The 56560-nt window shown below is 61.7% G+C and carries 55 protein-coding genes (1 of these 55 cut by a window edge); 39 read left to right on the top strand and 16 right to left on the bottom strand.

What is annotated here, in order from left to right; translation table 11 throughout:
* From KHO07_RS17075 to KHO07_RS17065, 3 genes are all read right to left on the bottom strand, one after another.
* Positions 1 to 519, bottom strand: the 5' portion of a protein-coding gene (locus KHO07_RS17075; protein ID WP_150733551.1) for an oxaloacetate decarboxylase. It extends 351 nt beyond the left edge of the window; the window shows 519 of its 870 coding nt (coding positions 1–519); its start codon is at positions 517 to 519; its stop codon lies off the left edge, out of view.
* A gap of 179 nt (positions 520 to 698) precedes the next feature.
* The gene (gene astA, locus KHO07_RS17070) at positions 699 to 1733 is read right to left on the bottom strand and encodes an arginine N-succinyltransferase (protein WP_212624976.1); all 1035 of its coding nucleotides are present in this window, start codon (positions 1731 to 1733) and stop codon (positions 699 to 701) included.
* A gap of 61 nt (positions 1734 to 1794) precedes the next feature.
* Entirely contained in the window at positions 1795 to 2811 is a 1017-nt protein-coding gene (locus tag KHO07_RS17065) for an arginine N-succinyltransferase (RefSeq protein WP_212624975.1), read from the bottom strand.
* 585 nt (positions 2812 to 3396) lie between these two features.
* Between KHO07_RS17065 and KHO07_RS17060 the strand changes: the two genes are divergently transcribed.
* The 6 genes from KHO07_RS17060 (at position 3397) to KHO07_RS17035 (ending at position 9036) form a co-directional block, all read left to right on the top strand.
* Entirely contained in the window at positions 3397 to 3969 is a 573-nt protein-coding gene (locus tag KHO07_RS17060) for a histidine phosphatase family protein (protein ID WP_212624974.1), read from the top strand.
* Positions 3969 to 4724 (top strand): precorrin-6A synthase (deacetylating), encoded by a 756-nt coding sequence (gene cobF / locus KHO07_RS17055; RefSeq protein WP_212624973.1) that lies wholly within the window; start codon positions 3969 to 3971, stop codon positions 4722 to 4724. The genes KHO07_RS17060 and cobF overlap by 1 nt, the downstream gene beginning before the upstream one ends.
* A 100-nt stretch (positions 4725 to 4824) precedes the next feature.
* Positions 4825 to 5436, top strand: coding sequence for an antibiotic biosynthesis monooxygenase (locus tag KHO07_RS17050; protein ID WP_212624972.1), 612 nt, complete (start codon positions 4825 to 4827; stop codon positions 5434 to 5436).
* Positions 5433 to 7271: an amidohydrolase gene (locus KHO07_RS17045; protein ID WP_212624971.1), complete on the top strand. Its 1839-nt coding sequence runs from the start codon at positions 5433 to 5435 to the stop codon at positions 7269 to 7271. The genes KHO07_RS17050 and KHO07_RS17045 overlap by 4 nt, the downstream gene beginning before the upstream one ends.
* A gap of 69 nt (positions 7272 to 7340) precedes the next feature.
* Positions 7341 to 7967 (top strand): isochorismate family cysteine hydrolase YcaC, encoded by a 627-nt coding sequence (ycaC, locus tag KHO07_RS17040; protein WP_212624970.1) that lies wholly within the window; start codon positions 7341 to 7343, stop codon positions 7965 to 7967.
* Positions 7968 to 8139: 172 nt separating this feature from the next.
* On the top strand, positions 8140 to 9036 hold the full coding sequence (locus KHO07_RS17035) for a LysR family transcriptional regulator (RefSeq protein ID WP_212624969.1): 897 nt from the start codon (positions 8140 to 8142) through the stop codon (positions 9034 to 9036).
* A gap of 179 nt (positions 9037 to 9215) precedes the next feature.
* Here the strand turns inward: KHO07_RS17035 and KHO07_RS29215 are convergent, their stop codons facing one another.
* From KHO07_RS29215 to gspG, 3 genes are all read right to left on the bottom strand, one after another.
* On the bottom strand, positions 9216 to 9797 hold the full coding sequence (locus KHO07_RS29215; RefSeq protein WP_244858227.1) for a hypothetical protein: 582 nt from the start codon (positions 9795 to 9797) through the stop codon (positions 9216 to 9218).
* A gap of 151 nt (positions 9798 to 9948) precedes the next feature.
* Complete coding sequence (locus KHO07_RS17025; RefSeq protein WP_150733561.1) at positions 9949 to 11136, bottom strand: type II secretion system F family protein; 1188 nt, start codon at positions 11134 to 11136, stop codon at positions 9949 to 9951.
* Positions 11137 to 11150: 14 nt separating this feature from the next.
* Entirely contained in the window at positions 11151 to 11588 is a 438-nt protein-coding gene (gspG, locus tag KHO07_RS17020; protein WP_150733562.1) for a type II secretion system major pseudopilin GspG, read from the bottom strand.
* 204 nt (positions 11589 to 11792) lie between these two features.
* Here gspG and KHO07_RS17015 point away from each other — a divergent pair, with 204 nt between their 5' ends.
* From KHO07_RS17015 to KHO07_RS16920, 20 genes are all read left to right on the top strand, one after another.
* Positions 11793 to 12401 (top strand): lytic transglycosylase domain-containing protein, encoded by a 609-nt coding sequence (locus KHO07_RS17015; protein ID WP_212624968.1) that lies wholly within the window; start codon positions 11793 to 11795, stop codon positions 12399 to 12401.
* A gap of 204 nt (positions 12402 to 12605) precedes the next feature.
* The gene (gene mnxG / locus KHO07_RS17010; RefSeq protein WP_212624967.1) at positions 12606 to 18455 is read left to right on the top strand and encodes a manganese-oxidizing multicopper oxidase MnxG; all 5850 of its coding nucleotides are present in this window, start codon (positions 12606 to 12608) and stop codon (positions 18453 to 18455) included.
* 191 nt (positions 18456 to 18646) lie between these two features.
* On the top strand, positions 18647 to 20599 hold the full coding sequence (locus tag KHO07_RS17005) for a cytochrome D1 domain-containing protein (RefSeq protein ID WP_212624966.1): 1953 nt from the start codon (positions 18647 to 18649) through the stop codon (positions 20597 to 20599).
* 13 nt (positions 20600 to 20612) lie between these two features.
* Entirely contained in the window at positions 20613 to 21269 is a 657-nt protein-coding gene (locus KHO07_RS17000; RefSeq protein WP_212624965.1) for an SCO family protein, read from the top strand.
* The gene (locus KHO07_RS16995) at positions 21266 to 21892 is read left to right on the top strand and encodes an SCO family protein (protein WP_212624964.1); all 627 of its coding nucleotides are present in this window, start codon (positions 21266 to 21268) and stop codon (positions 21890 to 21892) included. The genes KHO07_RS17000 and KHO07_RS16995 overlap by 4 nt, the downstream gene beginning before the upstream one ends.
* A 9-nt stretch (positions 21893 to 21901) precedes the next feature.
* Positions 21902 to 23452 carry an ABC transporter substrate-binding protein gene (locus KHO07_RS16990; protein WP_150733567.1) on the top strand — a complete coding sequence of 517 codons (1551 nt, stop codon included), beginning with the start codon at positions 21902 to 21904 and terminating at the stop codon, positions 23450 to 23452.
* A 13-nt stretch (positions 23453 to 23465) separates the two neighbouring features.
* Complete coding sequence (locus tag KHO07_RS16985) at positions 23466 to 24419, top strand: peptidylprolyl isomerase (RefSeq protein WP_212624963.1); 954 nt, start codon at positions 23466 to 23468, stop codon at positions 24417 to 24419.
* 221 nt (positions 24420 to 24640) lie between these two features.
* Entirely contained in the window at positions 24641 to 25174 is a 534-nt protein-coding gene (locus tag KHO07_RS16980) for a response regulator (RefSeq protein ID WP_150733569.1), read from the top strand.
* Between the two features lie 84 nt (positions 25175 to 25258).
* On the top strand, positions 25259 to 26965 hold the full coding sequence (locus tag KHO07_RS16975) for a GspE/PulE family protein (RefSeq protein WP_150733570.1): 1707 nt from the start codon (positions 25259 to 25261) through the stop codon (positions 26963 to 26965).
* Positions 26946 to 27749, top strand: a complete 804-nt coding sequence (locus KHO07_RS16970; RefSeq protein ID WP_212624962.1) for a hypothetical protein — start codon at positions 26946 to 26948, stop codon at positions 27747 to 27749. Before KHO07_RS16975 ends, KHO07_RS16970 begins: the two co-directional genes overlap by 20 nt.
* A 1-nt stretch (position 27750) precedes the next feature.
* Positions 27751 to 28296, top strand: coding sequence for a PilN domain-containing protein (locus KHO07_RS16965; protein ID WP_075949265.1), 546 nt, complete (start codon positions 27751 to 27753; stop codon positions 28294 to 28296).
* Positions 28283 to 28831 (top strand): GspMb/PilO family protein, encoded by a 549-nt coding sequence (locus tag KHO07_RS16960; protein ID WP_150733572.1) that lies wholly within the window; start codon positions 28283 to 28285, stop codon positions 28829 to 28831. Before KHO07_RS16965 ends, KHO07_RS16960 begins: the two co-directional genes overlap by 14 nt.
* On the top strand, positions 28831 to 29340 hold the full coding sequence (locus KHO07_RS16955; protein WP_212624961.1) for a hypothetical protein: 510 nt from the start codon (positions 28831 to 28833) through the stop codon (positions 29338 to 29340). The genes KHO07_RS16960 and KHO07_RS16955 overlap by 1 nt, the downstream gene beginning before the upstream one ends.
* On the top strand, positions 29337 to 31175 hold the full coding sequence (locus KHO07_RS16950; protein WP_212624960.1) for a secretin N-terminal domain-containing protein: 1839 nt from the start codon (positions 29337 to 29339) through the stop codon (positions 31173 to 31175). The genes KHO07_RS16955 and KHO07_RS16950 overlap by 4 nt, the downstream gene beginning before the upstream one ends.
* A 2-nt stretch (positions 31176 to 31177) precedes the next feature.
* Positions 31178 to 31651, top strand: a complete 474-nt coding sequence (locus tag KHO07_RS16945; RefSeq protein ID WP_150733575.1) for a type II secretion system protein — start codon at positions 31178 to 31180, stop codon at positions 31649 to 31651.
* A 4-nt stretch (positions 31652 to 31655) separates the two neighbouring features.
* The gene (locus KHO07_RS16940; RefSeq protein WP_150733576.1) at positions 31656 to 32030 is read left to right on the top strand and encodes a type II secretion system protein; all 375 of its coding nucleotides are present in this window, start codon (positions 31656 to 31658) and stop codon (positions 32028 to 32030) included.
* Positions 32005 to 32544 (top strand): type II secretion system GspH family protein, encoded by a 540-nt coding sequence (locus tag KHO07_RS16935; RefSeq protein WP_212624959.1) that lies wholly within the window; start codon positions 32005 to 32007, stop codon positions 32542 to 32544. Before KHO07_RS16940 ends, KHO07_RS16935 begins: the two co-directional genes overlap by 26 nt.
* The gene (csgE, locus tag KHO07_RS16930) at positions 32541 to 32930 is read left to right on the top strand and encodes a curli production assembly/transport protein CsgE (protein WP_212624958.1); all 390 of its coding nucleotides are present in this window, start codon (positions 32541 to 32543) and stop codon (positions 32928 to 32930) included. The genes KHO07_RS16935 and csgE overlap by 4 nt, the downstream gene beginning before the upstream one ends.
* Positions 32927 to 33346, top strand: coding sequence for a curli assembly protein CsgF (locus KHO07_RS16925; RefSeq protein ID WP_212624957.1), 420 nt, complete (start codon positions 32927 to 32929; stop codon positions 33344 to 33346). Before csgE ends, KHO07_RS16925 begins: the two co-directional genes overlap by 4 nt.
* A gap of 31 nt (positions 33347 to 33377) precedes the next feature.
* Entirely contained in the window at positions 33378 to 34250 is an 873-nt protein-coding gene (locus tag KHO07_RS16920; RefSeq protein WP_150733579.1) for a CsgG/HfaB family protein, read from the top strand.
* A gap of 82 nt (positions 34251 to 34332) precedes the next feature.
* Here KHO07_RS16920 and ftrA read toward each other — a convergent pair whose 3' ends face one another.
* Positions 34333 to 35319 carry a transcriptional regulator FtrA gene (gene ftrA, locus KHO07_RS16915; RefSeq protein WP_212624956.1) on the bottom strand — a complete coding sequence of 329 codons (987 nt, stop codon included), beginning with the start codon at positions 35317 to 35319 and terminating at the stop codon, positions 34333 to 34335.
* A gap of 99 nt (positions 35320 to 35418) precedes the next feature.
* On the opposite strand from ftrA, the gene KHO07_RS16910 reads away from it, so the two are divergent.
* From KHO07_RS16910 to KHO07_RS16895, 4 genes are all read left to right on the top strand, one after another.
* Positions 35419 to 35853: a rhodanese-like domain-containing protein gene (locus KHO07_RS16910; RefSeq protein WP_212624955.1), complete on the top strand. Its 435-nt coding sequence runs from the start codon at positions 35419 to 35421 to the stop codon at positions 35851 to 35853.
* A gap of 192 nt (positions 35854 to 36045) precedes the next feature.
* Positions 36046 to 36825 carry an ABC transporter substrate-binding protein gene (locus tag KHO07_RS16905; protein WP_212624954.1) on the top strand — a complete coding sequence of 260 codons (780 nt, stop codon included), beginning with the start codon at positions 36046 to 36048 and terminating at the stop codon, positions 36823 to 36825.
* 200 nt (positions 36826 to 37025) lie between these two features.
* Positions 37026 to 38138 (top strand): M14 family metallopeptidase, encoded by a 1113-nt coding sequence (locus KHO07_RS16900; RefSeq protein WP_212624953.1) that lies wholly within the window; start codon positions 37026 to 37028, stop codon positions 38136 to 38138.
* 112 nt (positions 38139 to 38250) lie between these two features.
* Positions 38251 to 38967: a dienelactone hydrolase family protein gene (locus KHO07_RS16895; protein WP_212624952.1), complete on the top strand. Its 717-nt coding sequence runs from the start codon at positions 38251 to 38253 to the stop codon at positions 38965 to 38967.
* A 3-nt stretch (positions 38968 to 38970) separates the two neighbouring features.
* Here the strand turns inward: KHO07_RS16895 and KHO07_RS16890 are convergent, their stop codons facing one another.
* Together KHO07_RS16890 and KHO07_RS16885 are read right to left on the bottom strand one after the other, a co-directional pair.
* Positions 38971 to 39537, bottom strand: a complete 567-nt coding sequence (locus KHO07_RS16890; protein ID WP_212624951.1) for a hypothetical protein — start codon at positions 39535 to 39537, stop codon at positions 38971 to 38973.
* A gap of 149 nt (positions 39538 to 39686) precedes the next feature.
* A complete protein-coding gene (locus KHO07_RS16885; protein WP_212624950.1) occupies positions 39687 to 40475 on the bottom strand; it encodes a hypothetical protein in 789 nt (262 codons plus the stop codon).
* Between the two features lie 46 nt (positions 40476 to 40521).
* Here KHO07_RS16885 and KHO07_RS16880 point away from each other — a divergent pair, with 46 nt between their 5' ends.
* Positions 40522 to 40668 (top strand): hypothetical protein, encoded by a 147-nt coding sequence (locus KHO07_RS16880; protein WP_212627708.1) that lies wholly within the window; start codon positions 40522 to 40524, stop codon positions 40666 to 40668.
* Between the two features lie 57 nt (positions 40669 to 40725).
* The gene (locus KHO07_RS16875; protein ID WP_212624949.1) at positions 40726 to 42045 is read left to right on the top strand and encodes an Nramp family divalent metal transporter; all 1320 of its coding nucleotides are present in this window, start codon (positions 40726 to 40728) and stop codon (positions 42043 to 42045) included.
* 242 nt (positions 42046 to 42287) lie between these two features.
* On the opposite strand, the gene KHO07_RS16870 is transcribed toward KHO07_RS16875, so the two are convergent.
* Genes KHO07_RS16870 through KHO07_RS16860 form a run of 3 tightly spaced genes read right to left on the bottom strand, consistent with a single transcriptional unit; the run spans position 42288 to position 44881 of the window.
* On the bottom strand, positions 42288 to 43469 hold the full coding sequence (locus KHO07_RS16870) for an acetyl-CoA C-acetyltransferase (RefSeq protein ID WP_212624948.1): 1182 nt from the start codon (positions 43467 to 43469) through the stop codon (positions 42288 to 42290).
* A gap of 11 nt (positions 43470 to 43480) precedes the next feature.
* On the bottom strand, positions 43481 to 44146 hold the full coding sequence (locus KHO07_RS16865) for a CoA transferase subunit B (RefSeq protein WP_054051104.1): 666 nt from the start codon (positions 44144 to 44146) through the stop codon (positions 43481 to 43483).
* Between the two features lie 36 nt (positions 44147 to 44182).
* A complete protein-coding gene (locus KHO07_RS16860; RefSeq protein ID WP_075949246.1) occupies positions 44183 to 44881 on the bottom strand; it encodes a CoA transferase subunit A in 699 nt (232 codons plus the stop codon).
* A gap of 141 nt (positions 44882 to 45022) precedes the next feature.
* On the opposite strand from KHO07_RS16860, the gene KHO07_RS16855 reads away from it, so the two are divergent.
* The gene (locus KHO07_RS16855; RefSeq protein WP_212624947.1) at positions 45023 to 45952 is read left to right on the top strand and encodes a LysR family transcriptional regulator; all 930 of its coding nucleotides are present in this window, start codon (positions 45023 to 45025) and stop codon (positions 45950 to 45952) included.
* Positions 45953 to 46044: 92 nt separating this feature from the next.
* Here KHO07_RS16855 and KHO07_RS16850 read toward each other — a convergent pair whose 3' ends face one another.
* On the bottom strand, positions 46045 to 46887 hold the full coding sequence (locus KHO07_RS16850) for an NAD-dependent protein deacetylase (RefSeq protein ID WP_212624946.1): 843 nt from the start codon (positions 46885 to 46887) through the stop codon (positions 46045 to 46047).
* A 133-nt stretch (positions 46888 to 47020) separates the two neighbouring features.
* On the bottom strand, positions 47021 to 48067 hold the full coding sequence (locus KHO07_RS16845; protein WP_150733591.1) for a class I SAM-dependent methyltransferase: 1047 nt from the start codon (positions 48065 to 48067) through the stop codon (positions 47021 to 47023).
* Positions 48068 to 48508: 441 nt separating this feature from the next.
* Here KHO07_RS16845 and KHO07_RS16840 point away from each other — a divergent pair, with 441 nt between their 5' ends.
* The 4 genes from KHO07_RS16840 (at position 48509) to KHO07_RS16825 (ending at position 53567) form a co-directional block, all read left to right on the top strand.
* A complete protein-coding gene (locus tag KHO07_RS16840; RefSeq protein WP_212624945.1) occupies positions 48509 to 49843 on the top strand; it encodes an acetamidase/formamidase family protein in 1335 nt (444 codons plus the stop codon).
* A 144-nt stretch (positions 49844 to 49987) separates the two neighbouring features.
* The gene (locus KHO07_RS16835) at positions 49988 to 50827 is read left to right on the top strand and encodes a DUF692 domain-containing protein (RefSeq protein WP_212624944.1); all 840 of its coding nucleotides are present in this window, start codon (positions 49988 to 49990) and stop codon (positions 50825 to 50827) included.
* On the top strand, positions 50820 to 51581 hold the full coding sequence (locus KHO07_RS16830; RefSeq protein ID WP_212624943.1) for a putative DNA-binding domain-containing protein: 762 nt from the start codon (positions 50820 to 50822) through the stop codon (positions 51579 to 51581). The genes KHO07_RS16835 and KHO07_RS16830 overlap by 8 nt, the downstream gene beginning before the upstream one ends.
* 360 nt (positions 51582 to 51941) lie before the next feature.
* Positions 51942 to 53567, top strand: a complete 1626-nt coding sequence (locus tag KHO07_RS16825; RefSeq protein WP_212624942.1) for a methyl-accepting chemotaxis protein — start codon at positions 51942 to 51944, stop codon at positions 53565 to 53567.
* Positions 53568 to 53610: 43 nt separating this feature from the next.
* Here KHO07_RS16825 and KHO07_RS16820 read toward each other — a convergent pair whose 3' ends face one another.
* On the bottom strand, positions 53611 to 54921 hold the full coding sequence (locus KHO07_RS16820; protein WP_212624941.1) for a HAMP domain-containing sensor histidine kinase: 1311 nt from the start codon (positions 54919 to 54921) through the stop codon (positions 53611 to 53613).
* Positions 54918 to 55658: a response regulator gene (locus KHO07_RS16815; RefSeq protein WP_075949170.1), complete on the bottom strand. Its 741-nt coding sequence runs from the start codon at positions 55656 to 55658 to the stop codon at positions 54918 to 54920. Before KHO07_RS16815 ends, KHO07_RS16820 begins: the two co-directional genes overlap by 4 nt.
* 303 nt (positions 55659 to 55961) lie before the next feature.
* Between KHO07_RS16815 and KHO07_RS16810 the strand changes: the two genes are divergently transcribed.
* Positions 55962 to 56225, top strand: a complete 264-nt coding sequence (locus KHO07_RS16810) for a DUF2790 domain-containing protein (protein WP_150732470.1) — start codon at positions 55962 to 55964, stop codon at positions 56223 to 56225.
* A 49-nt stretch (positions 56226 to 56274) separates the two neighbouring features.
* The gene (locus tag KHO07_RS16805; RefSeq protein WP_212624940.1) at positions 56275 to 56529 is read left to right on the top strand and encodes a hypothetical protein; all 255 of its coding nucleotides are present in this window, start codon (positions 56275 to 56277) and stop codon (positions 56527 to 56529) included.
* Positions 56530 to 56560 lie beyond the last annotated feature (31 nt).

Here is a 56560-nt window from a genome sequence, read left to right as displayed (position 1 = left end):
GCGGCTGATGATTTCCTGCACTGGCAGAATCCCCGCGTGGGTGCGGGCGATGATTGCCATTTCCGAATCGCAGCGGGCTTCCAGTGCCGCGCGGATCTTGCCGACGCCCTCGGCGACCGTGATCAGGTCGGTGGATTTGCGGCCGAACTGCGCCGGCAGCAGGGTATCTTCGATGGTCAGGGCCGCGATACCAGCGCGTTCCAGTTCGACGATGGTGCGCATCACATTCAATGCGTTGCCGTAGCCGTGGTCGGCGTCGGCAATGACCGGCAACTGGGCGACACGACCAATGCGGGTGGCTTGTTCGGCGAACTCACTGAGGGTGATCAAGGCAAAGTCGGGCGCGCCCAGTACCTGTAACGAGGCAACCGAACCTCCCAGGATGCCTACCTCAAACCCCAGGTCGGCGGCGATGCGTGCCGACATCGGATCGAAGACCGATGCGGTGTGGTAGCAGGTGTTGGAGGCGAACAGTTGGCGAAAATTGCGGCGTAAATCTTGATGTGACAGCCTGGACATATGAGTTCCACCAATGGAAATGGAAGGGCTTGAGCAAAAGTGTCAACGCCGAAGATGTAAAAGGCTATCACGCTGGGGAGTCAAGAATGATGACGAATTTGCCGTGATTGCTGCCTTTTGGTGTATGCCATTGTTTGATTCAAGAAAAAAAGCGGGATATGACGAGCCCCGGTGACGGGTTACGCCGCCACCGCCTGTTGCTGTTGGTTGAGCAGTGGCACGGCCCGGACAGAATCACCGGGTTGCAACTGCAGGCGCTTGGCGGTGAGCCGATCAACCATCAGGCTGCGCCCGGCCTGTCGCGCGCGGGCAGCGGTGATGCGACAGTTTTCCAGCCTTCGATTGTGGATCAACCATATCGGCGCCTGGTCGTCCGCGGCGCCAATCGCCAACTCCAGCAACTGACTGTCGCGCACGGTGCGAATGCCGGACGTCGGGGCTTCGATCACCGGGCCGGCGTCGAAGATGTCGATGTAGCCCTTGTGGGCAAAACCCTCGGCGCTGAGGATTTTCAGTGCCGCTTCGCTGTTGGCGTGAGGTTTGCCAATCACCGCTTGCGCCTGTTCGGTGAGCAGGCAGGTGTAAATGGGTTGGCGGGGCATCAGTTCGGCGATGAACGACTTGTTGCCCAGTCCGGACAAGTGATCGGCATGGCTGAAGTCCATCTTGAAAAAGTGTCGGCCCACGCTGTCCCAGAAGGGCGAGCAGCCCTGTTCGTCGGCACTGCCGCGCAACTCGGCGATGAGTTTGTCGCCGAACAAGTGCGGGAACTCCGCCACAAACAATAACCGGCTCAAAGACAATAAACGCCCGTGGCTGCCCAAACGTTGATCGGGGCGCAGGAACAACGTGCAGAGTTCCGATTGCCCGGTCATTTCATTGCTCAGGAACAAGGTCGGAATGTGTCGCTGGATGCCCAGGTCCCGGGATGAACTGACGGTCAAACCGACCCGGTAGTTGTACCAGGGTTCGCGCAAGCCCACGGCGCCTGCCACGGCACTCACGCCCACCACTTGCTGGTCATCGTCTTCAAGCACGAACAGGTAGTCCGCATCGGCGCGTTCGACCTGTTCGGCGAACGTTCTTTTCGCCCATCGCAAACGGTAGTTCAACCGTTCCTCGTCCGCCGGCAACGTCGTCAGGCTCCGGCCCGCGAGCCGAACCAGTGCGAGCAGGGCGGGCAGGTCGGTCACCTGGACCGGTCGGACAATCATGATGCCGCTCCTGCTTCGAGCTTGTTCAGAGAGGGTGGTCGGGCACCGCGCTTGACGCTGCTCACAGGGCAATCAACCGCACTTGTCGGCCTTCGCTCACCTTCAGTGCTGCACACATCGCGGCATCGAGGGTGACAGGTTGCCCGGGGATGTAGTCCAGTTCTGCGACGATGGCGCGAAAGTTTTCCAGCGAATCATTGCTGACCAGATAACGTCCCCGGGCGTCGATGGACCCACCGGGACTGGCCGGGGTGGTTGCGCTGCGGGCGATGGAGCGAATATTGCCGGTGCGGGCATACAGCGTCGGGCCGCCGTCGAAGAGGTCGACGTAATTATTGGTTTCGAATCCTTCGCGCTCAAGGATATCGAAAGCTTCCTGGCCGTCGGGGTGGACGCGGCCGATGCAGTCCTGCGCCGCCTGGGGCAGCATGGGCACGTAGATCGGGTATTGCGGCATCAGTTCGGCGAGAAACGACCGGCTTTCCAGGCCACACAAGCGTTCCGCTTCAACGTAGGGCAAATCGAAGAAGTGCTTGCCCACGGCATCCCAGAAGGGTGAATGGCCCTCATCGCTGCTGTAACCGACGATTTCGGTAATCACGGTGTCGGAAAAACGCTGGGGATGGGCTGCGATGAATAGCAGGCGCGCGCGCGACAACAGTTCGGAAGAGGCGGTTCGCACCCATGCCGCATCGATGTGGAAGCCGCGCAGCAGGGTGTGGCCGCTGAGGTCGTGGCACAGCGACAACGCGGGTACACCATGATCGATGTTCAGCTCCCGCGAGGCACTGTTGAAGTGGCGATTGCGCAGGCTGTAGAACGGTTCGTCATACCCGGCAGTGGCGAGAATCTCCGAGCAGCCCACCAAACAGCGGTGGGTCAGGTCCTCCAGGACAAAGAGGTAATTCTCCGGCCCGGGGCTCTGCACGCTTTGCTGGAATGACGTACAGGAGTCGAGAATTTTTTCTCTTAAACGCTCGCTGTCGTCCGGTAAAGACGTCACGCCCACCAGGCTTTCACGAGCAAGGCGCTGCAACTGGGGCAGGTCGGTTAACTGCACTGGACGCAAGACCAGCATGGATGCACTCCTGTCTCAATGGGCTCGGTGGCGGGCACCCAGCCTGACAATCACTGTCGGTTTTCCACGCGTTTCATCGGCGGTAGCCTCGTAGGGCGTCGCTCTTTTTTCATTTGTTACCGGTATGACCACACGCACTTCCCGTGCCCGCTGCAGAACATGCAAAGGGGGTGGTCGTAGTGTTTACGTCTGGTGTTCGTACGGATCGGAATCCAGACCGGCATCGATGATCAGGTCTTTCAACAAAGGCATCCGGGCTCCTGCTGGATGTGGGCTATCGGTAATCCGTTGAAGGCAGTATTTATTTAAGCCGCACTCCATGTCTAGCTAATTTTCGTGCGCGATTTCAACGCCCGGTAACGGTGCTCTATAGCGGTGCATTGAGGCTACGGGGAAGTCCATCCGTCTTGTAGGCCATCGCCTAAAGTGCAGTCAGAGATGGCTGATCCTGTGACAGAAAAAAGCCCTCGACTGTCCGTGGCCACCGCTCGAACGAAACACCCCCGACGACCTTTCTTACGGCACAATTGTTAAGTTCTGGCGGTCAGACGCCGTTCATCCCTTCCACCGACAGAGAAAACTTCCGTGCAGGCGACTCGTTTGACCCTGATGTGCCACGCTCGAACCGTCGCACAAAAACTTGCGTGTTTTCCTACGGACGAGCCAGTGGAGATGGATTGGCAATCTGCGCGGGGTTCGCTCAGCAGGCAATTCAAGGGCACACCGAAGCTGTTATGCGGGCCGGAGTTGCGCACCCGCCAAACCGCCGAGTTGTTCGGCAGCACGTTTGAGGTCGTTGCAGCGTTGAGGGATTGCGATTTCGGGCGTTGGCGCGGCGCACGGATCAATGACTTGCAGACCTCTGAGCCTGAATTGCTCGCGGGCTGGATCGCCGACCCGGATTCAGCGCCACATGATGGCGAGTCGGTGGCGCAAGTCTGTGAACGAACGGCCGCGTGGCTGATGACGCTGCAAGCCACGCCTGGACATGTCATCGCCGTGACCCATCCGTTTGTCATTCGCGCCGCGCTGAGCCACGTCCTGCAAAGTCCGGCGTATAACCTCATCGATGTCGAGCCGTTGTCGGCCATCGAACTGCGGTTCAATGGTTGCTGGCGTTTGCGTTTACCGGGCATTGATCGTGAAGGGGTGTCTTGATGAAAAAAATACTGGTCATCGGCATCGGTGCCGGAAATCCCGATTACATCACCCTGCAAGCGGTCAAGGCGCTGAATCGGGTTGACGTGTTTTTTCTCATGGACAAGGGCCAGAGCAAAGACAAGCTGATCGACCTGCGCCGCGACCTCTGTGAGCGCTACATCAGCCACCACGATTACCGTTTTGTCGAAGCCGTGAGCCCGGAACGCGAGCGTGGCGATGTGGACTACACTTCGAGCGTCGATGATTTGAACGTTGCCAAGCAGCGGATTTTCGAGCGCTTGATCAATGAGCAGTTGGCTGACGGCCAATGCGGCGGGTTCCTGGTTTGGGGCGACCCGGCGCTGTACGACAGCACGCTGCGAATCCTGCAGGCCATTCTCGCGTCAGGCGCCTGCACGTTCGAGTTCGAGGTGATTCCCGGCATCACCAGCGTCCAGGCGCTGGCGGCGCAGCACAAGGTCACGCTCAATCAGATCGGTGGTTCGGTGGAAATCACGACGGGCCGGCGATTGGCCGCCGGTCAGGTGAGCGATGCCGATACGCTGGTGGTCATGCTGGATGCGCAGGATGCCTATCAGCAGGTGGCAGATCAGGAAACGCAGATTTACTGGGGGGCCTACCTCGGGACGCCGGATGAGATCCTGATCAGCGGCAAGCTCAAGGACGTGGCGCAGGAGATCGAGCGGGTGCGCAAGGCGGCCAGAATGACCAATGGCTGGATCATGGACACCTATTTACTGCGCAAGCCCTAGCGGCACGCTCCGCAAAAAGAGCACGTACATCCAATTTTTTTCTCCCCGCCACCGGCACCATTGACGCGTTATCCAACTTGTTCAGCCGGAGACTTTCGTCATGTCGCAAATCCAGTCCCGGAGCACGCAAGCACCCGGGTTCGATGAAGTGGTCACGTTGGTCGTCAAGCATCGGGTCAAGCCCGGATTTGAAGTGCCCTATGAAGCCTGGCTGCGCAATATCGTCAAGGTGGCGGGGCAGAGCGTGGGGCACTTGGGGGTGGATGTGGTGCGCGGCAAGCACGCGGGCCTCGACACTTACACCTGCGTGCTGCGTTTTTGCTCCACTGAGTCGATGCAGCGCTGGCTCGATTCGCCGCAACGCCAGGCGCTGGTCGACGAAGCCGCGCCGATGCTCGCGGATGGCGACCAGACCGAGGTCAACCCGGTCAACGAATTCTGGTTTACCCCGCAGGGCGAAAACGAAGCGCCTGCGCCACGCTGGAAGCAGACAGTGGTCACGCTGCTGGTGATCCTGCCGCACACACTGCTGGTGCCCCTGATCTGGGGACCGCTGCTGCAACTCAACGCGTTCCTTGCCAATTACGTCGTTGCCACGTTCCTGATCACCCTGACCATCGTGCTGTCGGTGGTGTACGTCTTCATGCCCATGGCGACGCGTCTGTTCGCGCCGTGGTTGTCCGCCTCTAATTTGCCAAAGGAAAAGCGATGAACGCCGATCTGATTTTGTTCAATGGCCAATTTCATACCGTCGATCGTGAGAACCCGCTCGCCAGCGCGGTGGCGATCAGTAAGGGGCGTTTCGTCGCGGTCGGCAGCGATGCCGAGGCCATGGCGTTGCGCGGATCGGGCACGCAAGTGATCGATCTCAAGGGTCGCTGCGTGATTCCCGGCCTCAACGACTCGCACCTGCACCTGATCCGTGGCGGCTTGAACTACAACCTTGAGTTGCGCTGGGAAGGCGTGCCTTCGCTGGCCGATGCCTTGCGCATGCTCAAGGAGCAAGCCGATCGCACCCCGACGCCGCAGTGGGTGCGGGTGGTGGGTGGCTGGAACGAGTTCCAGTTTGCCGAAAAGCGCATGCCGACCCTTGAAGAACTCAATCAGGCCGCGCCGGACACGCCGGTGTTCGTCCTGCATTTGTACGACCGTGCCTTGCTCAACCGGGCCGCGCTGCGGGTAGCCGGGTACACCCGCGACACGCCGAACCCGCCGGGTGGCGAAATTGTTCGCGACGCCAACGGCAACCCCACCGGCATGCTGGTGGCGCGACCCAATGCGATGATTCTCTACTCGACCCTGGCCAAGGGGCCGAAGTTGCCGCTGGAGTATCAGGTCAACTCGACGCGGCAGTTCATGCGCGAGCTCAATCGCCTGGGCCTGACCAGCGCCATCGATGCCGGCGGTGGTTTCCAGAATTACCCCGACGATTATCAGGTCATCGAACAGTTGGCCAAGGATGAGCAACTGACCGTGCGCATCGCCTACAACCTGTTCACTCAGAAACCCAAGGAAGAGCTGACCGACTTCACCAACTGGACCAGCAGCGTGAAGCTGCATCAGGGCGACGACTACCTGCGTCACAACGGCGCCGGGGAAATGCTGGTGTTTTCGGCGGCGGATTTCGAAGACTTCCTCGAACCTCGACCGGACCTGCCGCAAAGCATGGAGGACGAACTGGAGCCGGTGGTGCGCCACCTCGTCGAACAACGCTGGCCGTTCCGTTTGCACGCCACGTACAACGAATCCATCAGCCGCATGCTCGATGTGTTCGAGAAGGTCAACCGCGACATTCCGTTCAATGGCCTGCCCTGGTTCTTCGATCACGCCGAAACCATCACCCCGCAGAACATCGAGCGGGTGAGGGCGCTGGGTGGCGGCATTGCGATTCAGGATCGCATGGCGTTTCAGGGTGAATATTTCGTCGAGCGTTATGGTGCCAAGGCTGCTGAAGCGACGCCGCCGATCAAGCGCATGCTCGCCGAAGGGGTGCCGGTCGGTGCCGGTACCGACGCGACGCGGGTGTCGAGCTACAACCCGTGGACCTCGCTGTACTGGATGGTCAGCGGGCGCACCGTCGGCGGTCTGGAGTTGCACGCCGAGGGCTTGTCGCGCCTGACCGCGCTGGAACTGTTCACCCACGGCAGCGCCTGGTTTTCGTCCGAACAGGGCAAGAAGGGCCAGATCAAGGTTGGGCAACTGGCGGACGTCGCGGCATTGAGTGCGGACTTTTTCAGCGTCGATGAAGAGGCGATCAAGTGGATCGAATCCGTGCTGACCGTGGTGGGCGGCAAGGTGGTTTACGCCGCCGGTGATTTCGAAAAACTCGGGCCGGCCAGTGTACCGGTGCTGCCGGATTGGTCGCCGGTGGTGAAAGTCCCCGGGCATTGGCGGCCGAATTCGCCATTGCAGGCGCAGGTTCACCAGTGCAGTGGACCCTGCACGGTGCACGCGCACAGCCATGACCGCGCGCGCCTGTCGAATGCCCCGGTCAGTGACTTCGCCGGTTTCTGGGGCGCCTTCGGCTGCTCGTGTTTTGCCTTCTGACAGATAAAAACAGCGCCGGTCGTGCGGACCGGTGCTGCAAGCGACATCCATCCACCAAGGAGTTTTTTCATGAGCAACGTTCCCTACAAACGCCTGAACAAAGACGATGCCGTTGTGTTGTTGGTCGATCACCAGACGGGCCTGATCTCGCTGGTTCAGGATTTTTCGCCCAACGAATTCAAGAACAACGTGCTGGCCTTGGGCGATATCGCCAAGTTCTTCAACCTGCCGACCATCCTCACCACCAGTTTCGACAGCGGCCCGAACGGCCCGATCGTGCCGGAACTCAAGGCGCAATTCCCGGACGCGCCATTCATCGCACGCCCTGGCCAGATCAACGCCTGGGACAACGAAGATTTCGTCAAGGCAGTGAAGGCCACCGGTCGCAAGCAACTGATCATTGCCGGTGTGGTAACTGATGTATGCGTGACGTTCCCGACCCTGTCGGCACTGGCCGAAGGCTTTGACGTATTCGTGGTGACCGACGCTTCCGGCACCTTCAACACTACCGTGCAACAAGCGTCCTGGGCGCGTATGTCGGCGGCCGGTGCACAGCTGCTGAACTGGTTCTCCGTGGCTTGCGAGCTGCAAGGCGACTGGCGCAACGACATGGAAGGCCTGGCCAACCTGCTGTCCGAACGCATCCCGAACTACCGTAACCTGATCAACAGCTACACCACGTTTACCGCGAAGTAATCTTCAAACGCAAAACCTGGAGCGAGCGTGCTCGCGATGGCGTTGGATCAGCCGGTACCCGTGCTGAATGTGAAACGGCTATCGCGAGCAAGCTCGCCCCTCACATAAAAACCGTCGGCTGCTCGACGTGCTCCTTGGTATAAAGTGCTGGACCGTCAACCAAGGCGTGACAATGAACCCGTTCGAAGACATGCGTATTTTTTGCCAGGTGATGGACTCTGGCAGCTTCACGGCTGCGGCTGATCAGCTGGGCCTGTCCAAACAATTCGTCAGCCGCCGCCTGATGCAACTCGAAGAGCGCCTCGGCGTGCGTCTGCTTAATCGCTCGACCCGGCGCCTGGACGTCACGCCGCTTGGCCAGAGTTACTACGAATCCGCCCTGCGCCTGCTCGCAGAAGTCGAGCAAGTGGAGCAGGGCATCGCCGGGCAGACCACCGAGCCGCGCGGCACCATCCGCGTCAGCGCGCCACTGTCGTTTGCACTGGCACACCTGGGCTGTCTGCTGCCGGTGTTTTTGCAGCGTTATCGTGACGTTACCGTGGAAGTGGATTTGAGCGATCGCCCGGTGGACCTGCTCGGTGAAGGCTACGACCTGGCCTTGCGCATTGGCACGCTGGAAGACTCGACGCTCATTGCCCGACGCATCGCCACGATCGAGCGCGTGTATTGCGCCAGTCCGGCTTATCTGGCCGAGCGTGGCACGCCGGTCAAACCTGACGATTTGCTCAAGCATGACTGCCTGCCGTACGGCCACGGTCGTCAGGTGCAGTGGCGTTTCACGGGGCAGGGCAAACCACTGGCCGTCAACGTCACCGGGCGGATGCGGGTCAATAACGGGGAGTTGCTCAGGGACGCGGCGATTGCCGGGATGGGCATCACCTATTTGCCGACGTTTATCGTCGGCTCGGCTTTGAAGGATGGCCGGCTGGTGCCGGTGCTCGATGGGTTTCGACCGGAGCCGCTGACGTTGTCGGCGGTGTATCCGCAGCATCGCCAGTCGTCGCGGCCGGTGCAGGCGTTGATAGGGTTCCTGCGTGAGCGGCTGGATACAGCGCAGGGTGGCTTGTGAATGCGTTGCCCGATTGACATCGCCCTTAGCAGGAACCCACTTGCTCGCGTTTGCGAAGGGCATTCAACATTGCTGTCGTCTGACACTCCGCTAGCGCGAGCAAGTTTGCTCCTGCAGGGTTTTTGCGCTGTAGGTGGATGTGAGTTCATCCCACACATTCATTGTGGGAACAGTGCATGTCAGTTGACGCGTTTATCGTCACCCGGTTCACCCGAAGCATGCATGCCACGATCGTCGCCGACTTCGCCTGAGCGATGAACGCCATTGTCGTCACCCGAGCGATGTACGCCATTGTCATCGCCTGAGCGATGTACCCCATTGTCGTCGCCCGAACGATGGACGCCGTGATCGTCACCCGGTTCGGAATGGTTGCTGCTGCGTCCGGAATTCGAAGCTGTGCTGCCGGAGTGTGACGACCCATGGTCACCGCTGCTGTGACCGCTGCCAGCGCTGTTACCGCCATGACCACTGCCGCTACCACCGCTGCCGCCACCGCTGTGGCCTCCGCCACCGCCGCTGCCGCCACCCCCGTGACCGCCGCCACCGCCGCTGCCGCCACCCCCGTGACCGCCGCCGCCACCGCTGCCGCCACCTCCGTGACCGCCGCCACCGCCACCCCCGTGACCACCGCCACCACCGCCACTACCACCATCTCGTGCCTGTGCGCTGGATACCCCGGACAGGCTGTCCGGGATCAGTACGGTAGACGCCGACAAAACCGCGCCAATAGCAACTGCAAGTAAAAGCTTGTTGATGTGCATGTCGTTCTCCGTCTTCTTGTTCAGGTTGGAACATGGATGAACATTGCAACGTGCTGGCCTATTCGGAAGGTGAACACGCCACGGCGGCGATTTATTCAGTCAGTCCGTCGACAAACTCCGCGAGCGGCAGCCAGCCCCCATTCCAGAGGTGTTAATGAATGCTCGAGGCCAGCTCGAAAATCGGGATGTACATCAGAATCACGATCACCCCGATCAACAGGCCGATGAAGGTCATGAGCAGCGGTTCGAACAGCCGCACGAACCATTCGATCCAGCGACTGATTTCTTCGTCGTAGAAGTCGGCGCTGCGCTCCATCATCTGCCCGAGGTTGCCGGACTGTTCGCCGGCGCGCAGCAGACGCAGGGACACCGGGGTCACCAGGTGATTGAGTTCCAGCGCCGCCGACAATGACTGACCCTCGCGCACGCGCTCGCAGGCCTGGTCCAGACGCGATCGCGAGGCGACGGTGAGCAGGTTGCGCACCATGCCCATGGCGGTGACGAGGGGAATGCCGCCCTGCAGCAAAATGCCCAGTGAACGGTAGAAACGCGCCAGTTCATACATGAAGATGCGCTGGTGCACCGCCGGGAGTTTTTCGATCAGGCGATCCAGGCCACGGCGAAACGACGGCTGGCGCTGGAGCAGGGCAATCGCAACGATGAAGGCCATGAAGGCGCCGAAGAATTCGCCCTGGTGCGCGTGCAGGAACATGCCGCTGGTCATCAGGATCTGCGACAACCACGGCAGGCTCGACCCCAGCCCTTCGAACACCAGGCTGAAGCGCGGCACCACATACCCCATCAGGAACAACACCACGCCACCGCCCACCACCAGCAACAGCATCGGGTAAATCGAGGCGCTGATGATCTTCTGGCGAACCTCGTCCATGCGTTGGCGATAGCTGACGTAACGGCCCAACGCTTCACCCACCGCGCCGGTTTTCTCGCTGGACTGCACCAGCGCCACATACAGTGGAGGGAACACCGCCGACAACTGGCCCAGGGCCTGGGAGAACGATTTGCCTTCATACAACAGGCGCACCAACTCGCTCAGGGTTTTACGCGCCTGTGGCGCCGATTCTTTTTCCGCCAGGCTTTCCAGCGCGTCGATCAGCGGCAGGCCGGCATTGAGCAGCGTGGTCAGTTCCTGGCTGAACAACACCAGGTTGAAGGTTTCGCGCTGCTTGAGGCGCAATGCCCGCCAGTGTCGCTCGGCGTGCAGGCTGACCACCCGCAGGCCCTGGTCTTCGGCGATGCGCCGGGCTTCGCTGTGGCCGGGGGCTTCAACGGTCATTGAAACCACACCGGCCTTGCCAACCGCTTTGAGGTGAAAACGCATGGTCGCCATATCCGTCATTGCCAACTGGTGACTTCGGCGTTTTCGCCTTCGCCGCCGGGCTGGCCATCCTTGCCCATCGACAACAGGTCGTACTCGCCGTTTTCCCCGGGATAGCGGTAGGCGTAGTTACGACCCCACGGGTCCTGCGGCAACTTCTTCTGCAAGTACGGGCCGGTCCAGCGGGTTTCGTCGCTGGGTGCGGTGACCAGTGCCTGCAAGCCCTGTTCGGTCGAGGGGTAATGGCCGACCTCCAGGCGATAAAGATCGAGGGCTTTGCCCAGGCCTTCTATTTGCGCCTTGGCGACTTTCACTTCGGACCGTCCCAATTGAGCGAAATATTTCGGCGCGACGATGCCGGCCAACAGCCCGAGCACCACCAGCACCACCAACAGTTCAAGCAAGGTGAACCCGCGTTGAGTACGCGGAGCCAAGACACGCGAACGCTGTTTCATGATGACCTCACACAGTCGGCAGAAGGGTCGCAACAAGGCGTATGCAATTGCCATGCAAAGGTCTGCATAAGGTCTGGCTTGCTTCTGTAACCCCCGTAATACGGCCTCTCGCGCTTTCGGCACAGTGCTTGCGTAGGGCTGATAAACGACCGGCCATTGGGGCATTACCCCCATTTTTCGGGGCCGGGCAGGGGAGACAGAACCATGAAGACTCTCATCACAGGAATGCTCGGTTTGATGCTGCTGGCTGGCGCTGTTCAGGCTGATGTATTCGTCTCCGTGGACGCCAAGGGCAACTTTGTCCTGTCCAACGTTCACCGCCCCGGTCGCCAATACGAGCGGGTGATTCGCGAGGCCGAGGCGGCGGTCGTCAGCCTCGACCAGCAACCGCAAATGATCGCCACCCGGCCCTATGCCGAACTGGTGGCGGCGGCGGCCACGGACAACCAGCTGCCGGCGGCGCTGTTGCACGCGGTGATCCAGGCCGAGTCGAGCTACAACGCCAGCGCCGTATCGCCAAAAGGCGCCGGCGGGCTGATGCAGTTGATGCCCGACACGGCCCGCGAAATGGGGGTCAAGGACGTCTACGACCCCAAGGCCAACATCCAGGGTGGCGCCCGCTACCTCAAACGCCTGATGACCTTGTTCGACAACGATATCGCCCTCGCCGTGGCGGCCTACAACGCCGGGCCGCAAGCGGTGCTCAGCCGTGGCGGAGTGATCCCGCCGTTCGCCGAAACCCAGCGTTATGTGCCCAGCGTTTTGCGCCAGTACCGGCGCCTGCAGGGGCTGGCAGTGGATGCCCCGCTGTGATCGGGACCACCGGGAAGGTGCCCCAACATTGGGGCATGGTAGCCCCGGCGAGAAAGTGGGGAATAAGTGGGGGATTTCCCCCGATGTGTGAAGTGACAAACGCAAGTTTTTGAAAAGCATGAAAAATTTTTATGGCATGCAGTTTGCTCAATAGGATTTGTCGAGAATTATTCCCTGTGAGCACCCACAGTGAGGCCCGTGATCATGACCGGCATTTACCACGCTCCAAAAATCCTTCCCTGGTTGCTTTTGGTCACTTCGATGCTCGGTATCGAAATTTCCGAAGCCGCTGTGCGCTGTGAACGCAACCTGGTGGCCAACGTCGTGGCGCTGGACCAGCCGTTGATGTTCAACCGCCTCGGTGCGCAGAACGTCAACGGCATGATGTTCGCCCTGCGCCGCGATGTGGTCGATGAGCGCCAGGTGTCCCTGGAGCAAGGAGGCGCGGCCGTGCCGGGCAAAGTGTCGTTGCGACCTGACAAGCGTCCGCGTCCGCTGACGCTGCGGGTGGCTGCCGGTGACTGCCTGACCGTCAACCTGCAAAACCTGCTGGCCTACCAGGCCAACCCCGGTTCCCACAGCAACGGTGGCGAAGAGGAGGAGGGTGAAGAGGAGGAAGGCATCGAAATCGGTGGCGGCCAACAGCAGTTCAAGGCCGATGAGCAAGTGGCTGACCGCCACGTCGGCTTCCAGGTCAACGGCATGCAAGCGGTCAACAGCATCGATGACATCTCGTCCTATACCGGACGCAACGCCAACAGCCTGGTCGCCCCCGGCGCCAGCCGCTCGTACACCCTGTACGCCGAGCGCGAAGGTGCGTTCACGGTGAGCAGCCGTGGCGCGACCTTCGGTGGCGAAGGCGCGGCTGGCAACAACGCCAACGGTCTGTTCGGCCAGGTGGCGGTGATGCCCAAGGGCGGTCGCAGTTACCGCAACACCCTCACCGAAGAAGAGATGCGCCTGGCCACTACCGGGCGCACACCGGCCGGTCAACCGATCGTCGATTACCAGGCGCGCTATCCGCAGCGCGAGCCGTGGATCCGTGAAGGCAAGGCTGGCAAGCCGATCATCAACATGGTCGACGGCAATGAAATCGTCTCCAGCGAAGCCGATGCCATCGTCATGGGCAGCAACGCCGACGGCAGTTTCCCGGCTTCGACCTACCCACTGGAAGCCCTGGGCAAACGCAACCCGGCGATCCCCAACCGGCTGGAGCCGTTCCGCGATTTCTCCGCGCAGTTCCAGGATGAAACCGCCGTGACCCAAGCGTTCCCCGCTTACTTTGCAGACCCGGTGATGGCCCATGTGCTGGAGCCGACCCGCGACTCGTTCATGATCAACTATGGCGCCGGTGGCATGGGGGCCGAGGTGCTCGCCAACCGCCTGGGCGTGGGGCCGATGCACGACTGCCTGTCCTGCGCCTATGAAGAGTTCTTCCTCAGTGCCCACACCGTCGGCGACGTGGCGATGCTGGTGGACGTACCGGCCAACGCCGGGCTGGAAGGCATCACCCCCGGCCAGACGCCGAACGCCGACCAGGTCGGGATCAAAGCGACCACGGCGCTGTATCCGTCGGAGCCTTCGAACGTCGCCCACAGCTACATCGGTGACTTCGTCAAATTCCGCAACACGCACAACGGCTACGAGCACCACATCTTCCACTTGCACGGCCATCAGTGGCTGTTCAACCCCAACGATGACAACTCCGACTACGTGGATGCCCAAGGCATCGGGCCGGGCGCCGGCTACACCTATGAAATCGCCAACGGCGGTTCGGGTAACCGTAACCGGGTGGCAGGCGACGCGATTTATCACTGCCACTTCTACCCGCACTTCGCCCAGGGCATGTGGGCCATGTGGCGTGTGCATGATGTGTTTGAAGAAGGCACCAAGCTTGAAGTGTCGCAACAGGGCGCCGATGGTTTCCACAGCGAACCGTATGCCCTGCGCAGCGGCAAACCGGCGGTGGACGCACGGGCGTTGCCCGATGGTGAAATTGTTGCCGGTACGCCCATTCCGGCGATCGTCCCGCTGCCCGGCAAGGCCATGCCGCCCATGCCTGGCAAAGTCGCAGTCGTACCGAAAATCGGCGAAACCCTGGTGGCTGCCAACGATGACGATGATGAAGAAGAAGGCGACGACGACGGCGAGCATCATGGCGGCAGTGTGACCGGAGCCATTGGTTCGCTGGCGCTGGTCGATCGCAGCGAAGCCAACCGCAACGCCGATGGCACCCTGAAAAACCCTGGCTATCCATTCTGGATCGGCGGCATGGAAAGTTCGGTCGGCCAACGCCCACCGACGCCACCGCTGGACATGCTCGATGCCGCCACCGCGCAAGCCTTGAAAGCCAGTGGCAAAGCGCTGTGGGCCGACCTCGACCCCAATCAGTCCGGTGGCTGGGACGGCGGTTTGCCGCGCCATGCCCTGGGCGGTGTGTCCGAGGGTGGCGAAGCCGAAACGGTCACCACGTCGCTGGATTTCTCCAAGTCAGTGACACGGGCCAAGCCGATTTACCTGCCTGAGGAGGGCACCGAAGTCGAACAGGCGGCCATGGCTTTCCACGCGAAGAAAGACCACCCAAGCTTCGCCCTGTTGCCCGGCAACCAGATCGTGGCGCGCAACTTCCGCACCAACGGCGCCTTGCCGGTGGCCGGTGCGCCGTACTACGAACCGTGCATGGATGACCGGCAAAAACGCCTGACCAGCAGCGCCGGCACCGGTGAGTTCATGAGTGGCGAGCGTCTGGACGGCATGTCGTTCATCGGCGCCTCGACCTTCACCGCCGACCGTCCACGGGTCTACAAAGCGGCGAACATCCAGTTCGATGCGGTGTACAACAAGGTCGGCTATCACTTCCCGCAAGCGCGCATCCTGGCGCTGTGGGAAGACGCCTGGCCGGTGATCACCAAGCAGCGTCCGCCAGAGCCTCTGGTGATGCGCATGAACACCTTCGATTGCGTGCAGTACCAGCAAACCAACCTGGTGCCGGCCACCTATGAGATGGACGACTATCAAGTGCGCACGCCGACCGACGTGATCGGTCAGCATATTCACCTGCCGAAGTGGGATCTGGTGTCCGCCGATGGTTCGTCCAACGGCTGGAACTACGAGGACGGCGTCCTTTCTCCTGGTGCGGTGCAGGAACGCATCCAGGCCATTCGCGAGTTCAACCAGTGTGAAGGTACCGACCCGCGCGATGGCACACCGGCCTGTCCGAAAGCCAAGAATCACCCGTTCTTCGGTCAATATGGCCGGGCCGATTGGGTGGGCGCGCGTACGGCGATGCAGCGCTGGTTCGTCGATCCGGTGGTGAACACCTATGGCGTCGACCGTGGCCTGGGCACCATCTTCACCCACGACCACCTCGGCCCATCGACGCACCAACAGATTGGCCTGTACGCCACTGTCCTGGCTGAACCGGCCGGTTCCACCTGGTTCCATGCCGAAACCGGCGAGCCGCTGTACAACGGCGCGCGGCAGGACGGCGGGCCGACCTCGTGGCAAGCGGTGATTTCTACCGGTGACCTCGATGGCGACGGCAAGAACGACAGCTTCCGCGAGTTCTTCCTCGAATACAGCGACTTCCAGCACGCCTATGAAGCCGGCGTGTACGTGGGCGCCGGCCCTGACGGCGTGCCGAACCCGCAAGCGTTCCCGGCCACGGCCGACAGCTTCCGCTACGCCATCAACCCGCCGGTACGCGACAACACCAGCGAGTTGCTCGAAGCGGTGGTCGAGCTGCGCGGCGGTGTGAAGCCAGGCTGTCCGAGCCGGCCATGCCCGCAAGCGATCTCGGTGGATGACCCTGGCATGTTCGTCGTCAACTATCGCAACGAACCACTGGCCCTGCGGGTGTACGACCCGAACAAGGTCGGCCCGGACGGCAAGCGCGGCATGCAGGCCGATGGCCTCGGTGGCGACCTCGCGTACGCCATGCAAAGCCGTACCGACCGTGCGATTCCGGCGATGAACCTGGCGCCGAACCTGATCACCGCGGCCACCGGCCCCACCGGCGGTACCACGCTGTTCCCGCCGCACATCAACAAGGGCGGCGCCGAGCCGGGCGATCCGTTCACGCCGATGCTGCGCACCTACACCGGTGACAACGTGCGGCTGCGGGTGCATGCCGGTGGTCATGAAGAGGAGCACAACGTCACCCTGCACGGCGTGAAGTGGCTGCAAAGCGGTTCCGGCTTCGGCAACAGCTCCAACTCCGGCTGGCGCGCGTCGCAGATGGTCGGTATCTCCGAGCAGATGGGCTTCAATGCGCCGGTGTCGATGATCTCGAGCTCGGCGGCGACCACCGGTGACTACCTGTACACCATGGACGCGTCCATCGAGGGTTACTGGAACGGCATCTGGGGTGTGATGCGCAACTACACCGCGCAACGCAGCGACCTGTTTGCCGTGCCGAGCAATCCGAAACCGACCGGCATGCGCAACACCGTGGCGTTCGACGGCATCTGCCCACGCTATGGCGCCAACCCGAACGGCATCGGCACCCGGCCAACCGTGCAACGCAACTATGAAGTGGTCGCGGCCCTGGCCAACGACATCCTCGGCAATCCGTTGGGCCTGTCCATCGATGACCCGGCGGGTATCGGCCAGCATGTCGGCGGGCCGTTGAAACCGGCGGGCGGCACCCTGGTGCTGAATTCGCGGCCGATGAGCATTCCGCAGGTCACGATCAACGATCCTGAAGATGGCGAGACCTTCACCATCGGCGGGCAAAGCGGCCCACTGCACGACCCGACCGCCATCCTGTATGTGCGCAAGGGCGACCTCGATCCGGTCACTGGCAAGCTGAAACCCGGTGTGCCTGTCGAACCGCTGATCCTGCGTGCAGCGGCGGGTGACTGCATCAACATCACCCTGGAAAACCGTCTGCCGAGCGTCATGCCGGACCTGGCCCAGACCGCGATCATGCAAGGCCTGGCCAAGCGTGACCGCAACGACGGGATGGGCTCGACCACGTTCAACAACAACCTGTTGCGGCCATCGAGCCACGTCGGCCTGCACGCACAACTGCTGGCCTATGACATCACCAAATCCGACGGTGCCAACGTCGGCGCCAACCCGACCCAGACCGTGCCACCGCGCGTCGGCACCACCGGCGCGTACCCGACCCGTACCTACCAGTACTACGCCGGGCACCTGGAGCGTGAAGGCAAACCGATCACTCAACTGGGGCGCAACGTCGACAACATCAACGCCACGGCGGTGGAGTTCGGCGGCTTGAACTTCACCCCGGCGGACGTGATCAAGCAACCGCAAAAAGGCCTGGGCGGTGCGATGAGTGTCCTGCCGATCGGATCCACCTGGGTTGAAGATGCCAAGCGCGCTTCGGCCACGGTGACCGCGTCGGGCCAGACCACTTACCGCGATTTCGCGATGGTCTGGCAGCGCGCCTTGAATACGCGCTGGGCCAATGGCCGGCCGGTGGAAGGCATTGCCGCGGAAGGCAACGGTGTACCGAACGATCCGAAGGACAACGCCAGCATGGCCATCAACTACAAGATCGAACCGATGTGGTTCCGCTTCGGCCTGGCCCCGGATGCGCCGTTCGGTCACGCCGGCAGCCCTGGCACCTTCGGCGACGTGCCAAACGCGCACATGGCTTACAGCAACGCCCTGGTGGGCAGTGATCCGCAAACCCCGGTGTTCTACGTCAAACCGGGACAACCGTTCCGCACGCACATCCTGATGCCGTCCGGTGGCAGTCGCGGCTCGACCTTCCAGCTCGACGGTCACGTCTGGTCGGTCAACCCGTTCCAGTCGGAGAAGAGCGATCTGGGTGGTTACCCGATGGGCAAGCCAGGCGTGGGCTCGGTGAGGTTCGGGCTCAACCCGATGTCGATGTACATCGGCGCCCGGGAAAGCGTGTTGCCGGCGGCGCACTTCAGCTTCATGCACCCAAGCGCCGGGGGCAGCAATGCGATAGCGGGGGACTACCTGTACCGCGACAACGCGTCCTTCGGTAATACCGCCGGGTTGTGGGGGCTGTTGCGAGTGACCAACGAGCCGGAACCGGCGCCGGCGCCTGCGCCGTAGCCGGGAGAGGGAGTAAGTCATGACGATCTGTGGCGAGGGAGCGTGCTCCCGCTTGAGTGCAACGCACTCACAAAATCTGCATTGATTGCAAAAGTTTTGGGGCCGCTGCGCAGCCCGGCGGGAGCAAGCTCCCTCGTCACAAAGGCAGGCATGCTGGATAGGCAGACACAGATCTGAAGGGGAGTATTGCCATGAACAGGACCATCACTTTCGCCAGTTGTGCGCTCGTTGTCGCAGGGGCGTTGATCTGGCTCGGGGTATCGCGTACGACACCGCCAACCCTGCTCAGCGAAGTGGCGCTGCCCGACACCTGGACCGGCCAGACACTTGAGCGGGACGGCGTATCGGTGGCCATGCAGGTACGGCCACTGGCCGACGATGGCGTACTGCGCGAAGGTGAGTTCGCTGACGTGCAATTCCGGGTCACCGACAAGGCCTCCGGCCAACCGCTGGCGGGCGTCGCTCCCGGCGCCTGGCTGGATCCGGAAGCGGTGGCCGCCGACCTCGCCCAGGGGCGTGACAAGAGCTGCAAATCCCGGGTCGGGGTGTTCCTCAAGTCGAGCATCGGCGCACGGCCGTTACTCGACCTCAATAGCTACTTTCTGCTGGTGATGAACCGCGATGCGAGCATTTCGGTGGTGGACCCGTCGGTGTCGGTCGGCGGCATCACCAGCACCATGGCGCGCATCGACATCAAGCAAGCGCCGATGGATTGGGTGACCCCGCGCGATAACAAGCGCGTGTTCGTCTCGATGCCGGGCGCGGGTGAAGTGGCGGTGATCGACAGCGAACAATTCAAGGTGATCGACTCCATTGCCGCCGGCAACAACCCGGTGCGCGTGGTGCTGCAACCGGACGAACGCCTGCTGTGGGTGGGCAACAACGCCAAGGACGCCGGGCAATCCGGGGTTACGGTGATCGATACCCGCAGCCTCAAGACCCTCAAGCATTTGCCCACCGGGGGCGGCCATCACGAAATCGCCTTCAGCAAGGACAGCCGTTTTGCCTTCGTCACCAACCGCGACGACGGCACCGTGAGCATCATCGATATCGCCAGCCTGACCATCAGCAAACAGCTCAAGACCGGTTCGCACCCGTTGTCGGTGGCGTACTCGCCGCTGTCCGGTGCGGCCTATGTGGCCGATGGCAAGGACGGCACGGTGACCGTGGTCGACGCCTCGAGCCAGGCGGTGCGCCGGGTGATCAAGGTGAAGCAGGGGCTCGGCCCGATGGGGTTCAGCGCCGATGGCCGGTTCGGCATCGTGCTTAACACCCTGGAGAACCAGGCCTCGGTGATCGACGCGGCCAACGACTCGCTGATCCATGAACTGGAAGTGTCTGCCGAACCCTATCAAGTGGTCTTCACCAAAGCCTACGCCTACATCCGCGGCCTGGCCTCGCCCAAGGTGACGATGATCAACCTGGCCTCCCTGGGCGAAGGCCGCAAGCCGATCACCCAGGGCTTCGAAGCCGGGCCGAAGCCGCCACGGCTGGCCGGTGACCTGCCGCTGGCGTCGAGCCTGGCGGTGTCGCGGGACGACAACGCGGTGTTTGTGGTCAACCCGACCGACAACACCACGTACTTCTACGCCGAGGGCATGAACGCGCCGATGTCCGGCTACCCCAATCGCGGGCAAGTGGCGCGGGCGGCGATGGTGATCGACCGCAGCCTGCGCGAGGTCGAGCCGGGGCTGTACAGCGCGCGGATCCAGTTGCCGTCGGCAGGGCGCTTCGACGTGGCGTTCCTGCTCAATCAGCCGAACATCATCCACTGCTTCAACACCGTGGTGCAGGCCAACCCGGCGATCGCTCAGCCAGTGGGCGCCGCGAAAGTGGAGTTCCTGCTCGACAAAACCACCGCCACCCTGGGCAGCCCGTACGTGGTGCGTTTCCGCATCGTGCAGGGCAAGCAGAAGGTTGAGCGCAGCGGGGTCAAGGACGTTCAGGTGCGTTACTTCCTGGCACCGTCCTCCCGGCCTCAGACCGTTGCGGCACTGGACGTCGGCAACGGCGTGTATGAAGCCCCGGTGACCCTTGACCAGAAAGGCGCCTGGTACCTGCACGTGCGTGCGGCGTCCCTGGGCGCGGAATTCGGCGACCAGACTTTTGCCAGCGTGCGGGTGCTGCCCGACGCCGCTCATTGAAGAGGACTTCGACATGAACCGATTTGCACATCGTGGACTGCTGACGCTCTGCCTGTTGGCCGTCGGTACCGGACAGGCCCTGGCCCACTCGGCGGATGAACACGCAGGGCACAACATGCCGGCCAAAAGCGCCAGTTCGGAGAGCGCCCAGGTCAAGTTCGCCGACGTGGCGCTGGTGGACCAGAACGGCAAGAGCGTACGCCTGGAACAAGACCTGATCAGCAACAAGATCGTGGTCATGAGCTTCATCTACACCAGTTGCACCACGGTGTGCCCGGTGGTGTCTTCGATCATGGGCAAGGTGCAGAAACAGCTCGGGGCGCGGGTCGGCACCGAGGTGCAGCTGGTGTCGATCAGCATCGACCCTCAGCGCGACGATGCCAAACGCCTGAACGACTACGCCCGCACATTCCAGAAAGGGCCGGGCTGGAGCTGGCTGACCGGCTCACCGCAGTCGGTCAGCGAAACGCTCAAGGGCCTGGGCTCGTTCAGCAGTGACTTCAAGAGTCACCAGCCGTTGATCCTCGTGGGTGACGGCAACAGTCGCCACTGGACCCGCTTCTACGGCTTCACTGATCCGATGGTGTTGAGCCGTGAAGTCGAGAAACTCAGCGGCGAACGCAACGCCCATGCCAAACACACCGCCATCGCCATGGAGCATCAGCCATGAAAGCGCTCGCCTTGATATTCCTGACCATGTGCTTTTGCCTGATCAGTTTTCTGGCGTTTTCCCATGAGGGACATGAGCAATCGGCACCCGCTACCGCGACAGCCGCGGCGCAACCGGCGAGCGGCACCCGCGATGCGAAAACCTGGTTCACCGACACGCCGTTGCAGGACCAGAACGGCAACACCCTGCGCTTCTACAGCGATGCCCTGCAAAACCGCGTGGTGCTGCTCAATGTGATTTTCACCAGTTGCACCGATGCCTGCCCGTTGATCACCCAAAAGCTCAAGGAAGTACGAGAAGCGCTGGGCGACAAGGCGGACGGCATCACCTTTATCTCCCTTACCAGTGATCCGCTGCGCGATACACCGGCGGTACTCAAGGCTTACACCTTGAAGCAGGGCGTCGATGGGCCCCACTGGCTTTTTCTTACCGGCGACAAAGCGCAAATGGACCTCGTTCTGGGCCGTATCGGCCAGGTGATCCCGAGCCCCGAGCAGCACTCCACCCAGTTGATCGTGGGCGATGTGGCCAACAAACGCTGGAGTAAAATCCGCCCTGATGCCCCGGCCGCCGCCATTGCCCAGCGTTTGCAGTTGCTGACGATGCCCGTGGCTGGCCGTTGAGTACGCGCCATGAAAAACGCCCTCATCCTCGGCCTGTTCCTCCTCGGTGGCATCAGCTGCGCCACCCACGCCTTGGCGCTGACTTCCAGCGAAAGTGCGGGCAAGCGGCTGTACCGCGAGGGGGTGTCGGCGAGCGGTGAGCCGATCATGGCCCGGGTCGGGGCGTCCGGCATGTTGCTGCCGGCCAGCAGCCTGCCGTGTGCCAATTGTCACGGCAACGATGGCCTGGGCCGACCCGAGGGTGGCGTACGACCGCCGGACCTGACCTGGTCGCGGCTGACCAGCACCTATGGCCAGCAGCACATCAACGGCCGCGCTTACCCGGCGTATACCGAAGGCACCTTGGCCCGGGCGATCCAGGAAGGGCGCGACCCGGGCAACAATCGGCTCGACCCGGCGATGCCGCGGTTCGTGCTGTCGATGAGTGATCAACGCAACCTCACGGCGTACCTCAAGCGCCTGGCCGATGAGCGCGATCCGGGTCTGAGCCCCGACAGTCTGCATCTGGGCACGTTGTTGCCCAGCACCGGGCCTTTGAGCGAGGAGGGCGCCACCGTGGCGGCGGTGCTGCGGGGCAGCGTCGCGCGGATTAACGAAACAGGCGGGATACACGGTCGACAGTTGCGCCTGACCATTCTCGATCCCGGGCCGGACCGTGCCAGTGCCGAGCAGGCGCTGGACCAACTGATCGACCAGGAACAGGTGTTCGCCCTGATCGCACCGATGGTGCCGGTGCTGGATAACGAGCTGGCGCCGCGCCTGGAGCAGGCCGGTGTGCCGCTGATCGGACCGCTGTCATTGCAAGGCTCGGCCCAGCTCAGTCGGCAGATTTTCGAACCGCTGCCGGGGCTGCGTGAGCAGATGATCGCCCTGGCCGATTACGCCGCCGCCAGTCTGCGGGTATTGCAGGGGCCGACGCTGATCGCCTATCCGGACGAGCCCGGCCAGCGGCAGGCGGCGGAAAAACTCGCGCAGTACCTGCAAGACAACGCCTGGCAGAAAGTGCGCCTGCAACCCTACGCGTCGTCGCAGGACGAACTGCCCCTGGGCTCGCGTTCGGTGTTCTACATGGGCAGCAGCGGCGGTTTCAGCCAACTGGCCGAGCGTCTGCAAACGGCGGGGCAGGTGCCCTACCTGTTTGCCGCGTCGAATCAGGTGGCGGGTGACCTGTTGCAAGTGCCCAGCGGTTTTTCCCGACGGGTGTTTCTGGCTTATCCGTTCGTGCCCAGCGACTGGACGATAGCCGGACGCCTGGCCCTGACCCAGTTGCGCGAACGGCAAAAGCTCGGTGGTGAACACGCGGTCCTGCAGGTCGGCGCCGTCAGCTCGATGATGTTGCTCAGTGAAGGCATGAAGCAGGCCGGGCGCGATGCCAGCCGCGAGAAACTGATCACGGCCCTTGAAGGCCTGCATGACTTTGATACCGGCCTGACACCGCTGATCAGCTTCGGACCGGGCCGCCGACTGGGCCTGAGCGGCGCGCATATTGTCACCGTGGACCTGCCTGACCAGCGCTTTTATCTGGTCGCACCGTACAAACCCATCGCCGCCATGCCCTGACCGGAGGCCGAACATGACACTCAAGACATTGCTGGTGCTGTTGACGTTATGGGTTCCCGCCGCGTTTTGCAGCAATGGGCCGGCCGTGGCACGGGTCAATGGCGAGGAAATCTCCCAGTTGCGCCTGGAGCGCTATTTCGTCGAGTACCTGGAAGATCAGGGCCGCGCGCTGGGCAGCATCCGCAATCCCAAGGCGTACAAGCAATTGCGCAAGGCCGCCCTGGATGCCTTGATCGATAAAGAATTGCTCTGGCAGGAGGCCGTCAAGCGCGGCGTGGTGGTCAGCGATGCCGCGGTGCAAAGCCAGGTCGACCAGACGCGTCAGGCCTTCGGTGGTGCCGAGGTATTCGCCCGGCGCCTGGAGGACGCCGGTTTCGATGAAGCGACCTACATCGAATACACCCGCCGTGACCTGGCGGCCCAGCAGATGTTTGCCGAACTGACCAAAGTCAGCGAACCGGACGAGAAAGAGGTGCAGGCATTTTTTACCGAGCATCGCGCCGAAATGAACCGGCCCGAGCAAGTGCAGGCCAGGCATATCCTGATCAAAGTGCCTCAGGGGGCGCAGGCTTCCACAGTTGATGCGGCAAGGCTACGCTTGGAAGAAATGCGAGCGAGCATCAATGCCGGGGCAGACTTTGCCAGTGTCGCCAGGGCCGGTTCCGAAGACGCTTCGGCCAGCGAGGGGGGTGATCTGGGCTATTTTTCGCGGGGGCGCATGCTGCCTGAGTTCGAGGCCGCGGCCTTTGCCCTGGCGCCGGGAGCGGTCAGTGAGCCGGTGCGCACAGCGGTGGGATGGCATCTGATTTATGTACAGAACCGAATGGAGGCAGCCGATGTCACACGAGAGCAGGGACTTGACATGGTTCGGGCTTACCTTGCCCGACAGAAACAGGTCCAGGCCCGCCTGCAGGCGCTGGCACAGCTGCGTTCCAGCAATCGAATCGAACGGGTTGACGACGATTGAGCATTCCCCAACAGTGGGGGAAAGCATCAATGCACATCCGTTCGCTTTTCCCCGCTTTTGGGGGACGGGGCCTGTGGGCATAATGGCATTGCTTTTAAATTCAAGGACATGAATGCATAAAATTACCGGCGCTCAGCCTGGCATGAAGTGTGCGTTAGACCTCTCAAGGCGCGCACTCCATCAGGCTCGGTATTCGGACCTGCGGTTTCAAGGAGTCCACCTTGTTAAACAAAGTACTGGTTGTTGACGACGAACAACTTCTTGCAGAAAACCTCCAGGGTTACCTGCAGGCGCAAGAGTTGGACGTCCGGATTGCTCACGACGGTGCACAAGGAATCGCTGAAGCTAACGATTTCGCACCCGATGTGATGGTGTTCGATTACCGCTTGCCCGATATGGAAGGCTTTGAGGTGCTCGATGCCGTCCGCCAGAACAGGAACTGTCATTTTGTGCTGATCACCGGGCACCCCACCGCAGAAGTTTGCGAACGGGCGCACCAACTGGGAGTCAGCCACATCCTGTTCAAACCGTTTCCATTGGCGGAATTGGCCCGGGCAGTACTGGACCTTCTAGGGAGGGAGCGCGAACCCAGAGCAGGTGCGAGCATTTCCGAAGGATTCGTCGAACGACGCCAGAGCAGGACCGAAAGTTTCCCGCTGCAGTTGTACGACGGTAGTTGGGTGCTTGCAGATCGCCGACGAAGTTCCACGGTCTCGACAGCGCCAGACGACGAACAATTGCTCACCGGGGAGTAGTGGCGCGACAAGACGTTCCGGCCTCCACCGAAATGGCTCGCCGCGCCGACAGGGCTCAAAGCCCCGGGCGTTGGAGAGCAAGCCATGGACCGTCTATCACTTGTCGTCGATGCTGCGCCGCTGGATTGTGTACCGACCCGGTTTACCAGTGAGCAATTGGCCCAGGCGCGGGCACTGGCCGCCACTTCCGGCGAACGCATGCTGGAGGCTCTCGGAGAACTGAGTGAACTGGCCCCGATGCCGTTCATCCACTGCCTTGGCGCCACGTTGCACTATCCGGTGCTCGACACCGACAGCCTGTTTCAATCCACCCCTGTTTTCGACCGGGTCACCCTGGCCCAATGCCTCAAGCGCGAATTCACCCTGCTGCGTCACGACGACGCGGTCATCGGCGTGTTTGCCGACCCCTTCGACACCGCACGCCTGGCCTGGATTGACGATTGCCTGCACGGCGCGGCGTTGTACCTGGTGCATGCCGACGATCTGAAAGCCTACCTGGCGCGCCACGAAGAGAGCTTCCACGCGGTGGAATCGCTCAACGCCCAGAGCGACACCGGCGCCGAGATCGATAACCTGCAAAGCCTGTCCCTGACCAGCATCAGCGAAGACTCCAGCGTGGTGGTCAAACTGGTCAACTCGACCCTCTATGACGCGCTGAAAATGCACGCCAGCGATATCCACCTGGGCACCACCGGCAGCGGTCTGGTGATCAAGTACCGCATCGATGGCGTGTTGAACAACATCAGCAAAATCCAGGGCAATGAGTTTGCCGAACAGGTGATCTCCCGGGTCAAAGTCATGGCCGAGCTGGACATCGGCGAGAAACGCGTGCCCCAGGACGGTCGCTTCAAGATCGGCATCAGTGGTCGGCAGATCGACTTCCGGGTGTCGATCATGCCGAGCATTTTCGGTGAAGACGCGGTGCTGCGGGTGCTCGATAAACAGGACCTGGCCGACAAGGTCTGCGGCGTGCAGCTGCAGGCCCTGGGCTTCGAAGAAGAAACCCTGCGCCAACTGCGCCGACTGGCAGCCGAACCCTATGGCATGGTGCTGGTCACCGGCCCCACCGGCAGCGGCAAGACCACCACGCTTTACGCGATGATCACTGAGATCAACCACGGCGTGGACAAGATCATCACCATCGAAGACCCGGTCGAGTACCAACTGCCGGGCGTGCTGCAAATTCCGGTCAACGAAAAGAAAGGCCTGACCTTCGCCCGGGGCCTGCGCTCGATCCTGCGTCACGACCCGGACAAGATCATGGTCGGTGAAATCCGCGACCCGGACACCGCGCAAATTGCCGTGCAATCGGCACTCACCGGTCACCTGGTGTTCACCACCATCCACGCCAACAACGTGTTCGACGTGATCGGCCGGTTCACCCAGATGGAAATCGACCCCTACAGCCTCGTCAGCGCTCTCAACGCGGTCCTGGCCCAGCGCCTGATCCGCCTGGTCTGCACCAGTTGCAGCAGTGTGTATGTCCCGAGCGAAGAAGAGCTGGAAACCTCGGGGCTCGATCCACAGCAGGTCGCTCACTACCGGTTCGTCCACGGCAAGGGTTGCGGCCACTGCCGCGGCACCGGTTACCGCGGACGCAGTGCGATTGCCGAACTGCTGCACCTGGACGACGAACTGCGGCAGATGATCGTCGAGCGCCAACCCATTTCGAAAATCAAGGCGCATGCCTGCAAACGTGGCTTGCGCCTGTTGCGCGAGTCAGCCCTGGAACTGGTGCAACAAGGCCGGACCACTCTCGAGGAGATCAATCGTGTCACTTTTATCTCGTGAGCGTTATGTCGCCGTACTCGGCGCCAGTGGTGTCGGCCTCGGCCAGCGTCGGGGCAGCGAAACCCTGTGGCTGGGCAGCGTCGGCTTCATCGATGAAGGTTTCCATGCCTGGGCCGTGGCGCTGGAAACCCTCGATCGTCTGCTGGGTGAACACACCCGCGCCGGTGCGGAATTGACCGTGGTGGTGTCCGGGCACTTCAGCCGTTTTTGCCTGGTGCCCTGGAGCGAGCAGATCAGCAGTCCGGAAGAACTTCGCGGGTTTGCCCAGCTGTGCTTCGAAGACCTCTACGGTGCGGTGAGCCAACCCTGGAGCCTGGTGCTCTCCGCCGAGCCGGCCGGTTACGACCGCATCGCCACCGCGCTGCCACAGGACTTGCTGGACCGCCTGCGGACGCTGGTCAGCGGTCGGGGCCTGCGTCTGCGCTCGGTGCAGCCCTACCTGATGGCGGCGTTCAACCACTTCGATAAAAGCTTCGACGCCGGCGACTTCCTGTTCGTTGTCGCCGAGCCGGTGCGCAGCGTGCTGCTGCTGGCCCGCGAAGGTCGCTGGGCGGCGGTGCGTTCGGTCGGCAGCAGCGACAGCGATGCAGCACTGACCGCGCTGATCGGTCGCGAAAGCCAATTGCAGGCCTCCACCAGCGAACGGCCACTGAACGTTTACCTGCACGCCCCGGCGCGCATCGACTCGCCTCCTGAAGTGGCCGGTGTGCACGTGCGCACCCTTGAAGAGGACCGGACTGCCGTACGCGATTGCCTGTACGTCATGTCTCGGGCGGTGGCCTGACATGCGCCCGCTGATGCTCGATTTCCAGCCGCGCCGCCGCTCGAGCCCTCTGGGTTGGAGCCTGCTGGCCGGGGGCGCAGTGCTGGCGCTGAGTTGCATCCTGATCCAGCAACACCTGAGCGGGGAGGCCGAGCAACAGCAAGGTCACCTGCAAACCGCCCAGCGCGTGCTCACCGGCGACACCGGCACCAAGGTCAGCCTGACCCCGGCCGAAACCCGCGAGCAGGCGCAGAATCTGGCCGAGATGCGCAAGGTCTCGCAGCAATTGCGTCGCCCTTGGGAGCGCCTGTTCGCCACGCTCGAATCGATGCCCCGGGACAACATCGCCTTGCTGACCCTGACCCCGGACGCCCGCAAGGGCCAGGTACGGATCAGCGCCGAGGCGCGGGATCTGGACGCGATGCTCGACTTTCACCGGCGCCTCGAAGCCAGCGACGAGCTGACCGATGTGTCGCTGCTCAGCCACGAAATCGTCGCCAACGTGCCGGAACAACCGGTCCGCTTCAACCTGTCGGCTACCTGGGAGATCGGCGATGCAAATCCCTAGATTGATTGTCCACGAATACCTGCAAAGCCTGGGTGTGCCTGGCCTGGCAGGGCTGGTCATGCTGGTGGTGGCGCTGACCTGGGGCCTGGGTGGTTTGCTGCCGGACTGGCAATCGCTGCAGCAGCTGAGCCAGCAAACCCGCGAAGCCAGTGAGTATCTGGCCAAGGTCGAGGAGGGCAGCGTCGCTGCGCCGGTGGTGCCCCAGCGGCAGCTCGATGATTTCCGCAGCAAATTGCCGACCCAGCCGCAGGCCACCGTCGCCATCGACAAGATCTACGCGCTGGCCGCTCAGGAACGCATCACCCTGTCCCGTGGCGAGTACTCGCTGGGCATTGATCCGAAGACGCACCTGGCGCGCTATCAGATTCTGCTGCCGGTGCGGGGCAGCTACCCGCAACTGCGGCGCTTCATGCACGCCTTGCTCCGCCAGTTGCCGGCGGTGGTGGTCGAGGACCTCGAGTTGCAGCGCAAAAAGATCGCCGACACCGACCTGAACGGCCGGATCCGCATGACCCTTTACCTGTCGAGGTCATGATGAACAGCAAACGCGTTGTGGGTTGGGTGGCGTTCCTCGGTGTCGCAGCGGCGCTGACCTGGTTGCCCGAGTATTTCAAACAGGTCGACGACAGTGATGTCGAGGTGGCTGCCGTGGCCACGCCTGCTGAAGGCAAGGCGCGGCAAGTGGCGAACGCCTCCGCTGCGCCCGCGCCGATCAGGGACTTGAGCCCGGCCGGCGATCTGTTTGCCGCTCGTAGCTGGAAGGCGGCGCCAAAGCTCGCCAGCGTCACCGAACAACCCGTCACCGTTGCCCCGGTCGTGCAGGCCCCCACTGCACCACCGATGCCTTTCCAGTTCATTGGCCGGATGGATGATCGCACTGACCTGCAAGTGTTTTTGCAGAACGGCGAGAAAATCTACGTCGTGCGCAAGGGGGATGTGATCGACGAAACATGGAAGATCGAGGGGATTTCCGATCTGGAACTGAGCCTGGTCTATTTGCCTCTGCATTTGTCCCAGACCTTGTCTGTGGGGAGCGCGCAATGAACAAATCCCGTTTGCTGATGAGCCTTTGCCTCTGTGCAGGGCTGGCCGCGTGCAGCTCGGCTCAGGTTGCCAAGGAAGAGGCTTCTGACCTGATCGAACAGGGTCAGTACGAAGCTGGCCTGGCCCGGATCGAGGAAGGATTGCGCGAAAACCCTCGCGACACCGAACTGCACATCGCGCTCAACAGTGCCCGTGCCCGCGCGATCACCGCGCTGCTGACCCAGGCCGACATGGACCGCACGCAACGTGATTTCGCTTCGGCGCGCATGGGCTACGGCCGGGTGCTGACCATCGAACCGAACAACCGTCGCGCCCAGGACGCCATGCGTCAGCTGGAACACATGCGCAGCCTCGATGAAAAACTCGAACTGGCCCGTGGCGACCTGCGTCGGGGCGACATCTACGGGGCTGAACGCCAGGTGCGGCAGATCCTCGAACTGGACCCGAACAACGAGGGCGCGCTGGAACTGCAAGGCAATATCCGTCTGGTGCAAAGCCGCAACGTGGTGCCTTACCCGCAACTGCGTACCCGCCTCGACAAACCGGTGACCCTGGAATTTCGCGACGCCAACCTGAAAACCATTTTCGAAGTGCTGTCCCAGGTGGCCGGTTTGAATTTCATCTTCGACAAAGACCTGCGCCCGGACATGAAAGCCACGATTTTCGTGCGTGACGTGCGCATCGAAGACGCGGTGGAGCTGCTGCTGCAACAGAACCAGCTGCATCAGAAAGTGGTGAATGAAAACACCTTGCTGATCTACCCGGACTCGCCGCAGAAGCTCAAGGATTATCAAGAGCTGGTGATGCGCACCTTCTACCTGACCAGCATCGATGCCAACACCGCGCTGAACATGATCAAGACCATGCTCAAGACCCGCGACGTGTTCGTCGATGAACGCCTCAACACCCTGACCATGCGCGACACCGGTGACGCGATCCGCATGGCCGAGAAACTCCTGCAATCGCAAGATCAGTCCAACCCGGAAGTGGTGCTGGAAGTGGAAGTGATGGAAGTCGCCACCCAGCGGATTCTCGACCTTGGCCTGCAATGGCCGAACACCTTCGGTGTGGTCAACAGCGACGGCTCGGCGGTGACCATTCTCGATCAACTCAAGGGCATCAACTCCAGCCGCATCACCATCTCGCCCTCGCCACAAGCCAAGATCAATGCCCAGGACAAGGACATCAACACCCTGGCCAGCCCGGTCATCCGCGTCAGCAACCGCGAGCAGGCGCGTATCCACATTGGCCAGCGCGTACCGATCATCAGCGCCACTTCGGTGCCTTCGACCCAGGGCCCGGTGATCACCGAAAGCGTGACTTACCTCGACGTCGGTTTGAAACTGGAAGTGCAGCCGACCGTGCACCTCAACAACGAAGTGGCGATCAAGGTTGCGCTGGAAGTGAGTAACGCCACCCCACTGGAACCGACCCGCCAGGGCACGATTCCGGTCCAGGTCGATACCCGTAACGCGCAGACCACACTGCGCTTGCACGACGGCGAAACCCAGATCCTCGCCGGCCTGATGCGCAACGACCATGGCAGCACCGGCAACAAGATTCCTGGCCTGGGTGACATTCCTGGCCTGGGCCGGTTGTTCGGCAGCAACAAGGACGACGTCAGCAAATCCGAACTGGTGCTGTCGATCACCCCGCGGATCGTGCGCAACCTGCCTTACCAGAGTCCGTCGGACATGGAATTCGCTACCGGCACCGAAACCAGCATGCACATCCAGGCACCCGACCGTCGGATGGACGCCGCGATCCAGCCTGAGCGTATCGATCGGCCGGTGGCGTCCAACGTCACCACGCAAGTCACCGTCGGGAAGCCTTGATCATGAACGCCTCGCAACGCGGTTTTACCTTGATCGAAGTCGTGGTGACGCTGTCCCTGATCGGCCTGCTGGCCGGCATGGCCGCGCCGCTGACCGAGACCGTGGTGCGCCGGGGCAAAGAGCAGGAACTGCGTACTTCGCTGTACCAGATCCGCGATGCCATCGATGCCTACAAGCGTGCATTCGACGCCGGTTACATCGAGAAATCGCTGAACAGCAGCGGCTACCCGCCAAACCTGCAAGTACTGGTCGACGGTGTACGGGACGTGCGCAGCGCCAAGGGGGCCAAGTTCTATTTCCTGCGGCGCGTGCCCCATGACCCGCTAGCGCCGGTCAAGCGCGACGACGAAGGCGGCTGGGGCGTGCGCTCCTACGACAGCACGGCTGAAAACCCGCGTGAAGGTGAAGACGTCTTCGACGTTTATTCCAAGGCCCGGGGCAAGGGTCTCAACGGCATCGCGTACCGGGAGTGGTGAGCATATGCGCCGGCAAAAGGGTTTTACCCTGCTCGAACTGATGGTGGTCATGGCAATCATCGCGACGCTGATGACCATCGCCTTGCCCCGTTATTTCAACAGCCTGGAGGCCTCGAAAGAGACCACCTTGCGCCAGAGCCTGTCGGCCATGCGCGAGGCGCTGGATCACTACTACGGCGACACCGGGCGTTATCCCGATTCCATCGATCAACTGGTCGAGCAGCGTTACCTGCGCAATTCACCGATGGACCCGATTGCCGAGCGCAAAGATGCCTGGGTCATGGTTGCACCGCCTGACGGCGTGGCCGGCGGCGTCGCCGATATCAAGAGCGGTTCCACAGGGAGGGCGCGTGATGGCAGCCTTTATTCCGAGTGGTAAGCCGGCGTCAGAAGACGGCTTCACCTACCTGGGTGTGCTGTTCCTGATCATGGTGATGGGCATGGGCCTGGCCAGTGCCGGCGAGTTGTGGTCCACCGCTTCGCGCCGTGACCGCGAGCGTCAGTTGCTGTGGGTCGGCACTCAGTATGCCCAGGCGCTGCGCAGCTATTACCGCAGTTCGCCAGGCCTGGCGCAGTACCCGAAAGAACTCGCCGACCTGTTGCAGGACGAGCGTTTTCCCGGTGCCAAACACCACATCCGCCAGCTGTATCCCGACCCGATTGGCGGCGGCGAATGGTTCCTGATGCGCGGCTTCGACGGACGCATCACCGGCATCAGCAGCCCGTCCACGGACAAGCCGCTCAAGCAGGCGGATTTTCCCGCGCAATGGTCGGATTTCAACGGCATGGCCAGTTACAAGGATTGGCAGTTCGTGGCCGAGAAAGCCTTTATCGACGGCGCTTCCGGCCCGGCCAAAGGCTTGTCGCAACAGCCACAGGCGGCGCAGCCATGAACAAATTCTGCCTGGCGTTCATCCTGGTGCTGTGCACCTCAGCGGCTTCGGCCAGCGAAGAGGACGAGATGCTCGGCTTCATCATCGACGACACGATCTCGCACATCGGCCACGACTTTTATTACTCGTTCAGTGAACGCCTGCGCGCCACCAGTCCGATGGATTTCAACCTGGTGGTTCGCGAACGACCTTCGGCTCGCTGGGGCAGCCTGGTGACCGTGGAATTTCAACAGCGTTTGGTCTATCGGCGCTTCCTGCCGCCGAACACCGTGGAGCTCAAGGACGAGGCCTATGCCGCCGCCGACTGGGTACGCGGGCAGATTGTCCAGCGCAAGCTGGAAGCCTTGTTGCAGGACACAACGGACCTTGAGAGGGACGAACTATGAAAACGAAAACGTTCTTGCAGCGCACCGGTTTGTGCTTGCTCGGCCTCGGCAGTTACGGCCTGGTCCAGGCCACGGAGCTGGTCTACACGCCGATCAATCCATCGTTTGGCGGCAACCCGCTGAACGGCACCTGGCTGCTCAACAACGCCCAGGCGCAGAACGACTATGACGACCCTGACTTGAAGGACCGCGCCGCCCTGACCGGCACTTCGGCCCTGGAACGCTTCAGCAGCCAGTTGCAATCGCGATTGCTGGGGCAGCTGCTGGACAACATCTCCACCGGCAATACCGGAAGCCTGTCCACGGACGCTTTCATCGTCAACGTCCTCGACGACTCGGGGCAACTGACGATTGAAGTGACCGACCGAGCGACCGGTGAAGTGTCGGAAATCAAGGTGAATGGCCTGGCCCCTTGACGGGCATTTGGGCTGACGGGGAGCGACGGACATGAAAAAGATAATTTTGCTAGGGATGTTGTTGGCAGCACTTCAAGGCTGCAGCCTGCGCGAGCCGATCGGCGCCGAGCAGGACACCGAAACGCCGACCCTGACACCTCGGGCGTCTACCTATTACGACTTGATCAACATGCCGCGGCCCAAAGGCCGGCTGATGGCGGTGGTGTATGGTTTCCGTGACCAGACCGGACAATACAAACCGACCCCTGCCAGCTCGTTCTCCACCAGCGTCACCCAGGGCGCGGCGAGCATGCTGATGGATGCCATGCAGGCCAGCGGCTGGTTCGTGGTGCTGGAACGGGAAGGGCTGCAGAACCTGCTGACCGAGCGCAAGATCATCCGCGCGTCGCAGAAAAAGCCCAACACCCCGGTGAACATCCAGGCTGAACTGCCACCGCTGCAAGCGGCGAACATGATGCTCGAAGGCGGGGTCATCGCCTACGACACCAACGTCAAGAGCGGCGGGGAAGGCGCGCGCTACCTGGGCATCGACATTTCCCGCGAGTATCGGGTGGATCAGGTGACGGTAAACCTGCGGGCGGTGGACGTGCGCAGCGGGCAGATACTGGCCAACGTGATGACCAGCAAGACCATCTACTCCGTGGGCCGCAGTGCCGGTGTGTTCAAGTTCATCGAGTTCAAGAAACTGCTCGAGGCCGAGGTCGGCTACACCACCAACGAACCGGCGCAACTGTGTGTGCTGTCGGCGATCGAATCGGCGGTGGGGCATTTGCTGGCGCAGGGGATCGAGCGGCGTTTGTGGCAGGTTGCCGGGGATAACTCGCAGCCTGTGCAGAATGAGACGCTGGATCGTTATCTGACGCAGAACAGAGTGACGCCTGAGGGTGAGGGTTCGGACGAGTAAACCGAGGCGGCCTTCGGGCCGACCGGGTTCGCCCGCATGCCAAACGGTAGGAGCCGGCTTGCTGGCGATAGCGGCCGGGCAGTCAGCAGAGAGGATCCTGGTGAAAACCCTGGTCCTGCCCAAACCGCTCCCGATACACCGAAGGCGGCACTCCAACCACATTCCGAAACGCCACCCGAAAGCTTTCCACCGACCGATAACCACAGCGCAGGGCAATCTGCTCGGTATTGTGGTCGGTGCTTTCCAGCAACTCACGCGCACGCCCCAACCGTTCATGTTGCAGCCACGTTTTCGGCGACTGCCCGCTGGCCTCGCTGAAGCGCCGCAAAAATGTGCGTTCGCTCATCGCCGCTTCGCTGGCCAGGTCGCGCACTTCCAGTGGTTCATGCAGACGCTCGCGCGCCCACTGCATGACGCGGGAAAGATCGCTGCGTGGGGTCGGGCTGACCGGTGTCGGAATGAACTGCGCCTGGCCACCGGTGCGTTGCGGTGACATCACCAGACGCCGGGCCACCGAGTTGGCCACCTGCGTGCCGAAATCCCGCGCCACCAGATGCAGGCAAGCATCGATGCCGGCCGCGCTGCCGGCAGAGGTAATCATCTGGCCCGAGTCGACATACAGCACGTCCGGGTCCACCAGAATATTAGGAAAACGTTCCGCCAGTTCGCGGGTATAGCGCCAGTGGGTGGTCGCGCTGCGCCCGTCGAGTAAACCGGTGGCAGCCAGCACGAAGACGCCCGAACAGATCGACAACAAACGTGCGCCCCGGGCGTGGGCCTGGCGCAGGGCGGCGAGTAGTGCGTCGGGCACGGCGGCGTTGCGGTCACGCCAGCCGGGAATGATGATGGTCCGCGCCTGCTCCAGCAACTCCAGGCCGCCATCGGCCAGCACTTGAATACCGCCCATGGCGCGCATGGGGCCTTGATCGACGGCTGCGATCTGATGGCTGTACCAAGGGAAATCGAACTCCGGCCGCGCGAGCCCGAAGATCTCCACGGCGATGCCGAACTCGAAGGTGCAGAGGCCGTCGTAGGCCAGAATCGCGACCAATCCAGGGGTGGGCTGCATTTGGCGGAAAGTTCCCGGTTAGTGTCTTGTGCGCCACTTTAGCCGCAAGTGACAGGCAGATAAAGTCTGTTCACACCCCAAAACTCTGGAGCACAACCCATGACCAGCCTGGTCCGTGAAATTCCTGCAGCCCCCTCGGCCATTGCCCTGATGCACTTCAGCAATCGTCTGACCTTTGAAACCGATTGTTCCGACGTTCATGGCAGCCAGGCGGCTGGCGTGGTGGATTTTGTTCTGGTCGATGTGCGCGGTCCGCTGGCGTTCGAGCGGGGGCATGTACCGGGGGCGATCAATATTCCGGGGCGGCTGCTCAACGCTGAGCGCCTGGCGACTTATCCGAAAACCAGTCTGTTCGTGGTCTATTGCGCCGGCCCGCATTGCAATGGCGCGAACAAAGCGGCAGTGAAACTGGCGGCGCTGGGTTACCCGGTCAAGGAGATGATCGGCGGCGTGACCGGCTGGCTGGATGAAGGGTTCGCGTTAAACGTTGCGACGTCGCAGCCGGTGAATCATGTGATCGGATGCGAATGTTGATTTTTTAATTAGTCATCCAGCGTCACCGCAACATCCTGGCCTTTTTTTATATTTATTTGTCGCTTCGAAACAATTGACGTGGCTGAAGCCACCATAGACTGCCGGCCACTTCGGTCCTTGTCAGCCACACGCTGCGACCGAAAGTTGCCACTCGAAGCTGCCAATAAAAGCCTCCGCACACAGGAGTTATAAATGAAGAAGCTAGTGATGTTCGGTGCCCTGGCACTGTCGATGTTGTCCCTGACCGCCGTGGCCGAAGACGCCAAGCCGATCCGCATCGGTATCGAAGCCGGTTACCCGCCATTCTCGATGAAAACCCCTGACGGCAAGCTGACTGGCTTCGACGTCGACATCGGCGACGCGCTGTGCGAGCAGATGAAAGTGAAGTGCACCTGGGTCGAGCAAGAGTTCGACGGCCTGATCCCGGCACTGAAGGTCAAGAAAATCGACGCGATCCTGTCGTCCATGACCATCACTGATGATCGCAAGAAGAACGTCGATTTCACCATCAAGTACTACCACACGCCGGCGCGCTTCGTGATGAAGGCAGGCACCGACATCAAGGATCCGCTGACCGAACTCAAAGGCAAGAAGGTTGGTGTACTGCGCGCCAGTACCCACGACCGCTTCGCCACCGAAGTGCTGGTGCCGGCCGGTATTGAGCTGGTGCGTTACGGTTCCCAGCAGGAAGCCAACCTGGACATGGTCTCCGGCCGTGTTGACGCGCTGCTGGCCGACTCGGTCAACCTGGACGACGGTTTCCTGAAGACCGACGCCGGTAAAGGTTTTGCCTTCGTCGGCCCGACTTATGAAGATGCCAAGTACTTCGGTGGCGGCGCCGGTATTGCGGTGCGCAAGGGTGATAAAGAGCTGGCGGACAAATTCAACACCGCCATCACTGAAATCCGCGCCAATGGCAAGTACAAGCAAGTGCAAGACAAGTACTTCGCCTTTGACGTGTACGGCCATTAATACGCCGTAGAGAAAAGTGGCCCCGTTCACGCGGTGGCCACTTTTTTACGCGCTCTTTTTCGTGAAACGAGAAACCTGTGGGAGCGAGCGTGCCCGCGATTGCGACTTTATCAGTCACTGCATCAGCGTCTGATACACCGTCATCGCGAACAAGCTCGCTCCCACAGTGATCTCAATGGCCTTGATTCTGGAGTTCTGCCATGCAACGCATCGACCACTCACTGCCCTGGAGCCACCTCGGTACCGAGCGCACCCTCAGTGTGTTTCGTTATGGCGCGGGGACTCGTAAGGTCTACATCCAGGCCAGCCTGCACGCAGACGAACTGCCGGGCATGCGCACGGCCTGGGAACTGAAAAAGCGCCTGGCTGAACTTGAGAGCCAGGGGCAACTGCAAGGTGTGATCGAACTGGTGCCGGTGGCCAACCCCATCGGGCTCGATCAGCACTTGCAAGGCAGTCACATGGGCCGCTTCGAACTGGGCAGCGGCAAGAACTTCAACCGCTCGTTCGTTGAGCTCAGTGCACCGGTGGCGCAGTTGATCGGTGATCGGCTGGGCAGCGAGGCGGAGGCGAACATCGCACTGATCCGCCAGACCATGGGCCAGGTGCTCGATGGCTTGCCGGCGCCGGCTTCACAGCTCGAAGCCCTGCATCGTCTGTTGCTGCGCCATGCCTGCGATGCTGACATCACCCTCGATCTGCATTGCGATTTCGAGGCGGCCATTCATGTGTATGCGCTGCCGCAACACTGGCCGCAGTGGCAATCCCTGGCCGCACGTTTGAAGGCGGGCGTAGCGTTGCTGTGCGAGGACTCCGGCGGCAGTTCATTCGATGAGTCTTGCTCTTCGCCATGGTTGCGCCTGGCCCGAGCGTTCCCTGAGGCGGCGATTCCAGCGGCTAACCTGGCGACCACCCTGGAGCTGGGCAGCATGGGCGACACTCGGGTTGCGCAGGCGCAAGCCAATTGTGAGGCGATTCTGGGCTTTCTCGCCGAACAGGGCTTCATCCGGGGCCAATGGCCGGCGGCGCCGGGCGAATGTTGTGAAGGCATGCCGTTTGAAGGCACCGAGTACCTGTTCGCACCGCATCACGGGGTGGTCAGTTTCCTGCGCGAGGCCGGGGAATGGGTGGAGAAGGGTGATGCACTGTTTGAAGTGGTTGACCCGTTGAACGATCAAGTCACCACCGTGCGCGCTGGCACCAGCGGCGTGCTGTTTGCCATTGATCGCGGGCGTTATACGCAGCCAGGGACGTGGCAGGCGAAAGTGGCGGGGCGTGAGCCGATTCGGGCGGGCAAGCTGATCAACGATTGAGCAGGATGTTCGTCGGTGCCGCAAAAGGCCTCATCGCTACACCCGAGATGCTTCGGCCTGCTTCACAGTGTTAGGCTCCTCTTCGAATCCTGCGCACTGTGAAGGAAGGCTTATGTTGAAGATTCTCGCTCTGCTCACGCTGCTGGCATCCGCCGCTGTTCACGCTCAAACCCCGCTGCAAACCGATCTGCCGCTCAAATACCTGGCGCAGGCCACCCCCGAATCCCGCGATCAACCCCTGGTGATTTTCCTCCACGGTTACGGCAGTAACGAGCAGGATCTGTTTGGCATCAAGGACGAATTGCCAAAGCAATACACCTACCTGTCGGTGCGGGCGCCGAGGGTGATGCAGGAGGGCAGCTATCAGTGGTTTCGCAAAAAAGGTGAAGGTGCCTACAACGGCGAGACGGATGATCTGAAGTCCAGCGGCCAGCTGTTGCTGGATTTCGTCACCCAGGCGACAGAGAAATATCACACACAACCGGACAAGGTGTTCCTGGTGGGGTTCAGCCAGGGCGCGATCATGTCCTATGAGGTCGCCCTGCGCCATCCCGACTCTGTGGGCGGGATTGCCGCGTTGAGCGGGCGGATTCTGCCGGTGCTCCGGTCTGAATTGATACCGGATGAAAAGCGTCAGTCGCTAGCGATTTTCATCGGTCATGGCACGGCGGACAAAAGTCTGCCTTATAGCGACGGCACCGAAGCCAACAGCCTGTTGCAGAGCATTTCACTCGAGCCCGAGTTTCACACCTACCAGGGTGTCGGTCATAGCATCAGTGCCGAAGAGATTCAGGATTTGAACGCCTGGCTGCAGCGCCTCAATCCCTGAGACTTACTTGCCGCTGACGATCTGCTTGATCAGCGTTTCGTGGGCGGCCATGTCGCCCGGGCGGGAAATGACCTGAACCACGGTCATGCGGCCGCCGGACGCACCCATCAGTGTGGTGTTGAGGGTCTGGCCGCCGCCCTGGGTGGCGGTGCTGTCCACCTGGCGCAGGCCCAGGCCAGTGCTCTTCAGGGTCAGGCTTTTCTCACTCAGCTTGTTGTAATCCGGTAGCGCCTTGCGTTGTGCCGAGTCGAAATCGGCCGCTGTGCCGTCCAGAAATTCGCCGTCGTTATCCTTGACCTTGACGCCTTCCGGCAAATTGTTTTCTGCGGCAATCACCACCGTTTTGGTGGCTTCGTTGGCGTACATGGTGCCGCTTGCGCCGGTAGGGCTGGTTGGCAGTGCATTGGCGACGAAACCCTTGGGCAGGGTGAACGTGAACTTGCCGCCGAGCATCGAGACCTTCTGCGCCGCGTCCTTGGCGGGCGCCTTCGCCGCCTGCGCACTCAAAGCCCCCAGGCTGGCAGCCGCTGCCAGCAACAGGACAACGGCTTTTTTACTCAACAGTGACATTCGAAATCTCCAGGGATGGTCGCGCAATGGGGGGCGATCATCCCATGGAGGTTGTGAGGCATTCCAGTGCGGGGTAACGGACGGTCGCGTGGTTTGAACTGAGGCCGATGGTGGGCGAGCCCGTTCGATTGACGTACGGGGCCGATGATCTACCCGTTTGAAATTGTTGAAGATGGCGCGCTCGGCACCGGTTTTGCCAGCAGGCGCCGGGTGACCCCGAGCATGGCCACCGAGACGGCGACACCGAGGCCGAAGCCGATCATGCCCATGCGGGGCAAGGTCAATGTCACCACCAGGCAGAACGCCGAAAACGAATACATGCCGGTGGTTGTCGCCCGCAGCAGCACGGCGGTAAATGCCGGGCCGCGGGTTTGTTGGGAGAACACCGCCATCACACTGCCCAGCACCGGGAACACCGCGAGCAGGCCGCTCCAACGGTCGCCGACGGTGCTGGCCAGCCAGGTAACAGCCAGGGTGAGCAGGGCGCCGGCGACCATGCGCAGCAGCAATTTGTCGGACTTCGATGCCGGGCCGGCAAGGACCGGCTGCACGGAAGGAAACAGGTAAGGCGCGGCCAAAAGAGCGGTCGCGGCGGCGAGCACTGATAACAGCAACGACGGCGTCATCAGCGACAACACCACGGCAATCACAGCCCAGACCATCAGTGAAACCGTCAATGCCAGCGGCCATCCCGTGCGTTGGCAGACCTGCGCGTAAGTCACGCAAAAGGCAATCATGGCGAACATGGCCGACAGGGCTGCCATGGCCGATTGGGCGGCGAATGCCTCGCCTTGTTCAATGGCGAGGAAAAACAGGATCGGCCCGACCACCACCGGCAACCCGGACAACCAACCCGCCACGCTGGGTCCCCAGCGTTTTCCGGCCAGGGATATCAGCAGCAGGAAACCCGGAATCACCAGCAGTTTGAGGATCAACACGCGCACATCTCCATCGGTGTGAGGTAGCAACGGTAACATTGCAGTGATGAAATTGCGCTATAGATTATGTGATTTTGTATACAAAAATATCGCCAGTTTTCTGCAATTGGCTCAAGCGTTTTTCGCCTTCTGGCTCGATCCGCGCGCCCGGCAACCCGAACTGCACCAGCAGTTGCTGGGCATCGCCCCATAAAGTTTGCGATGATCTACCGGCGACCCTGCGCCTTCCCACCTGTTGATGGATCATCGTGTGAAATTCAGTTTGCCCAAAATCGGCACAGCGCCGTTTTGCCCGCCGGAAGTGGCGGGCTCCGTCGCCGTGGACCCCGGCGCGTCATTCTTCAAGCGAGTTCTGCGCTTTGCCGGTCCCGGCTTGCTGGTGTCCATCGGTTACATGGACCCGGGCAACTGGGCCACCGCCATCGAGGCCGGGTCACGGTTTGGCTACAGCCTGTTGTTCGTGGTGCTGTTGGCGAGCCTGGCGGGGATGGTGGTGCAATGCCTGTGCTCGCGCTTGGGCATCGCCACCGGGCGTGACCTGGCGCAATTGTGCCGCGAGCGCTACAGCAAACGGACCGCACGCACCCAATGGGTGTTGGCGGAAATCTCGATCATCGCCACCGACCTTGCCGAAGTGCTCGGTTGTGCCCTGGCTTTCCATTTATTGCTGGGCTGTTCGCTGACCTTCGGTATCGCCCTCACGGCCTTCGACACCTTGCTGGTGCTGGCCTTGCAGAACCGTGGTTTTCGTCGACTTGAAGCGATCATGCTGGTGCTGGTGGCGACCATCGGCGCCTGTTTTTTTGTCGAGTTGCTGTTGATCAAACCCTACTGGCCGGAGGTCGCCCAAGGCTTCAAGCCATCACTGTCGGCCATCAGTGATGCGGCGCCGTTGTACCTGGCCATCGGCATCCTTGGGGCTACGGTGATGCCGCATAACCTGTACCTGCACACCTCGATTGTGCAAACCCGGTTGATCGGCAAGGACCTGGCCAGCAAACAGGATGCGGTGAAACTGGCACGCATCGACACCATCGGCTCGCTGGCATTGGCGCTGATGGTCAACGCGGCGATCCTGATCCTCGCGGCGGCGGCCTTTCACCAGACCGGGCATAGCGACGTGGTGGACATCCAGGACGCCTATCATTTGCTCGATCCCTTGGTGGGCGGGGCGTTGGCGAGTGTGTTGTTCGGCGTCGCGCTGTTGGCTTCAGGGCAGAGTTCGACCTTCACCGGCACCATCGCCGGCCAGGTGATCATGGGGGGTTTCCTGAACCTGCGCCTGCCGTGCTGGCAACGGCGTTTGATTACCCGCGGACTGGCGCTGATACCGGCATTCATCGGTGTCTGGCTGATGGGCGACGATGCGATCGGCAAGTTGCTGGTGTTGAGTCAGGTGGTATTGAGCTTGCAGCTGCCGTTTGCGTTGTATCCGCTGATTCGCATGACCAATGACCGCCAGTTGATGGGACCGTTGGTGAACAGGCTGCCGACGCGGGTGTTGGCGTGGGGGTTGTTTGTGCTGATCAGTGGGGCGAATAGCTGGTTGATTCTGCAGTTTCTGGGGTGAATGTTCTGGCCTCATTGCAAGCGCGCGGACCCGGCAAAAAGAACCCGGTCTGAAGCGCGGGGACAACCCTGTAGGAGCCAGCTTGCTAGGGATCGCGGTGCATCTGTCAACAATGATGTCGACTGACATGCCGCTATCGCCAGTAAGCCGGCTCCTACAAAGATGCCATCTCGCCACGGAACCGGGGGTGTTATCAGACTGCAGCGGATCTTCGTGGGTCCCCGCGCAGCCTGTTGAACGCTTTACGCTCGTTCGAGCGCCAAGGCCACGCCCTGACCGCCACCGATGCACAGGGTGGCGAGGCATTTCTTGGCGTCACGCTTGAGCATTTCATGCAGCAGGGTGACCAGCACGCGGCAACCGGAGGCACCGATCGGGTGGCCGAGGGCGATGGCACCGCCGTTGACGTTGACCTTGTTCAAGTCCCATTCCAGGTCCTTGGCCACGGCCAGCGATTGCGCGGCGAAGGCTTCGTTGGCTTCGATCAGGTCCAGCTGGTCGATGGACCAACCGGCCTTGTCCAGGCAACGGCGAGTGGCCGACACCGGGCCGATGCCCATGATTGCCGGGTCGACGCCTGCGTTGGCGTAAGCGGCGATTTTTGCCAGTACCGGCAGGCCCAGGGCCTTGGCTTTCTGCGCACTCATCAGGATCACGGCCGCCGCGCCGTCATTCAGCGAAGAGGCGTTGCCGGCGGTCACCGAACCGTCCTTCTTGAACGCAGCCTTGAGTTTGCCCAAGGATTCGGCAGTGGTGCCGGCCCGTGGCTGCTCGTCGGTGGCGAAGGACAGCGGATCGCCCTTGCGCTGCGGGATCAGGATCGGGGTGATTTCATCGACGAAGCGCCCGGCTTCGATGGCGGCCACGGCTTTCTGCTGCGAGGCGGCGGCAAACGCGTCCTGCTGCTCACGGCTCAGGCTGTATTTCTCGGCCAGATTCTCGGCGGTGATGCCCATGTGGTAATCGTTGAACGCATCCCACAGGCCGTCGCTGATCATGGTGTCGACGATTTGCGCGTGACCCATGCGCAGACCGGTGCGCGCACCGGGCATGACGTAGTTGGACAGGCTCATGTTTTCCTGGCCGCCGGCGATGATCACCTCGGCATCGCCGCAGCGAATCGCCTGGGCACCCAGATGCAGGGCTTTCAGCCCCGAGCCGCAAACCTTGTTCAGGGTCATGGCCGGTACGGCGAAGGGCAGGCCGGCCTTGATCGAGGCCTGGCGCGCAGGGTTCTGCCCGGCGCCGGCGGTCAACACCTGGCCCATGATCACTTCATCGACCTGCGCAGGGTCGAGCCCGGTTTGTGCCAGCAGTTGGCGGATAACGGCCGCGCCCAGGTCCACGGCGGACACATTGGCCAGCGAACCCTGGAAACTGCCGATCGCGGTGCGCGTGGCGGCAACAATGACGACTTCTTGCATGGAATGATTCCTCACTGGGCAGCGAACTGCATTTCCGGCACGTGGTCCGGCACGATCAGTTTACCGGCAGTCTTGGCGACGATCTCTTCGACGCTGACACCCGGTGCGCGCTCTTTCAGAATGAACGCGCCGTTTTCGATTTCCAGGTAAGCCAGATCGGTCAGCACACGTTTGATGCAACCGGCACCGGTCAGTGGCAGGCTGCACTTGGACAAGAGCTTGGACTCACCGTCCTTGGACGCGTGGGTCATGATGACGATGATGTTGTCGGCGCCGGCCACCAGGTCCATCGCGCCGCCCATGCCCTTGACCAGTTTGCCCGGGATCATCCACGAAGCAATGTTGCCCTCGACGTCCACTTCGAACGCGCCCAGCACGGTCAGGTCGACATGGCCACCGCGGATCATCGCGAAGGATTCGGCCGAGGAGAAGATCGAAGCGCCGATACGGGCGGTCACGGTTTGTTTGCCGGCGTTGATCATGTCGGCATCGATGGTTTCTTCGGTCGGGAACGGACCCATGCCCAGCAGGCCGTTTTCCGACTGCAGCATGACTTCCATGCCTTCGGGGATGTAGTTGGCGACCAGGGTGGGAATGCCGATGCCCAGGTTCACGTAAAAGCCGTCCTGCATTTCGCGGGCGACGCGTTGAGCCATTTGTTCGCGGGAAAGTGCCATTGTTGTTATTCCTTCATTCGGTCCGGGGGCAGGGGATCACTTACGCACGGTGCGCTGTTCGATGCGCTTTTCGAACGTGCCGCAAATGACCCGGTCGACGTAGATGCCTGGGGTGTGGATCTGCGACGGGTCCAGCTCGCCGGGTTCGACGATTTCTTCGACTTCGACCACGGTGATTTTGCCGGCGGTGGCGGCCAGCGGGTTGAAGTTCTGCGCGGTGTGGCGATAGATCACGTTACCGAAATGGTCGGCTTTCCAGCCTTTGACAATGGCAAAGTCACCGGTGATGGACTCTTCCATCAGGTACTTGCGGCCATTGAATTCGCGTACTTCCTTGCCTTCGGCAACCGGGGTGCCGACGCCGGTGGCGGTGAAGAAAGCCGGGATGCCGGCGCCGCCTGCGCGCATTTTTTCGGCGAGGGTGCCTTGCGGGGTCAGGATGACTTCGATTTCGCCCTTGAGCAGTTGTTCTTCGAACAACTTGTTTTCGCCGACGTAGGAGGCGACGACTTTGCTGATCTGGCGGTCGGTCAGCAGCACGCCAAGGCCGAAACCGTCGACGCCGCAGTTGTTGGAAACCACGGTGAGGTCGCGAGTCCCTTTGCGCTTGATCTCGGCGATCAGGTTCTCCGGGATCCCGCACAGGCCGAAGCCGCCGGCGATCACGGTCATGCCGTCTTCAAGACCTGCCAGAGCTTCCTCGTAGGAACTCACACGCTTGTCGAAACCTGCCATATGCACCTCTTTTATTCTTTGTGGGCGGCTGGCTAGCCGAATGGGGTTGAGTGTCACGCTGTGAGATTAATTTGTTAAGTTGATTTTTAATGTTGATTGATAGATAAATCTCAATAATGCACCGCTTTGGAGGCAACGATTATGACAGTCAAGCAGATCCGCGCCTTCCTGGCCGTGGCCCAGAGCCTGAGTTTCGCCGTGGCCTGCGAGCGCCTGCACCTTTCGCAATCGGCCTTGAGCCTGACGATCAAGGCGTTGGAGGAGGGGCTGGGCGGTCGGCTGTTCACGCGCAACACACGTAACGTGGCGTTGACTGCCGAGGGTGAGTCCCTGGTGCCGCTGGCGCGCCGCTTGATTGCCGATTGGGACAATGCCGAGGACGAATTGCGCCAACGGTTTACCCTTCAGCGCGGTCGCGTGACCCTGGCCGCCATGCCATCGTTTGCCGGCAACCTGCTGCCACCGATCCTCAAGACATTCCGCGCCCGGTATCCGAAAGTCAACGTCACGGTCAACGACGTGATCAACGAGCACGTGCTGGAAATGGTCCGCGACCGCCAGGTGGAGTTGGGCGTGGCATTCGAGCCGACCCAGAGTTCGTCGCTGCAATTCACGCCGTTGTACATCGACCGTTTTGTCGCGGTGGTGCCCCATGATTCGCCGCTGGTGGAGCGGGATGAAATCGACTGGCAGACGTTGCTCAAGGAGCCGTTCATCACCTTGCAACGCCCATCGACGGTGCGGGTGATGCTGGAGGAGCACTTGCAGGCACGGGGCATGAAGCTGCCGGTGGAGTTCGAGAGCCATCAACTGGCGACAGTCGGGCGGATGGTCGCCAGCGGACTAGGCGTGAGCGCGGTGCCGGCGTTGTGTGCCGGGCAGATGCGTGAGCTGGGCGCACGCTGCATCACCTTGCGCGACCCGGTGGTTGAGCGGGCGATTGGCGTGCTGACCAATCCTGGGGGGGAACTGTCGGCGGCGGCGCAGGCACTGTTCGATATTCTCAAGGAAGAAAGCCTGGGTCCACGTTTGGAGCCCGCTACAACTTTGCGGATGACGCCAATCCTGTAGGGACCGGCTTGCTGGCGATGGCGTCCGCCCAGATGGCGCAAGGGTCAATCTCCTATCGCCAGCAAGCCGGCTCCTACAGGGTGGTGGGTTAATCAGGAGGAGAGGCGTTGGGCCAACAGGGGCAAAAGCTGCTCGCAGGACATTTCGATCTTCATATCCAGAATCTCATCCGCCCGGGTCTTGCCCAGGTTGATCGCCAGCAGCGGTTTGCCTTGATCCACCACCGCGCGGCACAGGCGAAACGCCGAGTACGCCATCAGTGACGAGCCGATCACCAGCAACCCGGCGGCATGTTCCACCGCGGCCATCGCTTTGGCAGCCGTGGCCTGCGCAACGTTCTCACCGAAAAACACCACGTCCGGTTTCATACGTTCACCTCGGCAATGCGGGCAATGCGGCACTTGAAAGCGTGCCTCGAACGCCGGATCGAGCAGGGTGTCACCGTCCGGCGCCTGCACCGCGTCCACGCCCGCGAGGTATGGATTCTGGGTTTCCATCAGGCGCTGGATCGAATCCCGTTCGCTGCGCTTTCCGCAGTCCAGGCACAGCACCCGGTGCAGGCTGCCGTGCAGTTCGATGACGTCGTGGCTGCCGGCCTGATCGTGCAGGGTGTCGACGTTTTGGGTGATCAGCTCGCTGATCTGCCGGGTGCTCTGCAAACGGGCCAGTGTCTCGTGGGCCACGTTCGGTTGCGCCTGACGCACCCGCGGCCAGCCGAGCATCGCCCGAGCCCAATAGCGTCGACGGGACTCGGCGGCGGAAAGAAATTCCTGATACATCATCGGTTGCCGGCCACGTCGCACACCCTGGTTGTCGCGATAGTCCGGAATGCCCGACGGGGTGCTGATGCCGGCGCCGGTCAGGACAACGAACGGCTTGTCGGCCATGAGCTGCTGGAGCCGGTCAAGTTGTTCGTGGATAAGGCTGTCGAGCATGTTCAGCACTCCGCATGGGCAACGAGTGCAAGCAGATTAGCATTTTGCCGCTAGCCCCTGTAGGAGCCGGCTTGCTGGCGATGGTGATCTTGAGGACGCCATCGCCAGCTGGCCTGCTCCTGCAGGTCCGGTGTCATTTGCGTGCTTCGAGTATCAGGTTGAAAGGCGTTTCCGTGGCCCGGCGGAAACTCGAGAACCCGGCCTCGGTGAATACCTTGCGCAACCGCGCCTCACCCGCTTGCGCACCGAGACCGAGGCCCACTTCTTGGGACAGCGAATTGGGTGTGCAGATAAAGGTCGAGGCGGCGTAGAACAACCGGCCGACCGGGGTGATGTTGTCATCGAGCGAGTCATTGGCGAACGGCTCCACCAGCAGCACCGAGCCATCCGCTTTCAATGACGCGTATGCGTGTTTCGCCGCGCCTACCGGGTCGCCCATGTCGTGCAGGCAGTCGAAGTAGCAGATCAGGTCGTAGTCATCGCCGGGGTAGCCTTTCGCCGTGCCCTGGAAAAACCGCGCACGGCTGGACACGCCACCTTCTTCAGCGCGTTGGGTGGCCACGGTGACGGAGGGCGCGTGGTAATCGAAACCGACGAACTGCGAATTGGGAAACGCCTGAGCCATGATCACCGTCGACGCGCCATGGCCGCAGCCGATGTCCGCGACCTTGGCGCCTTCCTCCAGCTTGGCCACTACGCCGCTGAGGGCCGGCAGCCATTCAGCGATCAGGTGCGCCTTGTAGCCGGGGCGGAAGAACCGTTCGGTGCCGCTGAACATGCACGGATGGTGATCGCCCCAGGGCAGGGCGCCGTCGCCGCGCATGGCGTTGATCAGTTTGTCCTTGTCGTGGAAGAACGACGCAACCACCCCGATACCGCCGGCGATGTACACCGGCGAGTCTTCGATGGCCAGCGCCAGGGCTTGTTCTTCAGGCAGGCGGAACTGGCCGTCGCGGTGTTCCATGTAGCCGGAAGCGGCGTGGGCGCTGAGCCATTCGCGCACCAGGCGGGGGTTGCAGCCGGTTTTGTCGGCGAGTGTTTCAGGGCTGATCGGCTGGCTGTCGGCCATGGCCCGGTACAGGCCAAGCTCTTCGCCGAGGATGACGTTGGCGAGCATCGCCGCGCCGCCCATGTCATTCACCAGTTTGCCCATGAAATCGTTGAGTCTGGCCTCGTCCATCACGTGTGCTCCTTCAGAAAGGATCACGGTCCAGAGGCTTCGTTTGCCTGGGCATACGCCGCTGGGCGGTGGTCGTGGGAATGGACAGGACATCGGGATGCCCTGTGTGGATTAAGTTTAGTCCGACACGGGACCCTGTGGGAGCGGGCTTGCCCGCGAAGAGGTCGGCAGAGCCAGCACATTTGTTGTCTGACATACCGCTATCGCTGGCAAGCCGGCTCCCACAGGTTTTTGGTAAGCAGGACATGCGCCTGTATCCCACTGTATCTAAACGGCCTCTCGATACAGTCCCCCGCAATTCATGGCCACCGCCGAACACAGACCAGATACAAACCTGCGCTGAACTGTGAAGACCGTCAGACGCCTGCAAACGCGCGTCAACGCCACTTCCAGGTCGTCGCATCAGGCGGCCGTTCGCTCCTGACACTGTAGGGGACCACAATGACAACACTTGTGCCTGAATCCACTCTCCACGCTACGCCGGTCAATCGCCTGCGGGTCGATCACTACACCAACGGCATCATCGGCCCGAGTCAGACGATGCTTGGGCCACTGGCCGACGGCGGCACCCTGATTACCGGTACACCACCGGGCTGTTGGGGGCCGATGATCACGCCAGCGTTTGAAGGTGGCCATGAAGTGACGCAACCGGTGGCCATCGTCGGCGCGGAAATCGGCGATGCCGTGGCGATCAAGATCAAAAGCATGCGCGTGACGTCGCTGGCAACGTCCTCCGGCGTGATGAAGTTCGTTGAAGGGCGCTACAACGGCGATCCGTTCGTCGCCAAATTTTGTTCCAAATGCGGCACCGAGCATCCGGCCAGCCATGTCGAAGGCATTGGCGAAGACGCTATTCGCTGCAACAACTGCAATGCCGAAGTCAGCGCGTTTCGCTTCAGTCACGGCTATGTGATCGTGTTCGATGCGCAGAACCAGGTCAGCCTGACGGTCAACCAGGACATCGCCAATCAACTGGCCGGCAACGCCTCGCAAATGTCGGCACTGCCGGAGTTCGCCGCGCAGCACTCGATCCTTTCCCTGGCCCGTGCCGATATTCCCGGCGTCGCGGCGCACATGCGGCCGTTCCTCGGCAACATCGGCACTTTGCCGTCCCGTGACCTTCCCGATTCGCACAACTGCGCCGATTTCGGCCAATACCTGATCAACGCACCACACCGTTTCGGCATGTCCCGCGAAGAACTGCACGCGGCCAAGACCGACGGCCACATGGACACCAATTCGATCCGCGAAGGCTGCGTATTGATCTGCCCGGTGAAAGTACCGGGTGCCGGGGTGTACATGGGCGACATGCACGCCCAGCAGGGCAACGGCGAAATCGCCGGGCACGCCACCGATTGCTCCGGGGAAACCGAAGTGGTGGTGCAGGTGGTGAAAAACCTGACGCTGGAAGGGCCGATCCTCCTGCAAAACCTCGATGACCTGCCACCGATGGCGCGCCCGATGAACGCCGAGCAACGGGCCAAAGTCCGCGAGTTGGGCGAGCGTTGGGGCCAGCACGAGATCGAGCAGAGCGGCCCGATCACCTTCCTCGGCAGCGGCGAAAACCTCAACCTCGCGGTGGAGAACGGCCTGCAACGCGCCGCTTCCGTCACCGGCCTGCCGTACGACGAAGTGCTCAATCGCGCCACCATCACCGGTTCCATCGACATCAGCCGCCTGCCGGGCACCGTGCGTGTGACATTCCTGTGCCCGATGGACGTGCTGGATCGCATCGGCATTGGCCATCTGGTGCGCGAAAAGTACGACCTGGCGTAACCCTGCCCAGCGGGTTTGTATTCGAACGTGTACAGACCCGCTGGCGATACACGCTGTGCCGTTTTCCGTGAGTGCGCAACACAGAGCCGATACACCGCTTCGATTAACTGTGAGTCCGCACTGACAACCTTTGAGACCGACATCATGCAAACCCCCATCACTTCCACCAAGGCCAGCGCCGGGCTCGGCTTGCGTCGCGGTTTAATGAAGGACCTGCTGGCCGCCCCGACCGGCCATTTCGACTTTCTCGAAGTCGCGCCCGAGAACTGGATCGGCATCGGCGGCGCCCACGGCGCGGCGTTGCGAACCCTCGCGGAGCGCTATCCGTTGTCCTGTCACGGCCTGTCGCTGTCACTGGGCGGGCCGTCGCCGCTGGACGTCGGATTTCTGCAAGAGGTGCGGGTTTTCCTCGATCACTACAACGTGCCGCTGTACAGCGAGCACCTGAGTTATTGCAGCGATGACGGTCACCTCTACGACCTGTTGCCGTTGCCCTTCACCGAAGAGGCGGTGCATCACGTCGCCGCGCGCATCCGTCAGGCTCAGGACATTCTCGGTCGACGCCTGGCGGTGGAAAACGTTTCCTACTACGCCGCGCCACAGCAGGACATGGACGAAGTGACCTTCACCAACGCCGTACTGCGCGAGGCCGATTGCGACCTGTTGCTGGACGTCAACAACGTCTACGTCAATTCGATCAACCATGGTTTTGACCCGCAGACGTTCCTCGCTGGCATCGATTCGAACCGCGTGGTGGCGATGCACATCGCCGGGCATTTCGATGAGTCCGATACCTTGAAGATCGACACCCACGGTGCATCGGTCAAACCAGCGGTGTGGTCGTTGCTGAGCGAGGCCTACGCCCGTTTCGGCGCGCAACCGACCCTGCTGGAGCGGGATTTCAACTTTCCGGCGTTTTCCGACCTGGTTGCCGAATTAAATACCATCCGCCGGTTGCAGAGCGAGGAGGTGAGCCGTGGCTAAGCGCTCGCTGCATGAACAGCAACACAGCATGGGCCTCTACCTGCGCGATCCCGATCACTGCGCGCCGCCGCCCGAGATGGACCCGGCGCGGGCGCAGGTTTACCGCGACCTGGTGTTCGCCAACCTGTCATCGCTGATCAGCGGTACTTTTCCGGTGCTGGTGAGCATTCTCGGCGACCAACAGTGGCGGGCACTGGTGCGACTGTTCCTGCGCGACTACCGCGCCCACACGCCAAAATTCGGTGAAATTGCCGAGGAGTTCGTCGAGTTTCTCGCTTCTGAACCTGCGGCGCTGGCCGACGGATCGTGGCCGCCGTTCATGGTTGAACTGGCGCACTACGAGTGGGTGGAAATGGCCCTGCAACAGTCCGAGGCCGAGCCGTTGCCCCCTGGCGATGGCGCGTCGTTGCTGGATCGTCCGCTGCAGGTTTCACCCTTGGCGTGGCCGTTGGCCTATACCTGGCCGGTGCAATTGCTGGGGCGGGATTTTCAGCCCGATGTGGCCCCGGATCAGCCGACGTTGTTGCTGGTGCGTCGTGACCTGGATTTCAGTGTGAAATTTTCCGGATTGAGCCCGTTGGCGTTTCGGTTGTTGCAGCGCATCGATGAATTTCCCGGGCTGACCGGGCGAGGGCACTTGCAACCACTGGCCCAAGAGGCGGGGATGACCGGTTCAGCCGAGTTTCTCGATAACGGTTTGGCGCTATTGCGGCAGTTGCATGATCAAGGTGTGGTGGGTCACTTCACTGACTGACCCATCCTTGAACCATACCGAATCTCCTGTAGGAGCAAGCTTGCTCGCGATGAGGGATTGCCAGTCGCCAGCGATGCAATCTGAGACACAGCTATCGCGAGCAAGCTTGCTCCTACAGAGGCGAGGTGTTGGTGGAATATGGGTACATCCGTCCCAATTGTCTCGCCTGTGAAACAGTCCTAACTATTTGAAAATTATTTGCTAAATCCCCGCAATAAACCTCAAGCCTGGCCGATATAACCATCAGGCGCAGACAAGTTGATTACAACAATGGCGCCGGCCTGAAGGGGGAGGCGCCAATGCCCGCCTTTGAGAAAAACGGCATGGACGCTCGCAGCCACATCACCCGAGTATCGTCCTATGTCATTGCGTAATCTGAATATCGCGCCTCGCGCGTTCCTCGGTTTTTCCTTCATTGCCCTGCTGGTCATCGTGCTCGGTGTGTTTGCCGTGAACCGCATGACTGTCATCCGCGAGGCCTCTATCGACATGGAGTTGACGCAGCTGCCCAGCGTCGGCTACCTGGGCAATATGACCGAAAACGTCCTGCGCATGCGCATCCTGTCGTTCCGGGTGTTGGTCAACCGTGAGCCGGCAGCGTTGCAGGAAGCCCAGACGCGCATCGGTGTGCTGGTCGACAAGCTGCGCAGTGCGCAAGCCAGTTACGCCGCGCTACCGGCCGGGGCCGAAGAAGCGCAGCTGTACAAGACGTTTACCGCCACGCTGGACAATTACATGCAAGCCCAGTCCCAGATGCTGGAGCTGTCGCGGCAGAACAAGCTTGATGAAATGCGTGCGCTGATCAACACACGGATCAAGGACGGCACCGATCAGATGGGCGAGCAACTGAACAAACTGGTGGCCCTCAATACGGCCGATGCCAAGGGCGCTTCGGCTACCGCGGGTGCCAACTACGACAGCGCCATCATCGGCATCGTCGTGGTCGCCGTGATCGCCGCGTTGTTGACCGTACTGCTGGCCTGGTTGTTGACCCGCAGCATCGTCACGCCGCTGAACCGCGCCGTACTGGCGGCCCAGACCATTGCCGAGGGCAATCTGAGTAAGGTCATCGACGTCGATGGCAAGGACGAACCGGCGCGGTTGCTCGGCGCCTTGGCCATGATGCAGGCCAGCCTGCGTAAAACCATCGAACAGATCGCCGGCTCCGCCACGCAATTGGGTACTGCCGCCGAAGAACTCAGCGCGGTGACTCAGGATGCGTCCCGTGGCCTGCAGCAACAGAACAACGAAATCGAGCAGGCCGCCACCGCCGTCAACGAAATGACCGCCGCCGTGGAAGAAGTGGCGCGCAATGCGGTATCGACCTCCGAAGCTTCGAACCAATCGACTCAGGCCGCCCGCGAAGGCCGGGACCGGGTGGTGGAAACCGTCGATGCGATCCAGACCATGACCCATGACGTGCACAACACCTCGTTGATGATTGAAGGCCTGGCGACCCAGGGACGTGACATCGGCAAGGTGCTGGACGTGATCCGTGCCATCGCCGAGCAAACCAACCTGTTGGCGCTGAACGCGGCCATCGAAGCGGCCCGTGCCGGTGAAGCCGGTCGTGGGTTTGCGGTGGTGGCGGACGAGGTTCGGGCGTTGGCCCATCGCACGGCGCAATCGACCCAGGAAATCGAGAAGATGGTCGCCGGCATTCAGAACGGCACCGGAGAAGCGGTGGCGTCGATGCAGCAAAGCAATCAACGTACCCAGAGCACCCTGGAACTGGCCCGCGCCGCCGGTGTGGCGCTGGAGCAGATCACCGAGTCGATCCATTTGATCAACGAGCGCAACCTGGTGATCGCCAGTGCCTCGGAGGAACAGGCGCAGGTGTCTCGCGAAGTCGACCGCAACCTGGTGAACATTCGCGATCTGGCCACGCAGTCCGCCGCCGGCGCCAACCAGACCAGCACCGCCACCCATGAACTGTCGCGTCTGGCGGTGGATTTGAATGCGCTGGTGGCGCGCTTTGTCATCTAAGGTGTAAGGCTGATCTGTAGGGGGCCGCGTCCCCCTACAGGTATCAGCCGCGCAGTTTGAGCTCGGCGCACAAGCCACCGCCTTCACGATTACTTAACGTCAACGATCCCCCGATCGCCAACGCCAGTTGCTGTGCAATCGCCAGCCCCAACCCGGTGCCGCCGGTGCTGCGGTTACGCGAGTTCTCCACGCGGTAGAACGGTTCCATGACCTGGGCCAGCTCCGCTTCGGCAATGCCCGGGCCGCGGTCCATGACTTTTACCGAGACGCTGCCGTCGGCTTTCTTTTCGACCTGCAACTCGGCGGCGCCAGCAAATTTCAGGGCGTTGTCCGTCAGGTTCACCAATACCCGGCGCAAGGCGTGAGGGCGGGTGTCGATGACGGTGGCGCTTTTGCCGCTCAGTTGAACTTCCTTGCCCACGTCCTGATAGTCGAACACCAGGCTATCGAGGAACGAGTCCAGGTCGGTACGGCGACTTTCTTCGGTGGCGCCGTGGACGCTGCGGGCATAAGCCACGCCTTCGCGCACCAGGTGTTCCATCTCGCCGAGGTCGCTCCACAGTTTGTCTTTTTCCACGCAGTCATCCATGAACTCGGCGCGCAGCTTCATCCGGGTGATCGGCGTTTGCAGGTCATGGGAAATCGCGGCCAGCAGTTGCATGCGTTCTTTCAGGTAAGCGGCGATGCGCGCCTGCATGGCGTTGAAGGCCCTGGCGGCGTGGGCCACTTCGGTCGGGCCTTTTTCGTCCAGCAGCACCGGGTGGGTGTTGGGGTCAAGGTTGTCCACGGCTTCGGCGAGGCGGGTGAGGGGGCGAATGGCGATGCGTACGGCCAGCCAGGTGCAGGCGATCATCAGCGCCAGTTGGCCGAGCAGGACGATGGGCAGCCAGGGCGACAGCGGCACCATCGCAGGCCGCACATCGATGGTCAGCGGGCTGCCGTCCGACAGCTTCAGGTGCACCTGAAAGTGCTTTCTCGGCCCCGGAATATCGGTGAAGGTCATCGGGTAATCCTTGCCGATGGCGTCCTTGATCGAGGCCATTGCGATCGGCGCGCCGGGCATGTCCATGTCCATGGGGTCACCGTTGGCGCCTTCACCCAGGAGATAACCGTAGTTGGTGCGTTGTAACTGCTGCAGCCATCGCATGCGTTCGTCGGCCGGCAAGCGGTCAAGGATGGCGATGGAGGTCGAGACGTCGGTTTCCAGGTTGCCGAGCATGGTGTTTTTCGCGCTTTCGTAGCGCTCGTAATACTGCGCACCGAAGGACAGCGCCTGGGCGAGGATCAGGCCGATCAGGAAGATCAGCGACAGCCGTGAAGCCAGGGTGCGAGGCCAACGCATCGACAGGTTCATGCTGGCGCACCGACGATTTCCACCGGCAGCGAAAACACATAGCCCTCGCTGCGCACGGTCTTGATGTAGGCCGGTTCGCGGGCATCGTCCAGCAGTCGCTGGCGCAGGCGGCTCACCAGCAGATCAATGGAACGGTCAAACAAATCGGCATCTCGGCCCTGGGTCAGGTTGAGCAGCTGGTCGCGGTTGAGCACCCGCTGTGGGTGATCGAGGAACACCCGCAGCAAGCGGTATTCGGCACCGCTCAAGGCGACCATGGTGCCGTCGCCGTCGAGCAGGTGGCGGGCCGAGGTGTCCAGTTTCCAGCGCCCGAAGGCCAGCAGGCGACTGCTTTCGGTGACCACCAGGTTGGGGGGCAGCATCCGCGTGCGGCGCAGCACGGCGTTGATCCGCGCCAGCAATTCGCGGGCGGCGAACGGCTTGACCAGATAGTCGTCGGCGCCCATCTCAAGGCCGATGATGCGGTCGGTTTCATCGTTACGGGCGGTGAGCATCAATACCGGCGTGGCCTTGTGTTTTCCCGAACGCAGCTCGCGGCAGAGCATCAGGCCATCGTCGCCCGGCATCATGATATCCAGCACGATCAGGTCCACCGGCGTGGATTCGAGAAAAGTCCGCATCTGCCGGCCATCGGCGACGACGGTGGTGCGCAGACCGTTTTTCTTCAGGTAGTTGCCCACCAGTTCGCGGATCTCGCGGTCGTCGTCAACGATGAGAATGTGGTCGACGTGTTCCATGGGTCTTGCCTCTATATGTGGGGGATGTCGACAGTCTACCCAGCCTTTTCCCGCTCGCCCGCAGCGGTTTGTATTGCAGTGTATCTGGCTTGTTGGTGGATACACACAGACGTAAAAAAGCGATTTTTCCGGGGTTTTGTATCGCTCTGTATCCCGGCCCGGCTCAGATACTTTCCGATTTATCCGCGCCTGTTTCCGACACATGCGGGATACCTCGCAGGCTTTAAATAGGTTCCATCGAGGCAAGCCCAACCGCCTCTGCCCAAAAACGATTGACCCTATCCAGACCTTGAGGAAAACACCATGAACACCAAAGCCGTCTACGCCGCTTGCCTGTTTGCCGCCCTGAACATCTGCACCTTGTCGGCCCGTGCCGAATCCGATGTCAGCGCTAAACCGTACACCTACGGGACCCACCTGGACATCCAGAAAGTGGTGTCGCTGAAACAGGACGCTTCGCCTTCCTGCGGTGTGGTGGATGCCCAACTGACCTACCTCGATTCCCAGAGCAAAACCCAGGTCCTGGACTACCGCAAGATTTCCGATAACTGCAGCTCGGATAACTGAGTCCTGCGATTCGCCATTGCTCATCCCCTTTGAAACGAGGAACCAGACCATGAACAACATCAGCCGATTCTTGACCGCCTTTGCCTTCTCCGTCGCCGGCGCCGCCGCGCACGCCAATGCCGCTGTAGAACAAAGCGCCTGCGGCAGCAGCACCTGCTTCCAGTTGACACCGGTGGCGCAGAAGGGCGGTGAGGGTTTCCTCGCCGAGGATGGTTACAGCCGCACGCCGCAGGGGCAGGTCGTTGCCGAAAACGGGTCCAGCCACACGCCGCAGGGCAAGTGGCTGGATGGCCAGACGGCCTGATGAACAACGCCACAGGGCTTAGTGTTTGTCC

It is taken from the genome of Pseudomonas sp. PP3 (genome assembly GCF_905336995.1).
Lineage (GTDB): Bacteria > Pseudomonadota > Gammaproteobacteria > Pseudomonadales > Pseudomonadaceae > Aquipseudomonas > Aquipseudomonas reinekei.
This window is presented reverse-complemented; position numbering and strand designations above follow the sequence as displayed.

What these genes read in the sequence shown, in the direction of transcription:
- KHO07_RS17005 (WP_212624966.1), top strand. Translation starts at nt 18,647, where the DNA reads ATGAACAGGACCATCACTTTCGCCAGTTGTGCGCTCGTTGTCGCAGGG.
- KHO07_RS16820 (WP_212624941.1), bottom strand. Translation starts at nt 54,921, where the DNA reads ATGAACCTGTCGATGCGTTGGCCTCGCACCCTGGCTTCACGGCTGTCG.
- astA (WP_212624976.1), bottom strand. Translation starts at nt 1,733, where the DNA reads ATGATTGTCCGACCGGTCCAGGTGACCGACCTGCCCGCCCTGCTCGCA.
- KHO07_RS16935 (WP_212624959.1), top strand. Translation starts at nt 32,005, where the DNA reads ATGGCAGCCTTTATTCCGAGTGGTAAGCCGGCGTCAGAAGACGGCTTC.
- KHO07_RS16940 (WP_150733576.1), top strand. Translation starts at nt 31,656, where the DNA reads ATGCGCCGGCAAAAGGGTTTTACCCTGCTCGAACTGATGGTGGTCATG.
- KHO07_RS29215 (WP_244858227.1), bottom strand. Translation starts at nt 9,797, where the DNA reads ATGCACATCAACAAGCTTTTACTTGCAGTTGCTATTGGCGCGGTTTTG.
- KHO07_RS16860 (WP_075949246.1), bottom strand. Translation starts at nt 44,881, where the DNA reads ATGGCAGGTTTCGACAAGCGTGTGAGTTCCTACGAGGAAGCTCTGGCA.
- KHO07_RS16815 (WP_075949170.1), bottom strand. Translation starts at nt 55,658, where the DNA reads ATGGAACACGTCGACCACATTCTCATCGTTGACGACGACCGCGAGATC.
- KHO07_RS17065 (WP_212624975.1), bottom strand. Translation starts at nt 2,811, where the DNA reads ATGCTGGTCTTGCGTCCAGTGCAGTTAACCGACCTGCCCCAGTTGCAG.
- KHO07_RS16810 (WP_150732470.1), top strand. Translation starts at nt 55,962, where the DNA reads ATGAACACCAAAGCCGTCTACGCCGCTTGCCTGTTTGCCGCCCTGAAC.
- KHO07_RS16870 (WP_212624948.1), bottom strand. Translation starts at nt 43,469, where the DNA reads ATGCAAGAAGTCGTCATTGTTGCCGCCACGCGCACCGCGATCGGCAGT.
- KHO07_RS16805 (WP_212624940.1), top strand. Translation starts at nt 56,275, where the DNA reads ATGAACAACATCAGCCGATTCTTGACCGCCTTTGCCTTCTCCGTCGCC.
- KHO07_RS16865 (WP_054051104.1), bottom strand. Translation starts at nt 44,146, where the DNA reads ATGGCACTTTCCCGCGAACAAATGGCTCAACGCGTCGCCCGCGAAATG.
- KHO07_RS16990 (WP_150733567.1), top strand. Translation starts at nt 21,902, where the DNA reads ATGAAAAACGCCCTCATCCTCGGCCTGTTCCTCCTCGGTGGCATCAGC.
- cobF (WP_212624973.1), top strand. Translation starts at nt 3,969, where the DNA reads ATGAAAAAAATACTGGTCATCGGCATCGGTGCCGGAAATCCCGATTAC.
- KHO07_RS17035 (WP_212624969.1), top strand. Translation starts at nt 8,140, where the DNA reads ATGAACCCGTTCGAAGACATGCGTATTTTTTGCCAGGTGATGGACTCT.
- KHO07_RS17045 (WP_212624971.1), top strand. Translation starts at nt 5,433, where the DNA reads ATGAACGCCGATCTGATTTTGTTCAATGGCCAATTTCATACCGTCGAT.
- KHO07_RS16955 (WP_212624961.1), top strand. Translation starts at nt 28,831, where the DNA reads ATGAACAGCAAACGCGTTGTGGGTTGGGTGGCGTTCCTCGGTGTCGCA.
- ftrA (WP_212624956.1), bottom strand. Translation starts at nt 35,319, where the DNA reads ATGCAGCCCACCCCTGGATTGGTCGCGATTCTGGCCTACGACGGCCTC.
- KHO07_RS16965 (WP_075949265.1), top strand. Translation starts at nt 27,751, where the DNA reads ATGCGCCCGCTGATGCTCGATTTCCAGCCGCGCCGCCGCTCGAGCCCT.
- KHO07_RS16950 (WP_212624960.1), top strand. Translation starts at nt 29,337, where the DNA reads ATGAACAAATCCCGTTTGCTGATGAGCCTTTGCCTCTGTGCAGGGCTG.
- KHO07_RS16975 (WP_150733570.1), top strand. Translation starts at nt 25,259, where the DNA reads ATGGACCGTCTATCACTTGTCGTCGATGCTGCGCCGCTGGATTGTGTA.
- KHO07_RS17025 (WP_150733561.1), bottom strand. Translation starts at nt 11,136, where the DNA reads ATGCGTTTTCACCTCAAAGCGGTTGGCAAGGCCGGTGTGGTTTCAATG.
- KHO07_RS16985 (WP_212624963.1), top strand. Translation starts at nt 23,466, where the DNA reads ATGACACTCAAGACATTGCTGGTGCTGTTGACGTTATGGGTTCCCGCC.
- KHO07_RS16920 (WP_150733579.1), top strand. Translation starts at nt 33,378, where the DNA reads ATGAAAAAGATAATTTTGCTAGGGATGTTGTTGGCAGCACTTCAAGGC.
- KHO07_RS16845 (WP_150733591.1), bottom strand. Translation starts at nt 48,067, where the DNA reads ATGGACGAGGCCAGACTCAACGATTTCATGGGCAAACTGGTGAATGAC.
- KHO07_RS16835 (WP_212624944.1), top strand. Translation starts at nt 49,988, where the DNA reads ATGCAAACCCCCATCACTTCCACCAAGGCCAGCGCCGGGCTCGGCTTG.
- KHO07_RS17015 (WP_212624968.1), top strand. Translation starts at nt 11,793, where the DNA reads ATGAAGACTCTCATCACAGGAATGCTCGGTTTGATGCTGCTGGCTGGC.
- csgE (WP_212624958.1), top strand. Translation starts at nt 32,541, where the DNA reads ATGAACAAATTCTGCCTGGCGTTCATCCTGGTGCTGTGCACCTCAGCG.
- KHO07_RS16825 (WP_212624942.1), top strand. Translation starts at nt 51,942, where the DNA reads ATGTCATTGCGTAATCTGAATATCGCGCCTCGCGCGTTCCTCGGTTTT.
- KHO07_RS16855 (WP_212624947.1), top strand. Translation starts at nt 45,023, where the DNA reads ATGACAGTCAAGCAGATCCGCGCCTTCCTGGCCGTGGCCCAGAGCCTG.
- mnxG (WP_212624967.1), top strand. Translation starts at nt 12,606, where the DNA reads ATGACCGGCATTTACCACGCTCCAAAAATCCTTCCCTGGTTGCTTTTG.
- KHO07_RS16905 (WP_212624954.1), top strand. Translation starts at nt 36,046, where the DNA reads ATGAAGAAGCTAGTGATGTTCGGTGCCCTGGCACTGTCGATGTTGTCC.
- KHO07_RS16900 (WP_212624953.1), top strand. Translation starts at nt 37,026, where the DNA reads ATGCAACGCATCGACCACTCACTGCCCTGGAGCCACCTCGGTACCGAG.
- KHO07_RS16960 (WP_150733572.1), top strand. Translation starts at nt 28,283, where the DNA reads ATGCAAATCCCTAGATTGATTGTCCACGAATACCTGCAAAGCCTGGGT.
- KHO07_RS16895 (WP_212624952.1), top strand. Translation starts at nt 38,251, where the DNA reads ATGTTGAAGATTCTCGCTCTGCTCACGCTGCTGGCATCCGCCGCTGTT.
- KHO07_RS17000 (WP_212624965.1), top strand. Translation starts at nt 20,613, where the DNA reads ATGAACCGATTTGCACATCGTGGACTGCTGACGCTCTGCCTGTTGGCC.
- KHO07_RS17050 (WP_212624972.1), top strand. Translation starts at nt 4,825, where the DNA reads ATGTCGCAAATCCAGTCCCGGAGCACGCAAGCACCCGGGTTCGATGAA.
- KHO07_RS16840 (WP_212624945.1), top strand. Translation starts at nt 48,509, where the DNA reads ATGACAACACTTGTGCCTGAATCCACTCTCCACGCTACGCCGGTCAAT.
- ycaC (WP_212624970.1), top strand. Translation starts at nt 7,341, where the DNA reads ATGAGCAACGTTCCCTACAAACGCCTGAACAAAGACGATGCCGTTGTG.
- KHO07_RS16850 (WP_212624946.1), bottom strand. Translation starts at nt 46,887, where the DNA reads ATGCTCGACAGCCTTATCCACGAACAACTTGACCGGCTCCAGCAGCTC.
- KHO07_RS16910 (WP_212624955.1), top strand. Translation starts at nt 35,419, where the DNA reads ATGACCAGCCTGGTCCGTGAAATTCCTGCAGCCCCCTCGGCCATTGCC.
- KHO07_RS16995 (WP_212624964.1), top strand. Translation starts at nt 21,266, where the DNA reads ATGAAAGCGCTCGCCTTGATATTCCTGACCATGTGCTTTTGCCTGATC.
- KHO07_RS16890 (WP_212624951.1), bottom strand. Translation starts at nt 39,537, where the DNA reads ATGTCACTGTTGAGTAAAAAAGCCGTTGTCCTGTTGCTGGCAGCGGCT.
- gspG (WP_150733562.1), bottom strand. Translation starts at nt 11,588, where the DNA reads ATGAAACAGCGTTCGCGTGTCTTGGCTCCGCGTACTCAACGCGGGTTC.
- KHO07_RS16925 (WP_212624957.1), top strand. Translation starts at nt 32,927, where the DNA reads ATGAAAACGAAAACGTTCTTGCAGCGCACCGGTTTGTGCTTGCTCGGC.
- KHO07_RS16880 (WP_212627708.1), top strand. Translation starts at nt 40,522, where the DNA reads ATGAAATTGCGCTATAGATTATGTGATTTTGTATACAAAAATATCGCC.
- KHO07_RS16945 (WP_150733575.1), top strand. Translation starts at nt 31,178, where the DNA reads ATGAACGCCTCGCAACGCGGTTTTACCTTGATCGAAGTCGTGGTGACG.